The sequence below is a fragment of the Streptomyces hawaiiensis genome (assembly GCF_004803895.1).
Taxonomy (GTDB): domain Bacteria; phylum Actinomycetota; class Actinomycetes; order Streptomycetales; family Streptomycetaceae; genus Streptomyces; species Streptomyces hawaiiensis.
Genome location: NZ_CP021978.1, coordinates 340,988 through 397,697, shown reverse-complemented (window position 1 = coordinate 397,697; position 56,710 = coordinate 340,988). Strand labels below are relative to the sequence as shown.

Genomic DNA, 56,710 nt, shown 5'->3' with positions numbered 1-56,710 from the left:
CTTCAGCCTCGTGCTGTCGGTCGACTACCTCGCCATGATCGTCATCGGCGGGCTGGGATCGGTCGCCGGAGCCACCGCGGGCGCCGTCTTCGTCACCGCGCTGCCCCTGCTGATGACCCGTTACGCCGACCAACTCCCCCTGGTGGCCGCCCCCGGCACCACCGACGGCACGGTCGGCCCCACCGAGGCCGCCCGCTACCTCTACGGAGCCGTGATCGTCCTCGTCCTCCTCTTCGCCCCCGACGGCCTGCACGGCCTGGTCCGCCGCCTGCGCGCCCGCCTGCGCAGCCGCCGAGCCGCCCCACCGCCCACGAGCACCACCTCCCCGTCCCTCCCGCCCACGCCCGCCGTACGAGCCAAGGAGCCCACCCCGTGAAGCACACGCACCACACCGCACCGCGCACCAAGACGCTGCTGGCCACCACCCTGGCGGCCCTGCTGCTCGCGGGCACCGGATGCAGCTCCAAGGCCGGCTCCTCCGGGAGCACCGACGACGGCGCCGACGGCATCAAGGCCGGGCCCGGCGTGACCGACAAGACCATCAGGCTCGGCGCCCTGACGGACCTCACCGGCCCCTACGCGACCCTCGGCAAGAGCATCGTGCAGGCCCAGCAGATGTGGGCGGACGAGGTCAACGCCCGCGGGGGCGTCTGCGACCGGCGCATCGAGATCGTCGTCAAGGACCACGGCTACGACGTCCAGAAGGCCGTCACCGCCTACGCCGACCTCTCCGCGGACGTCGTGGCGCTGCCCCAGGTCATAGGTTCGCCCGTGATGGCCGCGCTGCTCGACGACATCGAGCGGGACAAGGTGCTCACCTTCCCGCAGGCCTGGGCCGCCTCCCTGCTCGACCGGGACTCGGTCCAAGTCCTGGGCACCACCTACGACATCGACATGATCGCCGCGGTCGACTTCCTCACCCGCGGCAAGGGACTCGCGAAGGGCGACACGATAGGCCACGTCTACTTCGAGGGCGACTACGGCGCGAACGCGCTCGAGGGCTCACGATGGGCCGCGAGGAAGGCGGGCCTGAAAATCGCCGGTCAGAAGATCAAGGCGACGGACACCGACCTGTCCGCACAGGTCTCGGCCCTGCGCAAGGAGGGCGTCAAGGCGATCCTGATCAGCGCCGGACCGGCCCAGACGGCCTCACTGGTCGGGGTCGCGGCCTCCCGGGGCCTGAAGGTGCCCGTCGTCAGCAGCGCGCCCGGCTACGCCCCGCAGCTGATGAAGACACCGGCCGCCCCCGCCCTCACGGCCATGCTCAACGTGGTCAGCGCCGCGCCCGCGGTCAGCTCCGACCTGCCCGGAGTGCGCAAGATGGTCGCCTCCTACCAGAAGGAGTACCCGGACTCCCTCGTCGACTCGGGCGTGCTCTCCGGCTACAACGCCGCCCGGCTCATGGGCCGCGACCTGGAGAAGGCCTGCGCGAACGGCAGCCTGGCCCGCGAGGACGTGGTCAAGGCCCACCGCTCCCAGTCCAGCGTCGACGTCGGCCTCGGCACCGCGCAGAACTTCTCCGACAAGGCGCAGCCCGCGAGCACGTCCACCTACGTGCACAAGCCGGACGCCAAGGCGGTGGGAGCCGCGGTGAACGTGGAAGACGCCCACACCGCGCCAGGCATCGAGCAGTACCTCGCTTCCCGAAGCCAGTGACACCGGAATCCGCCTAGGATCGGTTCGTGATCGCTGACCTGCAGTGTGTGGTGCTGGATTGCCCTGAACCCGTGGAGCTGGCCGCGTTCTACCAGTCGATCCTCGGTGGCACCGTCAACCAGCCGGACCGGCGGTGGGCGCTGAGTGACGTATGGGCGACGTTGCACACGGCGTCCGGTGTCGTCCTGGCCTTCCAGCGGGCGACGGACCACCGGCCGCCGCTGTGGCCGGACCCGTCCAGGCCGCAGCAGTTCCACCTCGACTTCGCGGTCGCGGACCTGGACCGGGCCGAAGAGCAGGTACTGGCCCGTGGAGCAGCGGTGTTGGACGCCGGTACGGGCGGGCGGAGTTGGCGGATCTATGCCGACCCGGCGGGGCATCCGTTCTGTCTGGTCCGCCACTGAGGGGCGGCCGGCGTTTCACTGCTGGGTCGGTCGGCCGGCTCAGCCGAACCGCAGGATACGAGGGGCGAAGGTGTTCTCGGGACCGGTGGCGCGGCCGACCGACCACACCGTCGCCGTGCCCGGCACCGGCGCAAGCCGCAGCGTCCGGGAGTCTCCCTCCCCGGCCACCGCCGGTTCGCCGTACTCGGCGAACGACTGTCCGTTCCAGGCGAGGAAATCCGGCCCGGGGACGAGCGGTGGAGAGCTGCCCGGCGGGCCCCACTTCTGCGAGTTGGCCACCGAGACCCATCCCAACGCGCCGGACGGGGTGGGCACCAGTGACGTGATCCCGCCGAAGTCGGCGGGCACGGCCACCCGGTTCCACGCCTGCCCGTCGAAGCGGACCAGCAGGGGCGGGATCGGCCGGCCCACCGGTCCGCCGACGAACCCGGCCGAGCCACCCGCCCACACCTCCGTCGGCGAGACCGCCAGCACACTGCCGACGGCCGACCGCGGGAACCCGTTCACGATCGTCTGCTGCCACGCCTGCCCGTCCCAGTGCGACACGGCCGCACCCGACGCGGTTTCGCCCGCGGCCCAGACGTCGTCGGCCGCCAGGATGTGCAGGCCGTACACGGCTCCCGGCGGCGCCGGTACGTCCTGCCAGCCGCTCCCGTCCCGGCGCAGCAACACCTGCGCGCCGTCCCGCGAACCGATCAGCCAGGTCTCGCCGCCGCCGGTGACGACTTCGGTCAGCAGGACACCGCGCGGCGGCCGGCTCTCGGACCAGGCGCTGCCGTCGTGGCGGAGCAGGTGGGCGCCGCCCGCCGAGTCGCGGCCGACCGCCCAGACGGCGGTCGGTGAGGTCCCGGCGACGGACAACAACTCTCCCTGCCAGCCGATCCCGGGCAGACTCTGGCGCTGCCACGCGCTTCCGTCCCAGCGCAGCACCAGCGGGAAGCCCGGTGCCTCGCGACCGACGGCGTCGGCGCCCACCGCCCAGGCCCTCTCCGGTCCGAACGCCACGGCCTCGTTCAGCCCGGCCTGGGGGCGTACCTGTGCCGGGACCGGAACGTGTCGCCAGGACTGCGTTTCCGCCGCGGCCGAGCTCATGCCGGCCATGACGGTCATGGCGACGGCGAGGACCGCGACGAGAAGGCTGCGTGTCATGGTCGGCCTCCCAGCCGCTCGCTCATCAGGTGGGGTTTCGAGCCGTAGATCTCGACGGTCCCGAAGGACAGCAGCGAGAACCCGGCCCTCGCCAGTGCACGTGGTGTGACGTCGATCGCGTTCGTGCGCTCCGGGCCGTAGGAGAAGGTCGTGCGGACGCCGTCCACCCGCGCGTACTTCGACTGGAACGCGCGGTCGCTGCGCACCGGCAGCCACAGCGCGCCGTCCGGACCACGCACCATGGCCTCGGTGTGGGTATCGCCCAGCGGGGGGTAGGTGGTGCGCCAGGTGTGCCCGTCGAAGGTCATCAGGTAGGTGCGGGCCCTACCGCCGGTGTACTGGCTGCCGCCGACGGTGACCCGGTCGGACGGTTCCAGCAGGATCGTGTGCACGTTGCTGTTCGGCGGCGGTGAGACGTTCGCGTCCCGCCACACCGTGCCGTTCCAGCGCAGAACGGTGGCCCCGGAGCTGGTGTCCGCCCAGGCCCAGGCGTCGGTGGCCGTGCGTGCGGTGATCCCCATGACGTAGTGAACGCCGTCGGGGGTGGACTGTGCGGTCCAGCGGGAACCGTCGTAGTGCAGCACCTTCAGCCCGGTGTCGTCCTCACCCACCACCCACGCGGCACCCGGTACGGCGGCGAAGTCCTGGTAGGTCCACAGGGTCTGCGGCAGCGGCACGGCGTTCCACGCTCCCGCCGACCGGCGCAGAATCTCCCCTTCCCCCACGCGGTTGCGGAAGACCCACATCTCGTCGCCGACGAACTGCGCCTTGCCCAGCCAGCCCAGCTCACCGGCCCCGGGGAAGCCGGTGTCCCGGCTCCACGACGAGCCGTTCCACCGGTACAACATCGGCCGCGGCCCGTCGGCAGCGTGCTCGTACCCGGTCGCCCACGCCTCGCGCGGTCCGCGGGCGGCGAGATCGGAGACGGTCACCGGCGGGGCCGCCGCCGGCACCGGCAGCGCCGACCAGTTCGGCGTCACGGCCGCGGCCGGTGACACCAGCGCGGCACACGCGATCACAAGGCAGATGACGACCGCGCGAATCCCGTTCACGAGACCTCCCCAGAACGTGAAGGCCGCTCACCTTATGGCCACTCACCCACCCGTGAACAGGCGTCACACGGCCAATCCGAAAGGGCTCCGACCATGCGCCCGCGGTTACCGGTCGCGGGCGACGGCGGAAGGCATGCTGATGCTGTGACCGGCATGCGCGGCTGCGGATGCCGCGACGACCGAGCAGGGACGCGGGACCCGCGTCCTGAGACAGGTGAGGGGCATCAGGTGGTGGACGACCGGCGAACGGATGTGCCGCCCGGCGCTCAGGCCGGTGTACTGGCGGACCGTCTCAAGGAGCGGATCTACGCGACCATCACGATGATCGCCGTGGTGGTCGGTCTGTCTCTCGGCGACGTGGGCTCCCTCGGCGCCGTCGCCACGGTCCTGACGACCGCACTGGGTCTGTGGCTCGCGGCGTTCGTCGCCGACCAGCAGGCGCACCGCACGGTCCACCGCCATCTCGCCACCGGCCGCGAGCTGCGGCGCATGCTGTACGTCAGCAGCCCGCTGCTGTCCTGCGCCGTGGGCCCGGCCGTGCTGATCGCTCTGGCCGCGCTGGACGTCCTGTCCCTGCACGCCGCGTTGCTGGCGGCGGGAGTGGGCGTCGTCTCCCTCTTCCTGTGGGGCTGTCTGGGCGGGCTGCGCATGGGAGGCGGTGCCCTGACGGCGCTCGTGGCCGGTTTCGCGGACGCGGCGATCGGCGTGGCGGTCGCCCTGGTGAAGGCGGCGGCCGGGCACTGATACGGCGCGGGCCCGGCTTACGGGCGCAGCACGAGCGAGTCGACCGGCGCGAGGCCGATCTCGTCGGCGTAATCCCGGTTGGTGGCCCACCCCCGGGACCAGTACACGGGGACCCCGGCTCGACCCGTGCTCTACGCCGCGCTGCCGTGGCCGGCCTCGCCCGGCTCCCCCAGCGGCCGGGTCGGCCCGTCGTCCTCCACCATCCGACGTCCCGGTTCCGTGGCGTCCAAGTCGTAGTGGTGTCGGCAGTCGTCGCACCGGTACTCCGGGATGCCCGCATCCACGGTCAGTATGGCCCCGTCCGGGCAGCGGGCCCCATCACCGCGACCCACACACTCCAAGACCGCACGCCCGTCCCCCATGCGTTCGACCGTGCGCCGAACGCCCCGTTCCTGGGGAGGGTGCTGTCGGGGGCGCACAGGCGCTCAATCCCGAACATCGCCCCACCGGTCGTCAGGGGCCCCACCAGCTGTCCGCCGGGGGGGGGGGACTCCTGGCAGAACCACTCGACGACCCGGTGCCGTGGTGGCGGACGTTGTGGGTGCCCCAGCGGGGGAGGAACTCTCACCGGCGAAGCGAGTACGAGCCTGCCCATATGGCTTGCCGCCAACTCCCGCCGTCTACGCCCCGTTGCGGTTCGCGACCGGGCCCTGCCACCACGCGGCGGTCGCGTCGCGCAGGGTGTTGGTGCCGCAGTGCACTTCACCCATCCCGAGGTGGTACGTGTACCAGTCGTCGATGTACGACACCTTCAGGCCGACCCGCTCGTAGGCGGCGGTGACGGCTTGCGTGAAGATGTCCTTGCCGCCGACGACGGGCCCCCACTGGCGGGGAGCGAGGTAGCGATCGCGCCCCAGGAGCACGCCGTTGACCGCACCGGGGACGTACGCGCTGGTCGTCACCGCCGCCGGAGCGGCCGCACGCGGAGCGGGATTCTCGGCTAGCCACTTCTGCTGGCCGTGCTCCCCGAGACTGTCCACCAGGTCGGAGCCGGCGCCCATGCGGGTCAGACGCGGCACGGGGATTTCCTGGCCTTCGGCGGTGAAAGCCTCCGAGTCGCGGGTGTACAGCGCGGGCACCCGCACGATCTCCTCGTCGGTGACTCCCGTCTCGCGCTTCAGGATCTCCAGGTTGGCCGCGATGCGCCGCGCCGCCATCTCGTTGTCGGCCACCAGATGGCGGGAGGCGAGCGCCTGGTCGATGGTCTCCTGGGGAGCCGGAGTGTCACTGCGGCCCGGGACGGAGAACATCTTCGTCTTGCCATGGCCGTCGCGCTTGGCGTCACGCAGCAACTGCAGGCCCCCCTGCGGGTCGGCGACGCCGATGCGCCAGCCGCGCGGGGTGTCGGCGGGCAGGAACTGCACGAACTCGTCGACGTGCCCCACGCTCAGCCAGGAGGTGTCCAGCAGCAGCGGGTCCTGCAACCCTTGGGACTCGAGCAAGGTCCGCATCACCTTCGACGGACGCGCCCCGCTGTCCTTGAACTCGCCCATGATGATCCGCCCGGCAGGGAAGGAGCGCCCGCCGTGCGCGTAGGGCGGGATGGTCTCCAGGTTCCCCATCGAGTTGAGCGACCAGTCGTCGGGCTCCGCCCCGTCGGTCACCTGCACGACCCCGATGTCCCGGCCGCGCACCCTCTCGAACAGCTCCCGGCCCGCATCCCGGTCCGGCTGGGCGGAACGCAGCATCACACGCATCACCTGCCGCTGACCGCCCGGCCCGGTCATGCTGACATAGGCCGGTTCGACGAAGTCCTGGGCCCAGCGGTCGGCGTACATCTCGAAGGTGATCAGCGGCGTGGTGACCCCGGCCTTCTTGACCTCCTTCTCGAGGGCGGTGACGAACTCCCGCTGCAGGCGGCTGTCCGGGCCATCGCCCTGGACCTTGGACACCATCACCTGCTGGGTGTTCTGCAGGTGATGCTGAGTCAGCAACGGAGCGACACGCAGGGTCACGGCGTCGGAGGTGACCTTCTGCCCGGACGTCACCGTCAGGCGGACCACCGCACGGCCGTCCCACTTCGCGGTGTCCCGGACCACGTCGGTGGCCTCGACACCGAACTCCACACCCGCGCGCAACTCAGCCGCCGTCAGCCGGGTTTCGGGCGTCACCAGGATCCACTTCCCGGCACGCTTGAGGAAGAGGTGTGCGTGCATGCCGCCCGTGGCGATCTTCAGACTGCCCGTGGCGTCCGCGGGGAGACCCGGCTGGGGCACGGAACGGACCCGTGCGAGGTCGGCGGCGTCCTCGGTGCCATTGACCTTCGTGTCGGAACCGTCGTTGCACGCGGCCAGCTTGGCATCGGACAGCGGCTCGCCACCCGGTCCGGTCACCGGGCACCGCTTGGCGTCGTCATCGATGTTGGGCAGATACACAGCCCCACGCTCGACGGACCAGCCGTCCTCACCCTTGTTGTCGCTCCCACCGGTGACATCGACCTGCCCGTCGCGGTTCACATCCGCCCGCAGATCGGCGCGCCCGCCCGACTCGGCGGCGACAGCGGAACCGACCGGCCCCACCAGCACGGATCCCGCGGCAGCCATGGCCAGGACCACCGACCCGGCCGGGTACAGGCGCGAACGTATACGTCTGTGTGAACGCACAGCACGTTCCTCTCAGTTGTGGGGCTCCGCCCTACAAGAGGAGGAACAGTGGCTGTGCGTTCACTGTGCGTCGAGAGTTACGTCGCAGGAAGCAGTCGAACTGCTCGTTCCCTGCCCAGTGGTTCCAGAATAGGTGGCGGGAGAGACAGCGCGGCGGTTCAGGCGATGGACGCCGAGATGATGGCAGACACCGCGAGGTTGCAGGAGGCCGTCACCCAGACCGCTGGATGGGGTTCCTCCTCGACCAGCGTCGCACCCAGGCGCCCCGGTGTGACCAGGTCAACCACCAGGAACGCCACCGCCATCATCACCAGTCCCAGCAGCCCGAACGCCGCGGTCGAGACCAGCCCCTTGCCGAAGTCCTCGTACGTCGTCCATATGGACGTGAACACGATGCCACCGATACCGAGCAGTGCGGAGCTGAGGACCGTGGCGGCGTTGCGATTACGCTCCTCCCAGATCTGTCGGCCGAGCTTTCCGGGCGTCAGCACGTCGACCAGGACGATGCCGAGGACCAACAGAACGAGTCCCAGGCCGCCGTACGCAGTGGCCCTCCCGAGTCCGTTGACGATGTCGCTCATGGGGGTGCCAACTCCGAAGCGTAGAGATCATGAGTGATCGCGGTCAAAGAGAGGCAAAATGTAGCGCACACGCGCCGCCCGCTGAACGGCGCCCGGCCCTCCACGCCCCGAGCGTCGCCAGGCATCCCGAGGTGGTGCATGCCGGGACCGGTGATGTGAGGCGGGGCACTCTCGGGGTGCTTCAGGTCGGGCATGCGCGATCATGGCCGGATGGACGCTCGTTTCCTCGGCATCGCTGAGCTGGCCGAAGCCCCGTCCGTGGCGGTCGTGGTCGACGTCATGCGTGCTTTCACGGTGGCTGCCTGGGCCTTTGCCCAGGGGGCGGACAAGATCGTTCTTGCCGAGTCACCGGACGAAGCTCTGGCGCTCAAGGCTCGCCACCCGGATTGGGTGGCGCTCAAGGACGGGCCGCCCGCGCCCGGGTTCGACACCGTCAACTCCCCGGGCCTGCTGCGGTCCATCGACCTCGGCGGACGGACCGTGGTGCAGAAGACCACGGCAGGGACGGTCGGCGCCCTCGCGGTGAAGGAGGCTTCGCTGGTGCTGTGCGCCGGCTTCGTGGTGGCGGAGGCAACGGCCCGGCTCCTGCGGACACGCGCGTGCGACAGTGTCACCTTCGTCGTCACCGGCGAGGACGGGCAGGCCGACGAGGATCTGGCATGCGCCCAGTACATCGCCCGGAGGGCCAGCGAGGCTCGGACGGATGCCGCTGAGTTCCTCCTCCGCGCCGGCGAGTCTCGTGCCGCCGCCGAGTTGGCGAAGGGCGTGCGCCAAGGAGTCCATCCCGACGACGTCGCACTCTGCCTTGAGCTCGACCGGTTCCCCTTCGCCATGGCGGCGGCCTTGGAAGACTCGCTCATGGTCCTCCGCCCGTGTGCCGTGCCTTCCCTGACGGACAAATAGAGTCCCGGCAGGTGGCTGAGCGAGTCGTGCCGACTGCGAGATCCCGAAGAGCGTCCCCCCGACCGCCCCGCGAGGCCGCCCCCACCCGAATGCGAAGGAGTCGAAGAGACATGAGTGTCAGCGTGGCCCACTGCCTGGGGGAGGCGTTCCGATGAGCGGAGCCGAGGAATCCGAACCCGTCCTCTTCCACATCAGCGGGCGTGCCGCCCGCATCACGCTCAACCGGCCTCGGGCCCTCAACGCGCTCACACACACCATGGTCCGCCGCATCGACGAGGCGCTCAAGGCGTGGGAGCGGGACCCCGCCGTGGAGACCGTCGTCATCACCGGTGCGGGCGAGCGAGGCCTGTGCGCCGGCGGTGACATCCGTGCCATCCACGACGACGCCCGCGACGGTGACGGCACGGCTTCCGCCGAGTTCTGGCGCGACGAGTACCGCCTCAACGCCCGCATCGCCCGCTACCCCAAGCCGTGCGTCGCCGTGATGCACGGCATCGTGATGGGCGGCGGTGTCGGTGTCTCGGCGCACGGCAGCGTCCGTGTCGTCACCGAGCGGTCCCGGGTCGCCATGCCGGAGACCGGCATCGGCTTCGTACCGGACGTGGGCGGCACCTACCTGCTCGCCCTGGCCCCCGGGGAGTTGGGCACCCACCTGGCCCTCACAGGCGCTCAGATCGGCGCCGCCGACGCGCTGCTGTGCGGGCTCGCCGACCACTACGTGCCGGCGGACTCGCTACGGGATCTCCTCGACGCCCTGGCAGAACTGCCCGTAGGGGAGGCCCTGGCCGGCCTTGTGCGGACGCCCCCGCAGGGTGTCCTGGCTGCCCAGCGTGACTGGGTCGATGCCTGCTACGCCGCCGACACCGTCGAGGAGATCGTGTGGCGGCTGCTCGCCCACGGCGACCCCGCCGCCAAGGAGGCCGCGGAGACCCTGCTCGCCAAGTCGCCGACCGCCCTCAAGGTCACCCTCGCCTCGTTGCGCCGCGCCCGGGAGCTCGGCCCGCTGGAGCTGGTTCTGAACCAGGAGTACCGCGTCTCCTACGCCGCCCTGGACACACCCGACCTGGTAGAGGGAATCCGCGCCCAGGTCGTCGACAAGGACCGCCGGCCGCGCTGGTCGCCGAAGACCCTGGCCGAGGTCACCGACGCCGATGTCGAGCGCTTCTTCACCCCGCTCGGCGAGCGCGAACTCGGTCTGTCGCCAGCCGGCGGGATGGGGCGCCGGGGACGGTAAAGCCCCGACGCTCCATCGCTCGATGAATGTCAGAGCATGAGCAGCAGCCGCGTGTGGGGTACGAGTTTCCGGTTGACACTGGTGCTCTGCACGAAAATGGTGAAGTGGTCGTTGTGGTCCGGCTTGACACGGGCTTCGGTGTCAGGCAGGCCGAGCAGGGCTCGGGCTTCGGGTCCCGTGTACACACGGTCCGTCTTCTTTTCCAGCACCGCTATCTGCTTTTGTGCCTGGATTTTCTCCGACTTGCTCAGCTGGTAGAACGCCGCACCGGTCCGATAGGTGTGGCCGCATTCGATGACCCACTCCTTGATTGCCGCGTCGCGAGCCACCGGAATCAGCTGGTACGTCGTCGGATCGACCGGGCTGAGACCGGCTGCCTTGATGGTGTCTTCATTGACCGCTTCCGCGCCGGTGGAGAACACCGCGCGCGATCCCCGGATGCCCTGGGCACGGCCCATCATGAAATTTTCGGTGGCCTGCTGGATGACCTGCCCGGCCTCTTCCAGGCCCTGTGTGCTGGTGGCGTCCCAGATGGCGATGTTGTCCTTGGGGAAACCGCACTGCATGGCCTCGCGCTTGCCCATCTGGTCCGGGACCAGCACGGCCAGCGTCCAGTTGTCCTGCTGCGTCTCGATCATCTGGGCGACGGCCTGGACCAGTTGACGTGGATCCTTGGCGGGGGCGTCCTGGCAGCGGTGGCTCGCGTTCTCCTGTCCGTCGGTCAGCACGAACGTCAAGAAACTGTGGTCGCCGTACAGTTGGGCTGTCTGAGCCAGCTCGCGCTGTGACTTCAGTGCGGCTGCCAGAAGGGCCGTCATTCCACCGGTGCGGTACAGCTGCTTCAGGGACGGCATGCGCAGCACGTCCTTGTCGTAGATGACGCACTCCACCTTGTCGGCGAAGACGTACACCGTGACGCGGGTTTCCTGGTCCAGTTCCCTCGAACGGCGGGCGAGATACGCGATCTGCTGGTCGGCGACTTCGACGACTTTGCGGCTCAGGTGCGACATGGACGAGCTGGCATCCAGCACTAGAGCAACGTGATTGATGTAATTCTGGGTTCCGGTCATCACAGCTCCCCCTCGTTCCGGCTTGATGTTCCTACCTTCTCACCCACCACTGACAATCGATCTTGGCTCCGGCACCGACGAGCCCGGTACGCACTGGCCGGTCGGTCGGTGCGGTCGGACCAGCCCGGCGGGAGGTCGCCCGGGGCCGTGGAGATGACGGTGTCGTCGTCGTCCGAGGAGGCGCTGCCGGCGCTCACCGAGTTGATCGGAGTCCTTAAGGACCAGCACCACTGACCCTCCAGCCCGGAGAGTGAGGCGTGTAATCCCTAGGTCGGGGTAATCGCTTGCTGCTGGACGGGAAGGGCTGCGACACCTGGGGAGGTCGAAGCGGCCCTTCCCCATGCCTTCTCCTGCTCCGGCACGCGCCTGCCCCTGGAGCGACCGGCGTCACGACAGCAGCATGCGCGTCCATGCGACGGCCAGGAACGCGCAGACGACTGTGAACAGGCTCTGCACCACGGCGGTGACGGGCATCCGCAGGCGGGCGTGCACGAAGGCGCCGGTCGCTGCCACGGCCGGGATGCCCCAGATGACGAGCCACACCAGGATGGGGGTGTCGCGGGACTGCGCGGGTCGCGAGGAGTGTGGCGAATGCATGCTTCCCATGCCGACCGCGACGAGCATCAGCCCGCCGGCGACGATGATGACCGCGTCCGCGACCAGGAGCAGCAGGGCAACGGCGATGTCGATCAGCCGGGAGGGGCGTTCGCGTCGGGGAGTGTCCTGGGAGTCCTGGGCATCCGTGGGCGGTGAGGCCATGACCTGACTGCACCACGGAATGGCGTGCTCGGCACCGTCCGGGAGAGTGAAGCAGCCAGACTGTGACCATCGGTTACTCCGACCGACCGGGATCGCGCTCTGGTTTGTAGGCTTCGCGCAGCGTCGAGTGTTGGGGGTTGTGTGAGTGAGCCGGCCTTCGTGCCACAGGCGGCCCGGGATCGTTCGTCGTACGGTTCGGGCCCGAGGTGATCGCCTGGTGCGACGCCTTGCCCGCTCTCGTCGGTGAGCTCGCTGCGCGCTGGGATCTGCGCGCGGTGGAGTCCCTGGGCGGAGGCACCTCGCGAGTCTTCCGTTGCCTTCGGCGTGGTGTCGGCCAGACGGTGTGGTTGAAGGTCACGCCCGAGGCGGCGATCGCTGAGGAGGAGGCGGAAGCACTGTCCCTCTGGACCGGAACATCCGCGGTGGTCAATTTGCCGGCCCGGGATCTCACCGTCGGAGCCCTGCTCCTGGAGGACGTTGAACCAGGTCAGCCGGTGAAGCGGCTCGGCTGGCGGTTGCCCGAGGTGGCGGTCCTGCTCCGCGACCTGCGGGTGAACGCCCCGAACCCCGTGGGATGTTCGGTACTGCGGCCCCTGGCGGACCGGATCGATTTCCTCTCCGGCTTGGCCGAGCGCAGGCTCGCGGCCGCAGAGGGAAGTGAGCGGTTCGACCCGGAACTGCTCGATCGTGCCCGGACGGAGTCCCTGGAGCTCTGCAAGAGCGGCCCCGTGGGGCTCGTGCACGGCGATCTTCACTCGGCCAATGTGCTGATGGGCCCGGGCGGCCGCATGGTGGCCATCGATCCGAGGCCCGCGTGGGGTGACCCGGACTTCGACGCAGTGGACTGGGTGCTCGGCTGAGGATGCCGGTCCGGGGTGGCGTCCAGCGCTGTCCGCAGCAGGCCGGCCGCCTCGTCGAGGGCCTGCGCCCGCCCCGTCCTCTCGTACCACGCCCAGAGCACGGCGGCGAGGTCGGAGAGCATGGTCGCGCGCAGGGGGTTGCCGGGCAGTACGGCGTCGGCGGCCGCCCGGTGGGCTTCGATTCGCGTCCGTCAGGTCGGCGAGTGCTCCGCGCTGCTCGTATCGGGTGGGCAAGGCGACGGCGAGCAGGGAGAGGGCCATCGGCCGTTTCGGGTGCCCTTCCGGGAGGGCGCTGCGGGCCTTGGTGAGGAGATGGACGGCCTCTTCCAGATCCGCTGCGGAGCCGGTCAGTTCGTACCGGTGGTGGGAGGGCCCTGCCCAGGTGCGAGAGCCGCTCCGCGTGGTCCGGTTCACCCTCGGTTACGTGGGCCGCGGCGGTGCGTCCGTGGGTGACCGCGCCTTCCACATCCTCCCGGTCACCGGAGAGTTCATAACGGGACAGGAGCGCGGCGGAGAGATTCCCGACCGCTCCGGAGGCCGCCCGGCCCCGTCCGGGGTGAGAGACGACGGCGACTTCGAGGTGCTCGATGGCCTTCCGTAGATCCCCGGGATCCCCCGTCAACTGGTGCCGGGTGAACAGCACGGCGCCCAGGTTGACCCGTGGGGTGACGGGCACGGGCCTGCCCGCCGACGGGGCGGCGACCACTTCGCCGAGAAGTCGCGCGGCTTCGTCCAGGTCGGCGGGGTCGCCCTGCCGTTGGTGCCTGCCGAGCAGCGCGCCGCCCAGGTCCGTGAGGGCCGGGGTCCGTGTGTCATCGGCGTCCGGCAGACAGGACAGGGCCGACAGGGCATCGCGGAGCAAGCCGATGGCCTCTCGCAGATCGGCTTCCTTCCCCTCCAGCTCGTAACGGGTCCACAGCAACGCGCCCAGCCGGGCGGCGCTTTGGGGCCACGCGGCGTCGTCCGCCGACGTGAGGTCGAGAACGGTGTGCTGCGCGCGGACGGCGGTGCTCAGGTCCTCCCGCCCCCCGGTCCGCCCGTACGCGACCAGCGACAGCGCGCACAGGTTGACGGCCCGGTCCCGCAGGTGGGGATCTCCAGCGGGGGTCGTCTCGTCGGCGCGTCGGGCGGCGTCGAGGCGGCGCGGAGGCGGTCGTCAGTGGGATCGGTCTCGTGCTGCCGGGTGAGGGTGGCGGTGAGGTTGTGGTAGTGGTCGGCCAGGTCGGCGCGGTGCTCCGGATCGTCGGGGGTCGCCGTGACGGCAGCCCGGCCGGCCCGGGCGGCGGCTTCCAGATCGTCCGCGTTTCCCGTCATGCGGTACCGCTCACGCAGGGCGAGCCCGTGGTTGGACAGGCGGCCGGCTCGTTCAGGGTGCTCATCGGGGAACGCGGCCAACAGGGTTTCCAGCACGGTGACCGTGGCGTCCAGGGCCCGCGTCTCGTCGCTCCGCAGTGCTGCCCGCCAGGAGTCGCCGGCCAGGCGCGTGAGGTGGGCCGTGCTCGCCGGAGCCGAGGCGGCGCACTCGCCTGCCCTGCGGGCGAGCGGTGCCCGGGCGGGGTGCGTCGTGGGCAGGCCGCGCAGGATGCGGACCGCCAGTTCCACCGTGGCGTAGGTCAAAAGCTGGCCTATAGGGCCCGTAGCGTCGGAAGGAGCAGCAGGAACCGAGGAGGCAGCGGATGACCGTAAAACCGATCCCGGACGGCTACCACACCGTCACGCCGTGGATCATCTCGCGCGACACGGCCCGGCTCATCGACTACCTGAAGGAGGCGTTCGACGCCGAGGAGATCGCCCGGGTCGTCGGGGAGGACGGCCGGATCGGGCACGCGGAGGTACGGATCGGCGACTCCGTCGTCATGCCGTTCGACGCACCGTCGGACTGGCCGCTGACCCCCGCCTTTCTGCGCCTCTACGTCGAGGACGCCGACGCCGCGCACCGCAGGGCCGTCGCGGCCGGCGGCACGTCCGTGACCGAGGTGACGCACCTCTTCTTCGGCGACCGGATCGGGCGGGTACGCGACCCATTGGGCAACCTGTGGTGGCTTCAGACGCGGGTGGAGGACGTCAGCCCGGAGGAGATGGAACGCCGCCTCGGCGACCCGTACTGGGTCAAGGCGATGGCGTACGTCCAGGGCGCCGACTTCTTCCCGGGGGCCGCCTCTGATCCAGGTCAATGACTGACCGCGTGCGGCCCGCCCTCGGATGGCGGGTCGCTGTGGCGACGTTCAGGCCGTGCGGCACAGCATCACCACTGAGTCGGCTGCTTTCGAGGCACGGCCCATGGACGAGCACGGGATGACGGCGCGGGCAGTGGGAGCGGTCTGCGCGAGGTGCCGCGCGAAGACGACAAGGCGCAGGACCGCGAACCGTGCGATACCGGCGAGTGCGGAGGCGGACAGGTAGACGACCTGCTCGACCATCGCGCCGGGTGCCTCAACCAGCTGATGCAGCACGCACATTGCCACGCAGGTCACTGCATACGCGGCCGCCGCGGACCCGGCCGACTGCGCATGCTGACGCCAGGTCGCGTGCCGGCCTGCGCCGAAGGTGAATCTGGCGTGCAGCTCGGTGGCGAGGAGCGTGGACACCGCGGTGATCAGGGCGTTGGCCAGAACCCAGGGCATCCATGAGGCGAGAGCCACCACGGCGAAGCTGGAGGCGAGTCCCACGCCGCCGCCGCAGAGCACGAAGCGGGCGAAGGCGGTAAGGGCACCGGGTGCCGCTTGCTGTCTCTGCGCTGTCTCCATGATGTCCCCCCGCCCGCTCCGCGACGCGTGCGTCCTTCGACCTGCACGGACCCGCGAATGTTTCTGTTGACGGAAACGCTACGTTGCATTCGCGTGTGGGGCAACGGAGTTATTGTGCGTAAACCTCGTGTGTGCAGGTGGGGATAGTGGATTCATTGCAATGAACCTGGGGTAATGCAACGGGTGTGATTGCTCATCGTTGCAATGGATGGCGGTGAAGGCTAAGCGCCCGGCCTCAGCCGGCGGGGCGGGTCGGCAGGCCTCCCGCAGCACCGTGAATCAGTCGCGCGGGCCCATCTGGAGCCGAGGTCGCTGCCGCTGCCCCACCGACCGGGCACGGCCAGGATGCCGTCGGCCTGATCGGCCACGGCATGGGAGGCGTGATCGCCTGCTGCGTCTGTCTGTTCTGCGTCTGCGTCCGCTGATTCCGGGGGCGGCCCGGGCGGCGGTCAGGTGGTCAAGGCCTGCTCGGTTGTGGGGTGGCAGGGGATGAGGGTGTCGACGCCGACCAACTGCAGGACGCGCAGGACGGACTCCTGGGCCCCGGCGATGCGCACCCAACCGTCTGCGTCGCTCACCTGCTGGTAGGCGGCGACGAAGACGTTGATGCCGCTGGAATCCATGAAGGTGACACCGCTGAGATCGGCGACTATCCGTGGCGGCGCGGCCAGATCTTCCACCAGCAGGGCTCGGCCGAGCACGTCCTGGACGTCGTGGTCGATCTCGCCCCGCAGGGTCACGACACGGATGCCCTCGATCACGCGGTGTTCGACGGAGAGCCGCTCTGGCCGGTCCGCTGGTTCGATGTGGGCCACGGTCTCCTCGACTGCGATTCAGGCTGTCCCCGGTTCAGGACGCGCGCGGATGATTCTGCCCCACCGTTCCGGTCGGATGCATCCACGTAACTGTTTCGAACATCACCCATGCGGCATGCATGGTGAAAGACGGGGTAGTGGCGCGCGAAACGGGGGAGTGAGGGCGAGCCAGTGAAATCTGATGCCGATGGTGACGTGTGTACAGCGCCGGAAGAGTATCTGGTGCGTGTGGGCTTTGCCCTGGGCGGCGATGACGGTTGCATCGCAGACGCCCGCCAGCACGCCGCCGCCTTCCTCGACCAGGCCGGCGACGAGTACGGCCTGCTGGTGCCGGCGCGCGTGAAGGACCTCACCCAGCTCGTGGTCAGTGAGCTGGTCACCAACGCCTGCAAGTACGCGCCGGGTCCCGTTCTGGTGGAGCTGGGGCTCAGTGCCGGAGCCGTGGATGTGGTGGTCTGGGACAGCGACACCACGGTCCCCGCGGCCCGGGCCGCGGATCCCGGCAGGATCGGTCAGCATGGCCTGGAGATCGTCAAGGCGGTGACGGAGGGCTTCTCCGTCGATCGGGAGGCGGTCGGCAAGCGCATCACGGCCCGCCTCGCCCTGCCCGGCGCACCCGGCGACACCCCGCCCTGACCTGACGGTCGCGCGTCGACCTCACCGACTCCGTCATGGGCGCTGCGGGGTCGGGGAGACACACCCCTTCGCATGCCCCAGACTCGAAGAAGGAGGGCGCCGGTCGATCGTGTAGGGGGTCGGACCTGTGCATGACGTGCCGCTGTGGCTGTGGTTGGTGTTCGCCGTCACCGTGCTGGTGTCGCTGGCGGTGGATCTGCTCGCGCACCGGCAGGCGCACGTGATCGGCTTTCGCGAGGCCGCCGCCTGGAGCGGAGTCTGGGTGGGCCTGGCCGTCACCTTCGGTGTCGTCGTCTACCTGGTGGTCGGTACGACCGCCGGCGTGGAGTACACCACGGCCTGGCTGCTGGAGAAGAGTCTGTCGGTCGACAACCTCTTCGTCTTCGCGCTGATCTTCGGCTACTTCCGGGTGCCCCGCGCCTACCAGCACCGGGTGCTGTTTCTCGGAGTCCTGGGCGCCCTGGTCTTCCGTGGCGTCTTCCTCGCCGCCGGCGTCGCGGTGGTCAGCCGCTTCACCGCCGTCCTGTTCGTCTTCGCCGCCATCCTCTTCTACAGCACCTACAAGATCCTCAAAGAGGAGGACGACAGCTTCGACCCCGGCAAGAGCTTCGCCGTCAGGCTGCTCCGTAAGATCATCCCCGTTCGGGACGACTACGCGGGCACGCACTTCTTCGTCAAGGAAGCCGGAAAACGCGTCGCCACCCCGCTGCTCGCCGTCGTCGCCGCCATCGAGGCAGCCGACCTCGTATTCGCCGTCGACAGCGTGCCCGCCGTCCTGGCCGTCAGCAGCGACGCCTTCATCGTCTACACCAGCAACGCCTTCGCCATCCTGGGCCTGCGTGCCCTGTACTTCATGCTCGCCGGCCTGCTCGACCGCTTCCACCACCTCAGCAAGGGCCTGGCACTCATCCTCTCCTTCATCGCCGTCAAGCTGATCCTCCAGGCCTCCCACAAAACGATCAGCACTGCCGTACCGGAGATCCCCTCATCCCTCAGTCTCGCCGTCATCGCTGCGGTGCTGGCCGTCTCCATCGGGCTCAGCATGCTGCGTCCCGCACCCGGCCCCGGCGGTGGCCCGACCGCCGAAGCCGACCGGCCCACCGAGAAACCGCCGGCAGGGCCGGGCGCGGTCGGCCCGGGGCCGTCCGGCCCGCAGGGCAGTGGCGAACCGCCGGAGGCCAGGTGACGGACGTCCTGAGCCGCCACCTCCGCCCTAATTCCTTTCAAGGGGCTCCCAAAAGGAAGCAAAGCAGTCGTAAAATGGCGGTATGGACAGGGAACGGAAACCTGGGGAGGCAACGTCCTCCGGCCACGTCTGTCGCTCGTGCAAGCAGCCGGTCGACACCGTCGTGAAGCGGCACAAGAACATGGGTGTCTATGTTCCGATCTGGATCGCGGGCCCTTGCCACAACCCCGAATGCCGGCAGTACGAGCCCGAGCAGGAACGGATCCACGCGGTGAGGGACGCCACCCGGCGAAACCCGGCCGGCTGGGAACGGGAGGAGTCGCCGCCGTCCGGGACGGAAAGAAAGACGGAAAGACAGATCTGACCCGTGCCCGCGACGGCGACTGATCATGGCGCCTGAACGGCGTACGGCGACGGGCGATGACGACGGTGCGGAGCGGCTGGTGTCGCCGGTCTGCTCGCACACGGAGTGGGATCCGCTGGAGGAGATCATCGTCGGCCGTCTGGAGGGCGCGACGATCCCCTCCGATCACGCGGTGGTGACCTGTAACGTGCCGACGTGGGCCGGGCGGTTGCAGGGGCTCGCGGCCGGCTTGCGCTATCCGCGTCTGCTCGTGGAGAAGGCGCAGCAGGAGATCGAGGGCTTCGTCGCCCTGCTCGAATCCCTGGGCGTCACGGTCCGGCGCCCCGAGGCGGTCGATCACCGGCGCCGCTTCGGCACACCCGACTGGACCTCGCGCGGTTTTTGCAACACCTGCCCGCGCGACAGCATGCTCGTGATCGGCGACGAGATCATCGAAACACCCATGGCGTGGCCCTGCCGGTACTTCGAGACGCACTCCTACCGCCCGCTCCTGAAGGACTACTTCCGGCGCGGCGCGCGCTGGACGGCGGCTCCCAAGCCGCAGCTCACGGAGGAGCTGTTCGATCCGGATTTCCGCGTCCCCGGGCCGGACGAGCCGATGCGGTACATCCTCACCGAGTTCGAGCCCGTCTTCGACGCGGCCGATTTCGTCCGGGCGGGACGGGACCTGTTCGTCACTCGCAGCAACGTCACCAACCGGATGGGCGTCGACTGGCTGCGCCGCCATCTCGGCCCGGGCTACCGCATCCACGAGATCGCCAGCCGCTGCCGCACGCCCATGCACATCGACACCACGTTCGTCCTGCTCGCGCCCGGGAAAGTGCTGATCAACCCCGAGTACATCGACCCCGGCCGGCTGCCGGACGTCCTGGACTCCTGGGACGTCCTGGCCGCTCCCGAACCCGACCCGATCGGCGAGCGGCTGCTCAAGGTCACGTCGATGTGCGGCAAGTGGCTCAGCATGAACGTGCTCATGGTCGACGAGAAGCGGGTGATCGCCGAGCGGCACCACACCGGCATGCTGCGCGCCCTGGAGAAGTGGGGCTTCGAGCCGATCCCGTGCGACCTGCTGCACTACGCGCCCTTCGGCGGCTCGTTCCACTGCGCGACCCTCGACGTCCGGCGCCGCGGCTCGCTCCAGTCCTACGTCGACTGACGTTCTGTCCGGACTCGTCGGAAGCGGCCGTGTGGCCACTCCGGCCGCAGAAGCAGAACGGCTGTGTCATCAGTCGGGGTGAGCGCCGTGTTCTGGGGTAGAACGGGTGTTGGCTCGTGCGACTGCGGGAGCCGGAGCATGCCCGCATGAAGGGCTGTTCCAGGGCATGAACGAAGGATCGACAGTATGGCCAGCGGCACCGTGAAGTGGTTCAACGCCGAAAAGGGCTTCGGCTTCATCGAGCAGGACGGCGGAGGCCCGGACGTCTTCGCGCACTACTCCGAGATCCAGGGCAGCGGATACCGCGAGCTGACCGAGGGCGAGCACGTCACCTTTGACATCGGCCAGGGCCAGAAGGGCCCGCAGGCCCAGAACATCGTCCGGGGCTGACCGGGCGTAGAAGTACACAGTGAGGCGGCTGCCCGATCCGGCAGCCGCCTCTCTCATGGGCGCGGCGGTGGTGCCTACAGGTGGGGCGTGAGCGCCGGAAGCAGGTCCTGGAACGTGCGGCCGGTGGCGGGTGCGCCGATGGCCTTCATCTGCCAGCCGCCGCCGGAGCGGTGGACTTTCGCCATGATCTGGGCGGTGTGGCTGCCGCCGCCGGTGAGCGTGTAGCGGGCCAGTTCGGCGCCGGTCGTCTCGTCGACGAGACGGCAGAAGGCGTTCTGCACCTCGGCGAAGGTCTGGCCGGTGAAGGAGTTGACGGTGAAGACGATCTGGTCGATGTGGCCGGGTACGCGGGCCAGGTCGACCAGGATGGCCTCGTCGTCGCCTCCCGTGCCCGCACCGCCGGTGAGGTTGTCGCCGGTGTGCCGGATCGAGCCGTCGTCACTGACCAGGTGGCGGAAGAAAACGACGTCGGCCATCTGTCCGGCGGCGAAGAGCACGGCGGAGGCGTCCAAGTCGATCTCGCGCGTCCCGGTGAGCTTGGCGAGGAAGCCCTTGCGGGGTGCGGCCTGCCAGCCCAGGCCCATGCGGACGGACGTCAGGGCGGTGCCGTCGGACTTACTGAGGCTGATCTGCTGGCCCTTGCTCAGGTTGACCGACATGACTGGCGTGCTCCTAGGGGTTCGTGGTGGTGCGGGGGTCGTGGGAGGCGGTGGTGCGGACGCCCCCGGGGGCGGGGCGCGGCGGAGGGGCGGATCCGCACGGAGGTGCCGGGCAGGCGGGGCAGCATGTCCCGGGTCAGCAGGGCCTGGTGCCGGTCCAGCCGTGTCGCTCTCGGTGCAGCGCGTAGGGCGGCGCCGGACCTGTCCCGGGGGAGTGGGCCCGGCGCCGTCTCCGCGGGGTGTCAGACGCCCACGCCGAAGTCGGAGGCGATACCGGCCAGACCCGAGGCGTAGCCCTGCCCGACGGCGCGGAACTTCCACTCCACGCCGTTGCGGTACAGCTCGCCGAAGACCATCGCGGTCTCGGTGGAGGCGTCCTCGGACAGGTCGTAGCGGGTGATCTCGGCGCCGCCGGCCTGGTTGACGACACGGATGAAGGCGTTGCGGACCTGGCCGAAGCTCTGTCCGCGGTTCTCGGCGTCGTGGATGGACACCGGGAACACGATCCTGTCGACCTCGGCGGGTACGGCAGCGAGGTTCACCTTGACGACCTCGTCGTCCCCCTCACCTTCACCGGTGAGGTTGTCGCCCGTGTGCTCGACCGAACCGTCGGGGCTCTTGAGGTTGTTGTAGAAGACGAAGTGCTGATCCGACAGGACCTTGCCGGACGGGTCGAGGAGCAGGGCGGAGGCGTCGAGGTCGTAGTCGGTGCCGGTGGTCGTACGGACGTCCCAGCCCAGACCGACCAGAACGGCGGTCAGGCCCGGTGCTTCCTTGCTGAGCGAGACGTTGCCGCCCTTGGACAGGGAAACTCCCACTGCGTACTCCTTCTCGACAGGTGCGGTCGAGGCCCGCGGCACGGACCCAGGCTCAAGAATCTACATCACTGTAGAGAAATCGGAAGGGTGGCGCGGCCGTGCCTCGGGGTCGCGCGGTCGCGCGATGTCCCGCCTCAGTCCCGTGAGTTGCCGAACAGCAGGCCATGGGCGATCAGCAGCACGAGTCTGGTCCTGTCGGCGCTGCGGGAGGCGGACGGCCCGGCCAGGCCGGCTGGGTGCAGGAGCGCCTGGGTGGAGACCTCGCCCATACGACCGTCATCACCATCCTGACCCGCCTGCTGGTCAAGGGGGCGGTCACCCGAGAGCGCGCGGGCCGCTCCTTCGCCTGGACGCCCGCGTCGGACCAGGCGGCCTGGCCGCCCACAAGATGCGCAAGGTACTGGACTCCGAGGGCGACCGCGAGGCGGTGCTGGCCAGCTTCGTGACCGGCCTCGGCCCGGACGACGAGCGGCTGCTGCGGGAACTGCTGGATCAGTCCAGGAACGAAGGGGAAGACTGAAGCCTCATGGGGGTGTTCGTCTTTCTGCCGCTGGTACTGCCCTTGACCGCGTGGCCGATCGCGCGCCTGGCCGAGCAGCATCTGCATCCACGGACCGCGACGCGACTGCTGACCTGGGTGGCCGCGGTGATGGCGGCTTGCAGCACGCTGTGCCTCGGCCTGGTGATGGCGGTCGGCACCGCCCAGCTTCCCGGAAACCCGCTGCCCGACGGCTGGTCGGACCCCGAGGTGCGGGCGGCGGTCCGTACGACGAGGTCGTGGGCAAGGCGGCGATTCCCGCTCTGTGTGCGGTGCTGGTGGCGTGCGGCCAGGTGCTGTGGCGGCACGGGCGGATGCGTCGTCGCGCTCACCGGGCGTTGGCCGGGTTGCGGGAGACGAGGGTGGCCGTACTTCCGGACGACGTCCCTTACGCCTACGCGTTGCCGGGCGGCCGGCGCGATCGCGTCGTGGTGACCACGGCCCTGCTGGACTGCCTCGAACCGGCCGAGCGCCGGGCGCTGTTCGCCCACGAGCGTGCCCATCTGGCCGCCCGCCACCACCGCTTCCTTCTCGCGGCCCAGCTGGCCGCGCGGGCCAACCCGTTCCTGAGGCCGTTGCGGACGGTGGTGGCGTAGACGGCGGAACGGTGGGCGGACGAGGACGCGGCCCAGACGGTCGGCAGCCGCCGGACCGTGGCCCGCGCGATCGGCAAGGCAGCGCTGGTGTCTCGCCCTGCTGGAACGTGGCCACGGCGCGGGCTCCCGGCGGGCGGCGGCAGGGGAGTCCCAAGGCGGATTCAGAGCACCGTCCTACGCCGCGCGGCACCCGGGACTGTTTAACGCTGTCGCCTGCTACAGCGGATTCGTACACCCGCTACACCATCCGCACGCGGTACGGGCGGGCATGACCTACCTCGGCCTCGACTGGCCGGCGTTGTGGGGCGACAGGGTTTTTTGCTCCTCCTTTACAGTTGGTGTAGAAGCAGGCAATCCTGTTTCCACCCCCAGTCCGTGTGTTTCGAGAAGGAGCGACGTTCCCCCGATGGGTGAGCCTCCCAGTACCAGCCGTGCCCTTCCCCGCCGGACCCATGCGATCGAGGGAGCGGGGGTGGCACGGTGACCGAGGTCCTGCTGCTCCTGCTGGCCCTCCTCCTCACGCTGACCTGCGCGGTGTTCGTCGCGGCCGAGTTCTCGCTGACCACCGTCGAACGCGGTGACCTGGAGCGTGCCGCCGAGGCCGGCGAGCAGGGTGCCGAGGGCGCGCTGAAGGCCGTACGCGGATTGACCCTCCAGCTCTCCGGCGCCCAGTTGGGCATCACCGTCACCTCCCTGGTGATCGGCATGCTCGCCGAGCCGTCCCTCGCGGCGCTGCTGCGCGGCCCGCTGCGGACGATCGGCCTGGGCGGTGCCGCCTCGTCGGTGGCGACCGTGCTGGGCGTGGTCATCTCCACCGTCGTGCTGATGGTGGTCGGCGAGCTGGTGCCGAAGAACTGGGCGATCTCGCGTCCGCTGGCGGTCGCGAAGGTGGTCGCGGGTCCGCAGCGCGCGTTCACGGCCGCCTTCGGCCCGTTCATCGGACATCTGAACGGCACCGCCAACCGGTTCGTCCGCCGCCTCGGGCTGGAACCGGCGGAGGAGCTGGCGTCCGCGCGCACCGCCGAGGAACTGGGCGCGCTGGCCCGGCACTCGGCCGCCGAGGGTGCGCTCGAGGCGGATTCCGCCGAGCTGTTCGTGCGGACCCTGCATCTGAGCGAGCTGACAGCGGAGAACGTGATGACGCCGAGGGTCGACGTCAAGGCCCTGGAAGTGCACGCCACGGCCGCAGACGCGGCCAATCTCTCCCACGCGACCGGCCTGTCCCGCTTCCCCGTCTACCGCGACAGCCTGGACGAGGTGGTGGGTTCCGTCCACATCCGGGACGTGCTCGCCCTGGAGCCGGAGAAGCGGGCCGCCACACCGGTGACGGAGCTGACCACGGAGCCCTTGCTGGTGCCCGACAGCCTCACCGCGGACCGGCTGCTGGAGCGGCTGCGCGAGCACCGCACCATGGCCGTGGTCATCGACGAGTACGGCGGCACGGCAGGCGTGGCGACCGTGGAGGACATCGTCGAGGAGGTCGTCGGCGAGGTCCGCGACGAGCACGACCCCTTCGAGGCACCCGACCTGGTCCCCGCCCCCGCCACGCGGGACGGGCGCGCGGTGTGGGAGGCGGACGGCAGCGTCCGCATCGACCAGCTCACGGACATAGGACTCACCGCCCCGGAAGGGCCGTACGAGACGGTGGCCGGACTCATCGCCACCCGCCTGGCCCGCATCCCCTGCAAGGGGGACGTCGTGGCCCTCGACGGCTGGCGGCTCGAAGTGCTGGAGGTCGAGCACCACCGCGCCGACCGGATACGCATCACCGAGTCGGCCGTCGCCTTGCCCGCCCAGCTCATGGAGGAGGTCCGATGACCGCGCTCCAACTGGCCGTCGGCGCCCTGACGCTGCTGACCAACGCGTTCTTCGTCGGCGCCGAGTTCGCCCTGGTCTCCGTACGCCGCAGCCAGATCGAACCCCACGCCCAGGCGGGCGACAAGCGGGCGCGGATGACGCTGTGGGCGCTGGAGCACCTCTCCCAGATGATGGCCACCGCCCAGCTCGGCATCACCGTCTCCTCGCTGATGCTCGGCGCGGTAGCCGAGCCCGCCATCGCACACCTGCTGGAGCCCGGCTTCGAAGCCGCCAACATCCCGCACGGCCTGGTGCACCCGATCGCGTTCGTCATCGCGCTCACCCTCGCCACGTATCTGCACATGCTGATCGGCGAGATGGTCCCGAAGAACATCGCGCTCGCCGCGCCCGTGCCCAGCGCCCTGCTGCTGGCCCCGCCGCTGGTGGCCCTGACCCGGGCGCTGCGACCGTTCGTGTTCGGGATCAACGCCTTCGCCAACGTCCTGCTGAAACTGCTGCGCGTGGAGCCGAAGGACGGGGTCGAGTCGGCCTTCACCGACGACCAGCTCGCCCGCATGGTCCTCGATTCCAGCGAGGCCGGCCTGCTCGGACCCGCCGACGGCGAGCGGCTGCGCGACGCACTGGAGCTGGGTACACGGCCGGTGGGCGAGATCGTGGTCCCGGCGCGGCGGATGCGTACCGTCGACCACACGATCACCCCGGCACGGCTGGAACGACTGGCCGCCGAGGCGGGCTTCTCCCGCTTCCCGGTCACCGGCCCCGAGGGCACAGTCCTCGGCTACCTGCACATCAAGGACACCCTCGGCCTGACCGACCGCGACCGGCTCTTCCCGCGCACGGCGCTGCACAAGGTCACCCAGGTCCGCATCGACACCCCGCTGGACGACGCCCTCACCGCCCTGCGTGCCGAGGGCAGCCATCTGGCCGCCGTCGTGGGGCAGAGCGGCACGGTCATCGGCTTCGTGACCATGGAGGACGTGCTGTCGGAACTGGTCGGACCGGCGGCTCCGGCCTCCGCGTGACGGCCGGGCCGACCCGTGCGCCCAGCCGGCCGCGCGACACCGGGAAGTGGGACGAGGAGGACCGGCGTCGCCTCGAGGGCGGTCCCTGATGGTGTCGGGTGCTGCCGAAGATCTTGGGTGTGACCGCTGATCCGGCGGATACCCAGAGGTCATGGGCTTGCTGGCAGAACTGGGTGAGGCTGATCGCCGTCTGACGCAGCGGGTGGCCGCGTGGACCTCGCCGAGCGTCCACGGCACGCTGTCGGCCGTGGAGGAGATGGCGGAGGGCACCAAGCTGTGGTGCGGCGTGGCCGCGATGATGGCCTGGCGGGGCGGCCGGCGCGGCCGCACGGCGGCAGCCGCCGGACTGGCGGCGGTGGCCGTGGCCCAGGTGGCCTCGAACGGCGTGTGCAAGCGGCTGGCCGACCGCCCCCGGCCGCCGAGGGAGTGGATCCCGCACGACGAGGTCGAGGACCGTCCCGAGTCGTCGTCGTTTCCGTCCGGGCACACGTCGGCCGCAGTCGCGTTCACGGCGGCCGTCGCCCCCACCTGGCCGCCGGCCGGTGCCCTGTGTGCGGTGCCGACCGCGATGGTGGCCGTCGAACGTGTCCAGAGCGGCGCCCACTATCCGAGCGACGTCGCCACCGGCGCCGCCATCGGCCTGGCCGCCGCCTGGCTCGTCCGCTCCACTCCCCGCTTGGTGCTGCGCTACTGGCGTTAGTGCCGGTATCACCTATCGACCGCGGTTCGCGGCGCCACACCGACTCATCAAGCGGCGTGGCGCCGCTGCTCCGAGGCACGCGCTGGGGTGTCACGCCCTCCGCGGACGAGCCGCAGGTGACGGCGGGTGCCGGCGTGACGCGGTACGCCAGAAGCGCGGAACAGCCGCTCCTCCCACCAGGTCATACCAACCAGCAGCCCCCCGAGCGCGGGCAGCAACAACACGGCCACAGCGACGATCACACCCGATCACCCCTCCTTGGGTTTCGCCGACCGAGTGCCCCGTCACGACATGACCGATGAAGGGGAGAGCGTGAAGGTTGTGTGACCACAGCTCACGAACTCACGCTCGATTCCGGGAAGAGGGCATGAATGTGCTTCTCCTTAGGGCAATGACAGCTTCGCGCCAACTCCACTTCGGTTTTCAGGCTCTCTGGTCCCGCAAGCGCTCAGTTAACCCCGCAATCGACTTTGCCAAGTTAACGTGTTCTTGACTCACCTTTGACTGACCATTGGTACAGGCAAAAGGTAGTGGTGCTAAACAACCCGTCACACCAAGGCCAAAGGTCCGTTTCCTCTGCACCGGCGAAAGAGCACCCCACACCCCTGCCCGGTAAGTCCGACGCGCACCCCACGGCGCGCCAGGAGGTCCCCCACCATGCAACCCATCGACAACGCCCGCTTATTCGGACAGCGTCCTGACCGCTGCGACACCTTCGAGATATAGGGGAGTTGATGACCATGCTGTCCAAGTTCCCTTACCTGCGGCAGGACTTCCTCGCGTCGATCGTCGTCTTCCTGGTCGCCGTACCGCTGTGCGTCGGCGTGGCGGTCGCCTCCGGTGTCCCGGCCGAACTCGGCCTCATCACCGGCATCGTCGGCGGCCTCGTCGCCGGGTTGATGCCCGGCAGCAGTCTTCAGGTGTCCGGGCCCGCCGCCGGCCTGACCGTGATCGTCTTCGAGGCCGTCAGCGAGTTCGGCCTGGGTACGCTCGGCGTGATCGTGCTGTTCGCCGGGCTGCTCCAGCTCGCCATGGGCTATCTGAAGATCGGCCGCTGGTTCCGGGCGATCTCCCTCTCCGTCGTCGAGGGCATGCTCTGCGGTATCGGCCTGGTGATCATCGCCGGCCAGATCTACGCGGCGGCGGGCCTGAAGGCGCCGGAGACCGGGATCGGAAAGATCGCGGGTCTGCCCGGGGCGTTCGCCGACGCGCTCGGCAGCACCGAGGCCCTGACCTCCCTCGCGATCGGCGCGGGCACGATCGTCGTCGTCGTGCTGTGGAAGAAGACGCCGAAGGCGGTGCGGACCGTGCCCGGCGCCCTCGCGGCGGTCATCCTGGCCACGGTCGCCACCCTCGCCCTCGACCTGCCGGTCGCCACCGTCCAGGTCGAGGGTCTGCTCGGCGTCATCCAGCTGCCCGGCTCCGAAGCCCTCAGTGAGCTGGCCGTCCCTGCCATCTGGGGCACCATCATCGCGTTCGCACTGATCGCCTCCGCCGAGAGCCTGTTCAGCGCGGCGGCCGTGGACCGGCTGCACGACGGCCCACGCACCCAGTACAACAAGGAGATGATCGCCCAGGGCGCGGGCAACACCCTGTGCGGTCTGCTCGGCGCGCTGCCGATGACCGCGGTGATCGTGCGCAGCTCCGCCAACGTCCACGCGGGCGCGAAGACCAAGGCGTCCCGTGTGCTGCACGGTGTGTGGCTGCTGCTGTTCGCAGCGGCGATGCCGTGGGCCCTGGCCCTGATTCCGATTCCCGCCCTGGCCGGCATCCTCATGCACGCGGGCTGGAAGCTGATCCCGTTCCGTCAGATCGTCACGCTGTGGCGGGAGCACAAGGGCGAGGCACTCATCCTCGTGATCACGGCCGTCTCGATCGTCGTCGTGAACATGTTTGAGGGTGTGCTCATCGGTCTGGCTCTGGCGGTCGTCAAGACGGCCTGGGAGGCTTCACACGTCAAACTGGAGGTCATAGACAAGGGCGCCGGTCCGATCCAGGTCTACCTGTCGGGCAATGCGACGTTCCTGCGGCTGCCGAAGATCCTCGAAAGCCTGGAGAACCTGCCGCAGGACCGCCCGGTCGAGCTGGACCTGTCCGGCCTGCACCACCTCGACCACGCCTGCCGTACGGCCCTGGAGTCCTGGGCGGAGCGGCACAGTGCGGCCGGCACGGAACCGGTGAAGGTCACGGAACCGGTGAAGTACGCGTGATGGCCCGAACGAAAGGCAGGCCGCGGGAAGTTGGGGCTGGAGATGAGGATGGGGCCACCGTCCCGGGTGAAGTCGGCGAAGCGTGCACATCGACCGGGTCTGAGCAGCCAGCAGTGTGGTGGCCTCTGGGTCACTTGATGACCGTATAGGGGTGGGCGCCGGTTCCGGCCAGGAGGGGGCGAAGACCGAGGCGGAGTGAGCGTCCGCGGGTCAGCAGACAAAGGGACGGCACGCCGCTCGCAGGACCAAGCCGAACAAGGGGGGCCTGGCCCGTTCGTCGCTGCTGATGGCACTGGGCACGGTGGTGTCACGGGCGACGGGGCTGATCCGCCAGGTGCTGCAGGCAGCGGCTTTGGGCACAGGGCTGCTGGCGAGCACGTACATGTTCCCCCGGTTGGCCGACGGCCTCGCGGCGGGGCGGTGATGCCGCCCGGCCGCGAGGAGCGTCCGCGCTCGGCGGAACCCCTTTGCTAGAAGGTGAGGTTCCAGGTGTCGATCCGCCCGGTGTCCTGTGCGGCGATGTCGCGGACGCGCAGTTTCCACGTACCGGACGCGGTCTCCGACGAGGCGTCGACGGTGTACGACTTCACCACGTCGTCCCCGCTGTCGCCGTCGGCGAAGTCCTCCAGGGGGTAGACCGATCCGTCAGGGGCGACGAGTGACAGCACCAGGTCGCCGCGGTACGTGTGCTTGACGTCCACACCGACCTTCAATGCGGCCGGGGCATTGCCCGGCACGCCGGTCACGGTGATCGGTGACTCCACCGTGGCGTTGTCGGCGACGGCGACGTCGGTGGCGTTCTCGAAGTACCGGCCGGGCTGCGGCGTGGTGCCACCGACGGCCTTCAGCGCGTCGACCTGACCCTCCCCGAAGAAGGCGTTCTTCGCCGTGGTGCCGGTGCAGCGGCTGTCGGACGGGCACGCGGTGTCCGTGGCCTGGCTTCCCAGTCGCGCACGGAGTTCAGCGGGGGTGGCGGCCGGATCGGCACTCTTCAGCAGCGCGGCGACGCCGGCCACATGCGGTGAGGCCATCGAAGTGCCGTTCATGTTCCCGTACTTGCCGCCGGGGAGCGTGGAGTAGACGCCGTAGGCTCCGTCACCGCCCGGGGCCCCGACGTCGATGACGTCCCGGCCGAAGTTGGAGTAGGACGCCTTGATGTTCCCGTTGCCCATCGCCCCGACGGTCACGACGCCCGGCAGCTCCGTCGGGATGTCGACGCAGGCGTTCGTGATGGTGCGGTTGACGGGGGTGGAGTCGTTCGGGCTGGAGCTGTCAGTGCGCTTGTTCGCCAGGTCGTAGTTGGAGTTGCCCGCTGCCGCGACCTGGAGCGAGCCCTTGCCCTCCGCGTACTCCTGGGCGCGGCGCACACCCTCGATGATGGCCGCCTGGTCCGGGTCGTCGGGACAGTTGAACATCCACGGGTCCGTGTAATAGCTGTTGTTGGTGACGTCGAAGCCGCGGTCACCGGCCCACATGAACCCGCAGATGGTGTTCTCGGCGAAGAACATGCTGGTGCCCGGCTCCGCGATGCGCACGGAGGCGATTGTCACGCCCGGCGCGACACCGACCACTCCCTTGCCGTTCTTCGCGGCGGCGATGGTGCCCGCCACGTGTGTGCCGTGGGTGCCGACGTCACGCCAGGCTCCGGCACGGGCGTCGGCCTTGCCGTAGGCGCAGGAAACGGAGTTTGACGCGTCGAAGTTGGGCGCGATGTCCTGGTGCCGGTCGTCCACTCCGGTGTCGAGAACACCCACCTTGACGGACGACGAGCCGGTGCTGACGGCCCAGGCCTTGTCGGCGTTGATCCTGGTCATGTCCCACCGCGCGGTCTCGGTGAGACTGGTGGGCGACTGCCCGGGGGCACTCGGCAGGGTGGGGGAGTAGGCGTCCGCGGGGACGTCCGAGGTGCGGGTCGCGCCGACCTTCTGCACACCCGCGACGGAGCGCATCGCGGTGGCGAAGCCGGCCGAAGAGGAGTGCGCGACCACCACGCCGATCGCGTCGTAGTGCGCGAAGACCGAACCGCCCTTCGCCGCCACGGCGTTGCGTACGGCCGAAGTGTCACCGGCAGCGGTGATGACGAGGTAGGAGCGGGTGCCGGCGGCCCATCCGGCGGCGGTCTGGGCGGGCACGGCGGCGCGGGCCGCGGCCGGACCCGGCGGAAGGCCGGTGTCCACGTCGGCCGCGCCGGCGGGCGTGGCGAGCGCGAGAGCCGCTCCGGCAGCGGCGACGGGCAGCAACGACCGTCTGAGACGGCGCTGGGATATGCGGGGGGTTGTCACAGCATCCTCCGAGAGCCCGGGGCAAGGGGTGGCGCCGACCGGGCCGTGGGCTGAATGGGTCGACGCAAGATTTCAGATGAGGGCATGACAAGGGAAGGGTCTGCGGCGCATTGATCGTCATGCGTGGACAAATGATGGACTCCGCTCCGGATTCATCCCGCACACCCAGGGCACGCGTGCCGAACCGCGCTTCGTACGCCGGCCTTCCCGGGCCCGGGAGCCGACGAGGTCCGGCCGGGCGACCACTTGCCTTCCCCCCCCGCGTTCTGGCGACGGGCTCACCAGGGCGATTCCGAGGGCCGGGAACGCCCAGTGGACCGTGCCCGGGCAGGCATCCAGCGAGTGGAGACGGCGCAGAAGCACCTCAACAAGCGGACGGACGGTGGACCGCACGGCGGAAGGCAGTCCGGCCGGTGTCGTCCGTCCGGCCCGGGCGGTGGGCGGATCGACGCCACGCCCCCCGTAGCCTCTTTCTCGTGCCGTCCTCCCGTCTTCATCGCGTCGCCGTCCTCGTGCTCGAGGGTGCGAAGCCGCTCGATGTCGGCATTCCCGCGCAGGTTTTCACGACCCGCGCGAGCATGCCGTACGAGGTGCGGGTGTGCGGGGCGACACCCGGTCTCGTGACCGGCGGCGACGGCCTGTCGTACTCCGTCGCCCACGGCCTGGACGCGCTGACGTGGGCGGACATCGTCTTCGTCCCCGGGTACCGGCACCCAGACCGCGAGGGCCCTCCGCGGGCTGTCGTCGATGCGCTGATCGCCGCTCACGCCCGGGGCGCGCGGCTCGCCGCCATCTCCACCGGAGCCTTCGCGCTCGCCGCCACGGGCCTGCTCGACGGTAGACGCGCCACGACGCACTGGCACTACACGCGAGCACTCACGGCCAGACATCCGCTCATCCAGGTCGACGAGAACGTCCTGTTCGTCGACGAGGGCAGCGTGCTCACCTCGGCCGGCGCCGCCTCCGGCATCGACCTGTGCCTGCACATCCTGCGCGGCGACCTCGGAGTGGCAGCCTCGAACCACGCGGCCCGCCGTCTGGTCGCGGCCCCCTACCGCAGCGGCGGCCAGGCCCAGTACGTGCCGCGCAGTGTGCCCGAGCCGCTCGGCGAGCGCTTCGGAGCCACCCGCGAGTGGGCGCTGCACCGGCTCGGCGAACCCCTCTCCCTCGACCTGCTGGCGCAGCAGGCCGGCGTCTCGGCGCGCACGTTCTCCCGGCGCTTCGTCGAGGAGACCGGCTACACGCCGATGCAGTGGGTGATGCGCGCCCGCATCGACCTGGCCCGCGAACTACTGGAGCGCTCCGAGCGCGGCGTCGAACAGATCGCCGCCGACGTCGGGCTCGGTACCGGCGCGAACCTGCGCCTGCACTTCCAGCGCATCCTGGGCACCACCCCGAGCGAATACCGGCGCACCTTCACCCAGGGCGAGTAGCGCCCTGGCGGGATCCTTTTGAACCATGGCGATCGCGCCACTGTCGGCGGCGTGAGCGGCGGGCGAGCCTGGTGGTGAAGGGAAGGGACATCACCTATGACTCGCATCGCCATCAACGGATTCGGCCGCATCGGACGCAATGTGCTGCGCGCCCTGCTGGAGCGCGACAGCGCCCTCGAGATCGTGGCCGTCAACGACCTCACCGAGCCCGCCACGCTCGCCCGGCTGCTCGCCTACGACAGCACGGCCGGCCGCCTCGGGCGCCCGGTGTCCGTCGAGGGGAACACCCTCGTCGTCGACGGCCGCCGGATCACTGTGCTGGCCGAGCGCGAACCGGCGCAGCTGCCCTGGGCCGAACTCGGCGTCGACATCGTCCTGGAAGCCACCGGCCGCTTCACCTCGGCCAAGGCCGCCCGCGCCCACCTCGACGCGGGCGCGAAGAAAGTGCTGGTCAGCGCGCCGTCGGACGGCGCCGACGTCACCCTCGCGTTCGGGGTCAACACCGACGCCTACGACCCGGACCTGCACACGATCGTCTCCAACGCCTCCTGCACCACCAACGCGCTCGCCCCGCTGGCCAAGGTGCTCGACGACCTCGCGGGCATCGAGCACGGGTTCATGACGACGGTGCACGCCTACACGCAGGAGCAGAACCTGCAGGACGGCCCGCACCGCGACGCCCGTCGCGCCCGTGCGGCCGGCGTCAACATCGTGCCGACCACGACCGGCGCCGCCAAGGCGATCGGCCTGGTGCTGCCGGGCCTGGACGGCAAGCTGTCGGGCGACTCGATCCGCGTGCCGGTGCCGGTGGGCTCGATCGTCGAACTCAACACGACGGTCGCCCGCGACGTGACCCGTGACGACGTGCTCGCGGCCTACCGTGCCGCGGCGCAGGGGCCGCTCGCCGGCGTCCTGGAGTACTCCGACGACCCGCTCGTCTCCTCCGACATCGTGGGCAATCCCGCCTCGTCGATCTTCGATTCGGCTCTCACCCGTGTCGACGGCCGCCACGTGAAGGTGGTCGCCTGGTACGACAACGAGTGGGGCTTCTCGAACCGCGTGATCGACACGCTGCAGTTCCTCGCCGGCCGCTGACCGAACCGAAGCCCACGCCGTCACCTGGGATCACCTCAGTGGGGACCGCAGCAGGATCCGCGCTGCATGGCGCGGGCGGTCTCCAGCCAGGTGGTGCCGTGCGGTGGACGGGCAGTGCGGGCCTGGCGGAGCGCGGTGAGGTCGGTCTGTCGGCGGGGAACGCCGTCGTGGATGACGACGGTGGTGTTGACCAGGGCGGCGAAGTCGGTGAAGGGGTCGCCGTCGACGATGACGAGGTCGGCGATCTTGCCGTCCTGGACGGTACCGAGGTCATCGCGGAAGAAGAGCCGGGCCGGGACGGTGGTGGCGCTGTGCAGGGCCTGGGTGGCGGAGAAGCCGTGGGAACGCAGGGCGCGCAGGGCCAGATGCAGGGACAGGCCGACCGGGACGAGAGGGGAGTCGGTTCCGAGCGCGAGCCGAGCGCCGTGAGTGGCCAGGTGCCGGTAGCCGGTCATCTCGGTGGCCAGCAGTTGCCGCTGGCGCGCTGTGGGTGGGGTTGCCGCTCGGTCGCGGACCGCGGCGACGTCCCAGGGAGGCATCAAGGTCTGCACCCGAGGGTCGTCGGCCAGCGAGGGATCGGCGCCGAGAAGGCACTGCGCGGTGAACGGCGTGATGATCAGGCTGAAGAGGCCGTCGGCGTACTGGGCGATCAGGTCCTGGTGGAGGTGGCCCAGCGGTGTGGTGGCGTGCCCGTAGTCGAGGCGTTGGGTGGCCTGCAGGTGGGTGGTGAGGTCTTGGCCTGCCGCCCGGCCGGGGGCGCACAGGTGGCTGCCGCAGGGCACTCCGAGCCGGTGTGCGGCCACTGCTGCCTGGGCCATGACCTCTCCTGAGGCGCGTACGTAGGTCTTGATGAAGTCGACGTCCAGGGTGGTGGCCCGGCGCAGGGTGCGTTCGACGCCGGCCCGGGTGCGGTGAGGGCGGCCGGTGCTGTAGGCGGTGCGGGAGCCGTCGATGAGTTCGGCGCAGGCCAGGTGCCGTGGGCCGAGGCTGTGTCCCGTGGCGGCTTCTTCCCGTAGCCGGACGGACTCGTACAGCGGTGCGCCCAGACAGGCGGTGGTGGTGATGCCGTATGCGAGCGCGGTGAGGTTCTGTCGTGCGCCGTAGGTGACGGTGTAGGGGTGGGTGTGGCTGTCGATGAGGCCGGGGATGACGGTCTGGTCGGAGGCGTCGATGGAGTGATGGCCGGGGCGGCGTGTCTGGTGGGGTTCGACGGCGGTGATCCGGTTGCCGTGGATGAGGATGTCGACGTCCTGGCGCAGGTGGTCGCCGGTGGCGTCCCACAACTGGCCGGCGTGGATCCGGAGTTTTTCGTGCGGGCTGCCGGCGGGGCCGCGGCGGGTGGTCAGGCGGGGGGCGGGCAGGGTGCGGGACCGGCTCGGTACGGCGTTGTGGTCCAGGGTGACCAGCCGCAGCCGTCCGCAGGACAGGTACAGCAACGTGCGGGAGTCGCCGGACCAACTGGGGTGGTCGGCGGGCTCGTCGGTCAGGCGGCGAGCCGGCCCGGTGGGGGTGCCGTCGTCGGTGACGGGCAGGGCCCACAGCACGGATTCGGCGATCAGGGCCATCCACCGGCCGTCGGGTGACCAGACGGGTCCGGCGGCGACGCGGTCGGACAGTGACTGGTGTGGGGCGGGCAGGTGGCGCCGTTCCCCGCCGGTGAGGGTGTCGATGACCCGGATGAGGTGGTAGCCCTCGCGGAAACGGTGGTTGAGCCGGTTGCGGTCGCAGAAGGCGATATACCGTCCGTCCGGTGACCAGGTGGGCGTGCCGGGCGGACCGTCGGTGGCCAACGGCTTGGCCACCAGGCGTTCCTCATCGGTCGTGAGGTCCCGCACCAGGAGGTTCCCGGTGATGTCGTTGCCGGCCAGGTGCGTGCCGTCGGGGGAGAGGGCCGGTTGCAGCCGGTCTGCGGCCACCAGCTCGTCACGGCCACTGGCCAGGTGCTGGCGGCGTACGGCGATCAGTCCGTCGCGGTCGGTGCAGTACAGCAGGCTCTTGCCGTCCGGTGCCCAGGCGGGCATCTGCAGAAGGTGCTCCGGTGCGGCTTGGAGGAGCTTGCGGGGCGGGCCTCCGACGGGCGTGATCCACAGGGCGTTGAGGGCGACGAGCGCCGCATGCCGGCCGTCCGGCGACAGGACCGGCCGGTGAATGCCCCGGGCCGGGGCGCGGCGCCCGGCGCTGGTGCGGGGCTTGGCCTGCCAGGCGGGGCGGGGCATGGACATGCGGGCGGTGAAGGGAATGTCGCTCACGGTCGGCGTGCCGAGGGTGCGGATGCGGATGTCGCCGTCGGCGACGTACAGCAGTTGGTCGTCCGTCAGCCAGCACGGCGGGGCGGCCGCCAGGTCCTCGTCCTCGGACACGACGTGGCCGTCCACCATCAGTGCCGCCCGCGCGGCCGGCTGAGAGGGCGAGGTGCCGGTACCCGACAGGTGCAGGTAAGCGATCCTCCCCGACGGTGACACGGAGGGGCTGAGCAGCCGGCCCTCCGCGACCGTGTGCAGCACGCTCACCTCACCCCCGGACACGGGGACGCGGACCAGCGTCAGGCCGCCGTCACCGGTGCCGTCCTGCCGGTGGGCGGCGCGTACGCAGACCAGCGATTTCCCGTCGGGCCACCAGACGGGGTCGATGTCGTCGAACGCTCCGCCGGTCACCCGCGTCAGGTGACCGGTAGCGAAGTCCAGGGTCCACACACCGTAGGCACTGCCGTGCACCGCGCTGCCACCGCGCTCGGAGGAGAAGACCAGCATGCGTCCGTCGGGTGACCAGGCGACCGACCGGTCGTCCCACGGCCCGTCGGTCAGGCGGCGCAGCCCGGTGCCGTCGCTGCGCAGCGACCACAGGTGGAAGCCTCCGCCGCGATAGCCGCACACGGCGATCGTCTCGCCGTCCGGTGAGAGAGCCGGACGTGTGGCCTCCAGCGACCAGTCCGTCAACTGCCGGGCAGCCCCGCCTGCGTGCGGGATGCTCCAGAGCACGCCCTGGACCTCGGCGATCATTCTCCGGCCGTTACGGCTGGTGGTGACCGAGCCCCCGGTGATTTCACGGTAGGTCACCACCGAGGCCGGGTCACTGGCGGTGGTCGCCAGAGCGTCCACCGGTGCGATGCCGGGCGCAAGGCCGGCTGTCAGGCCGGCGGTGGAGTTGAGGAAGCCGCGGCGGCTGATGAAGCGGGCACTCATGACGGTTCGCCTCCTCGGACGATCGGAGCCTGCCTTCCGCTGCGGGCATCTGCCCGGTTCCTGCCGGAAGCCGAGGCGAGGGCTGACCACACGAGATCCGGGCGCAGGGGCAGGGTGCGGATGCGGACGCCGAGGGCGTCGTGAACAGCGTTGGCGAGAGCCGCAGCGATGGGGTTGACGGCCAGTTCGGCGAGGGGTTTGGGGGCAGTCGTGCTGTCGTGGTCGATGAGGCGGACCTGGGTGGGGGGATAGTCCCCGAGGCGGGGGACGGTGTAGGAACGCAGGTCGGGTGTGGTGATGTGGCCGTCGGGGCCGGTGGTCAGTTCTTCGCTGAGGGTGCAGCCGAGGCCTTGGACGACGGCTCCTTCGATCTGGGCGCGGCTTTGTTCGGTGTGGATGATGCGTCCGGCGTCGGCGATGTGCACGCTGTCGAGGACGGTGAGGATGCCGGTGTCCGGGTTCACACGGACGCGGAACCACTGGGCGCTGACGGACAAGGACAGGTCACCATCGTCTGCGGCGGCCGTGGCGTCGGCTTGCAGGCGCAGGCCGGCCGTCCGGGCGTAGCGGTGAATGCCGGTGAGGGGCAGGGCCGTTCCGGCACAGTGAACCGCGTCCTCGGTGAGGCGGCAGTCCTCTGGCGGGGTGTCGGTGAAGGCGGCTGCTGTGTCGATGAGGAGCCCGGCCAGTTCCCGGCAGGCGCGGGTGACGGCCTGGCCGGTGAGAGGCACGGCGGTGGAGGCGAAGCCCCCGGTGTCGTGTTCGAGCAGGTCGGTGTCGCCCTGGTGAAGCCGGACGCGTGTCGTGCTGGTTCCCAGCGCCAGGGCGGCGATGCGGCACAGGGCGGTGTCGGCGCCGCTGCCGAACTCCGGGGCCCCGGTGGTGAGCTCGTAGCAGCCGTCGGCAGCCAGCGATGCCTTCGCCTGGGCGATGTGGCCGTCGGCCGGCACGCTGTGATGGGCGGCGATGGCCAGGCCCTCACCGACGTGGCACCCGGCGGGCGCAGGGCGCTCGCACTCGAGGCGGCGGTCCTCACGTGCCCGTCTCAGGGCGTGGAGTACGTCGTGCAGGGCGCTTCTCATGAGGGCGTGCCGTCCGCCCACGCCGGGAAAGGCCGCCCGGTCCGCTGGGCGCAGGCAGGCCCGCTGACGCATGGTCAGCGGATCCAGGCCGAGGCGGTGGGCGATGTCGTCGAGAGCCGATTCGACGGCGAAGACGATCTGCGCTGCTCCGTAGCCGCGGAACGCGCCGGAGGGGACGTTGTGGGTGCGCACGCTGTAGGCGTCCACGGTCAGGTTCGGGCACCGGTAGGGAGCGAGCCCTTCCGCGCAGCCGGTCTCCAGCACGCCGGGGCCGTGATTGCCGTACGCGCCGGTGTCGGCGAGCACGTGGAGCTTCATCGCCGTGAGCGTGCCGTCACGACGCGCGCCGATGGTCACCCTGGTACGGAAGGGATGCCGTGTGGTGGTCGCGGTGAGTTCCTCGGCGCGGGAGAGCTCCAGCTGCGCCGGGCGCCCGGTGTGCAGGCAGGCGAGGGTGGTGATGTCCTCGGTCAGGACGTCTTGCTTGCCGCCGAAGGCACCGCCCACGCGGCCCGCGGTGACCCGCACCTGCTCCAGGTCGAAGCCGAAGATGTCACACAGGCGCCGGCGCACCAGATGCGGGGCCTGCGTGGAGGTGTGCACCCGCAGCCGTCCCTCGCCGTCCGTCCAGGCCCGGGCGGCGTGGCATTCCAGAGTGGTGTGCTGGACCCGCTGGGTGGTGAAGGTGTGGTCGTGGACGGTGTCGGCCTCGGCCAGGCCGCGCTCGACGTCGCCCGTGGACCGGTGCAGGTGCGCGATCGCGTTGGGCCCGTCGCCCACCCGCACGGCACCAGGCCGCATCGCCTCCTCCGCGGTGCCGACAGCGGGTAGCACCTGGTAGGTGACACGGACCAGACGACAAGCCTCCTGGGCCAGGGCGGGACTGTCGGCGGCGACGGCGGCGACGCGCTGGCCGACATGGCGCACCACGTCGTCCAGGACCCGCAGGTCGGCCGGGTCGTCCTCGGTCCGCTCATGCAGCGCCGTGGAGAAACGGACCGCAGGAGCGTGCCGGTGGGTGAGGACGGCGTGCACGCCCGGCACGGCGAGCGCGGCGCGGGTGTCGATGTCCAGGATGCGGGCGTGCCGGTGCGGGGAGCGCACCAGGGCCAGGTGCAGCAGCCCGTCCGGCTCGGGGCCGTCGAGGGTGAAGCGCGCGGCGCCGGTGACGACCTCGTGTGCGGCCGGGTCCGTCGGGCCGGGAGCGCGCTGGGAGAGGCACGATGGTGTGCCGTGCGCGGAGGCGGCCCGTACTGCCCGGCTGATCGACTGGTAGCCGGTGCAGCGGCACAGATTCCCTTTCAACGACTGTGTCAGGTCGTCCAGTTGGCTCTTGCTCAGGGCCGCGGTGGTCATGACGAATCCTGGCGTGCAGAAGCCGCACTGGAACCCCCTGGCCCGGGCGAACGCCTCCTGAACCGGATGCAGGAGGCCGTCGGCGCCGAGGCCTTCGACGGTGGTCACCGTGCGGCCGTCGATGCGGTGAGCGGGATACAGGCAGCTGTGCACGGCCATGCCGTCCACGTGCACGGTGCACGCCCCGCAGTCCCCGCTGTCGCAGCCCTTCTTCACCCCCGTCCAGCCCTGCTCGCGCAGGTAGCTGCGCAGGCACTGTCCTGGCAGGGGCGGCTGATCGCTGTCATGGCCGTTGACGCACACGGTGAACGGCATCGGGGTCTACCTCTCCTCGGCCAGGGCGTCGCGGACCTCTTCGGCCAGGTGCACGGCCAGGTGCCGACGCCAGTGCGGCCGCCCGTGGACATCGTCGAGGAGGAGACGGCGGGGGAGCGCCGACAACAGGCGGCCGCGCAGCTCGTCGGGGGACGGCGCGCACGCGAAGGAGACGGTCACCGGGCGGGTCGTGGCGGCGGTGACCGCGACGGTCAGCCGTCCTTCCGGCCCGCCCCGGATGCCGGTGACCAGGGCCACTGACCGGCCCCACGCGTGAGCGCTGACTCTGCGCATCACACTGTGCGCGGCAAGTGCGCCGGCGGGCAGCGTGAGCGAGCGCAGCAGCTCACCCGGAGCCAACACGGTGGACCCGGGCCCGGAGACGAAGTCCCGTGCGGCCACGGCACGTTCTGCTCCGTCCAGGCCGCGTACCCGGCAGGTGCCGCTCAGCGCCACGGCCATGGAGATCATGGGTCCGGCCGGCAGGGCGGCGCACAGGTTGCCTCCTGCCGTCGCGGTGTTCCATACCTTGAAGGAGGACGAGAACGCCCGGCAGCAGCCGGCGATCAGCGCCCGCCCTGACGGCCACGGTGTGCCGGGCGTTTCGGCGAAGGCCAGCAGCTCGGTGATGGTGCAGGTGGCAGCCACCTCGATCCCGGCGTCGGTCAGGGTGAGCGGCGGCCAGCCATGGCCGGTCAGATCGCGCAGGCGCCGCAGACCGGGCCGGGGTTCGGCGAACAGAGCGGTGCCGCCGGCCAGCCATGCGTCCCCCTCCCGCCAGGGCAACGGGCTCTGTCCGTCGACGATTTCCCGCACCGCCGTCAGGTCCATGGCACTCTCCCAGGCTTCGCCTCGGTCAGGCGGTGACGAGATCGCCGGTGACGGACAGTCCGTCGACCTGGCCGGGCGTGACGATGGCGAGCTCGTAGTCGTGGCGCGTACCCGGCTGCCACTGGCCCCCGGCCAGCGCGACCGTGGCGATGTTGGGCACGGGGCCGCGGGTCCAGTCGAGCAGCCCGGCCATGGTGTGCAGCTTCGTCCTGCCCAGGGCGGTGGCGATGGAGCGCCGGTCGGTGGGGTCGCCGGCCGTGGTCAGCGCGTGCGTGGCGACTTCGAACAGGGCGTAGGCCAGACCGAGGGGCTGCAGTGACTGACGGCCCGTCGCCTGCTCGTAGGTGTCGGCGAGTTCGGCCGCGGTCATCCCGTCGATCGACGACCGGTAGGGGTGGGCCGGTGTCCAGTACGCCAGCGTTCCCACGCCCGCCTGCGCCGGTGGTGTCCCCTCGCGGATGACGGACGGTGGGTAGGCCAGCCAGCGCGAGCAGGTGATCAGACGCGGCTGCCGGCCCTCCTCGGCGGCCCGGGCGCGGAAGAGGGCGAGATCGCGACCCGTGGCGGCGCTGGTGACGATGTCGATCTCGGCGTCCCTGAACGCCTTGACGTGCGCGTCGAATGTGGTGGCCGGTTCCCGGTAGGGCTCCGGTTCCACGAGCCGGTGTCCCCGGGAGCGGGCCACCGGAGCGAAGCCGCGCTGCGGATGGCGCGACCACATTCCCTGCGGCCCGTCGTTCCACAGGCAACCGACTTGCTGCCGCGAGCCGTCCACGCGCTCCCACAGATCGGCGAAGACACCGGCGATGTCGTCCAGGCCCCAGCAGAAGTGATACGTCCAGTCGAAGGGCCGGTCGTCGTCGGCCCCGCGGCCGTAGTAGTACACCTGCCACGGAAACGTGCTCGACAGGCACGGCACCCCGGCGGCTTCGCAGGCATCCGCCACGGCCGGCAGCACTTCGGTACCGGCCAGGGTGACGACGATCGCCGCGTTCTCCTGCCCGACCAGTTCCTCGACCGCCTGGCGTGCGCCCTCGGCGCAGGAGCGGGTGTCCCGGCTCACCAGCCGCATCGAGTACCCGGCAGGTCCCCGCCCGGCCAGTTTCGGCTCCAGCCATGTCAGCGCGAAGTCCAAGGGGTCGCCCAGGGACGCCAGCCGTCCCGAACGGGCAACGGCCACCCCCACGGTGAGGACGCGATCCCGAACCGCATGTGACTCGCTCATCTTGCTCCCCGCAGGATCTCCCGGCCGGCACTCGGCCCTCGGTGCACAGCTAGGCTCCCCGGCGGCGATGCCCCGCAAGAGGGCCGATCGGGTGATGCGCGGGCACGCCGGGCGGCGACAGGAGCACGGGTGACCGCCGCCCGGCATCATCGCGTGCATGGAGACGCCTTACGCCTGCTACCTGCGACTTCCCGATCTCCTCGTCCTGCAGCAGCCCCGGACCCCGGACGACCGGTCCGCACAGTGGGCGGACGAGCACCTCTTCATCACCGTGCACCAGTCCGCCGAAATCCTCGCCGGCCAGGCACTGGTGGACCTGCACCGGGCCACCGAGCACGCACACGCAGGCAACGACACCCAGGCCGCCACGGCCCTGCGCCGGGTCACAGCACTCATGGACATCCTCGAGCACCACCTCGCCCTCCTGGACCACCTCGAAGCCGACGGCTTCGCCTCCATCCGCCCCCTGCTCGACAACGCCAGCGGAGCCCAGTCCGGCCAGTTCGCCCAGCTGTTCCACCGCATCGCCGCGCCGGACGTCATCGGCCCGCCGACTGAAACCGACCAGGCGCGAACACCGCAGGCGGCCGCCGCGTTGCAGGCACTGCGAGCGGCCGTCATCCGCTGGCAGACCAGACACCTGCTCCTGGTCGAGCGGCTGATCGGTGACCAGCCCGGCACAGGCGGAACTTCGGGACTGGCCCATCTGCGCGCCCGGATCGACCTACCGCCCCACGCATGAGCGACGGGCCCGGTGCGACGCGCCCTGGGCGGCCGTGTCCTTGGGTGTCCTCGGCGAGTCCCTCAACCGAGTCGCGCGGGGTGCCGGTGGTGTGGCCGGTGCCGATGTTGTCGAACACGCTCACGTCGTGCTCGGCGGCCAGGTGGTCCAGGAACTTCGGGTCCCACCGACGAGATCAACGCCCGCACTCTCGAGCTGCCTGTCGACATGAACGCGTCGTCACCGGCCCACGGGATCGCCGTCGGCACCGTCGTTCCGGCTGCGGAGCATCATGTGGCCGCCATGATGCAGCGGCGTACTCAACCGCAGACGGGTCGTCTCGTGGCCCGTCCGCGCGTCGACGATGTGTACTTCGCCGTGGCCGCCGCGGGTGACGGCGACCCAGTCGGCGCCGGGTGAGGCGGCCACGGCCCGGCGCTGGACGCCTTCCCATGGAGTGCCGCCGCGACGCGGTGCGCCGTCCATCGCGGGTAGGGGGAGGCGGCGGACGGTGTCGTCGGCGCCCAGGAGGACCAGTTCGTCGCCGTCGGGGTGGATGCGGGTGAACGCGGTGTGGCTGCGGGCGAGGGCCAGCCGGAAGACCAGTCCGGGACCGAGGTCCGTGAGGAAGGTGCGGCCCGTCTCCAGGTCGTGGCGCCATGCCTGGTTGGTCCACTCCGGCCATCGCAGCGGGTCGGGAGCGCCGCCGCGCAGTGTGCTCCACAGCGCCGGCCGCCGGGTGTCGAGGCGCAGGTACCAGCCCCGGGCGGGCGATTCCCACGGGATCACGGCCTCGGCCACGAGGGTGTCGTCCTTCTTCCGGGCCCGGTGCACCCCCTCGCCGGTGGCCGCGAACACGTGCCCCGAGCCGGGTGCTTGTGCGTCGCCGTGTCCGTCGTCGGGCAGCGGCAGGAGCTCGTGGGGCGGGGCCGCGGGGCAGCCGGGCGGAGCCGCGAGCAGATCCGCGAACCGGTGTGCGGCCAGCGCCCCGGGTTCCCGGTGCCGCAGCACGACCAGCGGGTCGCCGCCGCCCAGCACCGTCACGCCCGGCTCGCCGACCCGCGTGCGTACGCGTGCGGTCTCTTCCGTGGTCAGGTCGACGACCGTCAGCAGGTCCGACCACGGTGCGGTGTTCTTGCCCAGGCCGGTGGTCACGGCCAGTCGGCGGCCGGCCGGGTCGCAGGCGAGGTGCTCGGCCGGCACGGCGACCGGGACGGCGCGTTCCACGAGCTTCTCGCCGAAGGGGTCGAGCACCAGCAGTTCCCCCCGGCGGTCGTCGACACAGGCCACCCGCCCTCCGGGCAGGGCCAGGAACCCGGCGTGCTCGGAGAGATGACGGCCGGTGAGACGTCCCGTGACGGTGCCGTCCGGCACGGTCACCACGTGGACGGATCCGTCCACGTGGTCGGAGACGAGCAGGACGGGTGCGGCAGTGGGCATGGGTCCTCCGAAAACCAGTCTGGTGAAAACGATTATCATGTATCTTCGGTGCGTTCCCGGCACCTGAGAAGAAGCGAGGGCATCGATGCTGCGCTCACCGTCGAGATTCGTCCGCAGTTGGATCACCGCGGCATTGGTGGGTTCCGTACTGGTCGGCTGCGGCTCGTCGTCCGACGAGCCCGCGAGTGACAAGGCCAAGCCCGCGGCGAGGACCGAGGTCACCGTCGAACCCATCAAGGCGTCGACGGAGGTGACCGACACCAACGGCGCCAAGGTCTCCTTGAAGGAGGAACCCGAGCGCATCGTCTGCCTGTTCGCGCTCTGCGACGACATCCTGACCGAACTGGGCATCGTCCCGACGGCCACCAACAGCGCGCTGCTCGCCCACCCCGGCTTCCTGGGGGAGGAGAAGGCCAAGGAGGTCGACGTCATCCCCGGGGGATTCATCGCCCCGGAGGTGGAGGCGATCCTCTCCCACAAGCCCGACCTGGTCATCGGGCTGGGGGACACCCACGGCAAGCTCGCCCCGGCCCTGAAGGGTGCCACCACGTTCTGGCCCATGCAGCCCGAGACCTGGGAGGACAGCGTCGGCTACCTGCGCGACGTCGCCGCCCTGACCGGCCGCACCGCACAAGGCGAAGCGGCCGAGAAGACCTTCCGCGCCAAGCTCGCCGATGCCGAGAAGACGCCGAGCGACAAGACCGCGCTCATCATCTACGGCAGTGACGAGAACTTCGGCGTCGCCACCCCGGAGGCCGACGTGACCGCCAGCCTGTTCCCCAAGATCGCCGAGTACCCCTGGAAGTCCCGTGGTGTGGAGGGCAGTTACAGCCTGGAGGAGATTCTCGCTCAAGGCGTCGACGTGCTGTTCGTCGAGACGATGAGCTTCGGCGACGCGGACGGCAAGCTCTCGGAGAAGCTGGCCGGGAACCCCCTCTGGAGCAAGATCCCGGCGGTGAAGAACGGCGACGTCCACGAGGTGAACTCAGAGGTGTGGGCCAAGGGGCGTGGCACCCGTTCGCTGGGCATGGTCCTCGACGAGGCCACGGCCGCGCTGCGGTGAGGGCGCCCCTGCCGGTCCTCGCCCCGGTCCCCGCCGAGGCGGGCGGACGGCGGCCGTCACCCGGTGCACGAAGGTGGCAACCAGTCCTGGTGGTCGTCCTGCTGGCCGCCTCCTCGGTCTGCGCGCTGAGCCTCGGCACCCCCTACGTCCCACCGCACCGGCTGGTCGGTGCCGTACTGGACGGGGACAGCACCCTCGCCGGCATCGTCGTCACCGAACTCCGCGTGCCTCGCGTGGTGCTGGCGCTCGTCGCCGGTGCCTGTCTGGGAGCGGCCGGACTGGTGCTGCAGGAGGCACTGCGCAATCCCCTGGCGGTGCCGGAGATGCTGGGGGTGTCGTCCGGAGCCGCGCTGGGGGTGGCCGCTCCTCTGGTGCTGGCCCTGTCCCTGCCCGCCGCCGTCCAGCCCCTGCTGGCCATCGGCGGGGCCGCGCTCGGCGGTGGGCTGACTCTGCTCGCCGCCGGACTGGGCCGCAGCCCGTCCGCCGTACTGCTGACCGGCGCCGCGGTCGCCGCCGCGCTGCAGGCCGCGCTGCTCGTGCTGATGGTCATGGCCGACCAGCTCGACCTCCAGCTCATCTACCGCTACCTGCTCGGTTCCCTGTCCGCCCGGACCTGGGACGACATCGCGGGGCTCTGGCCGTGGCTCCTCGTCGCGGTCCCCGCCCTCGTGCTGTGCGCGCCGGTGCTGTCGGTGATGCGGCTGGGCGACGAGGACGCCGAGGCGCTGGGCGTGCGCGCCCAGCGGGCGCGGCTCGCGGCGCTGGCCATCGCCGTGGTGCTGATCGCCCCGGTGACGGCCGTGTGCGGGCCCGTCGCCTGGGTGGGCTTCCTCGCCCCGCACCTGGCCCGGTGGTTCAACCCCTCGGCCGGGGCGGTGCGCTGGCTTCCGTGGTCCGCCGCCTGGGGTGCCGCCGTCGTGATGGTCGCCGATGTCCCGGCCCGGCTGGCACTGGCGCCCGTGGAAACCCCGGCCGGTGCCTGGACGGCCCTGCTGGGGGTGCCGGCCGGGATCGCTCTGATGCGGTCGGGTGGCCGCGGCCGGGCGGCCCGGCGCGCGCCGGCCGGTGCGGCTGCCGTGCGCAAGGCGCTGCACGGACCGCGGACGGCTGTCTCGGCCGCCGCGGCCGGAGTGCCTCGCTCCCGGGCAGCGAACGACGCTCGTCGAGACCCACCCGGGGCCGACGGCGCCTGCCTGCCCCCTTCCCGGCCGACCGGAACGGAGGACGCACAGTGACCCGGCGTTTCACGGCGCTCGCGGCACTGGCCGTCGTATGCGCCGGCGTGGAACTGGTGGCCGGGCGCGGCATGTCCCCGGGCGTGGTCTGGGACGTCGTCAACGGCGGCGGTGACGCGACGGAACGCCACATCTTCTTCCAACTGCGCCTGCCCAGACTGCTGGTGTCCCTCGGTGCGGGCGCGTGCCTGGCCGTGGCGGGGCTGGTCCTTCAGTCCGCGCTGCGCAACCCGCTCGCCGGGCCCGAGGTGACGGGCGTGACGCCGGGCGCGGTCCTCGGGGCCGTCACCGCAACCGCCCTGGGCCTCGCCGGGTGGGACTCGCCGCTGGCCGTCGTCCTCGCGGCGTGTACGGGCGGGTGCGCCGGCGCGGCGCTGCTGTGGCTGCTGGCCGGCCGCGGCCGGGGCGACCCGGCACAGACCGCCGTGCACGGGGTGCTGGTGTCGGCCGTGCTCGGCGGGCTCACCGCCATGGTGCTCCTCGTGGAGCCGGGTGAACTCGGCAGCGTCGTGCAGTGGTTGGTCGGCACCACCGAGGGTCGGGTGTGGCAGCACTGGCACCTGCTGTGGCCGTGGGCGCTTGTCTGGGGGGCCGCGGCCTGGCTGCTGGCCGGGCCGCTGACCCTGCTGCGCTGCGGGGACGACATCACCCTCGCGGCCGGCCTGTCCGCACGGCGGGCGCGGACGCTGGCCCTGCTGTGCGCGGTGGCGCTGACGGCCGGTGCGGTGGCCGCCGTCGGGGCGCTGGGCTTCGTGGGGCTGCTCGTTCCGCATCTGGCCGTGGCCGTCTTCGGCGCGGATCTGCGGGTGAGCCTCCCCGGTGCCGCCCTCGTGGGCGCGGTCGTGGTGTGCGGGGCGGATGCCGCGGCGCAGGTGTCCTCGCGTCTGCTGGCTCAAGGGCTGGACTCCGGACGGCTCACGCTGCCGGTCGGGGCGCTCACCGCCTGCCTCGGCGCCGCGCTGCTGCTGGTCGTCGTGCGCCGCACGCCGAGCCGTACGTTCTGAAGTCGACTTAAGGACAGAGCATGACCGAGTCCGTGGGGATCCATGTCGAGGGGGTCCACTTCGGCTACCCCGGACGACCCGTTCTGAGGGGCGTCGACATGACCGTCCGGCCGGGCGAACTGACCGCCCTCATCGGCCTGAACGGCTGCGGCAAGTCGACCCTGCTGCGGCTGGCCGCCGGACTGCTGCGACCGGATGAGGGGCGCGTTCTGCTCGGCGGGGACGATCTCGTCCGCCTCTCGAGGCGTGCCACGGCCCGCAGGGTGGCACTGCTGCACCAATCCGCGCCGGGTGTCCTGGGCATGACGGTGCGCCAGCTCGTGCGCCAGGGGCGGTACGCCGCACGCGGTCCGCTGGGCATGCTGCGCGAGGGTGACGACCCCGTGGTGCGACGGGCGCTGCGCGATGTCGGAGTGGAGCAGTGGGCCGAGCGTGACGTCGACGCGCTGTCGGGAGGTGAGCGGCAGCGGGTGCGGCTCGCGATGGCGCTCGCCCAGGACACCCGCGTCCTGCTGCTCGACGAGCCGACCACCTACCTGGACCTGCACCACCAACTCGACGTCCTGCAGACCGTGGTGCGTCTGCGCCAGGAGCGCGGACTCACCGTGGTGATGGTGCTGCACGACCTGGCCCACGCGGCCCGGTTCGCCGAGCGGATCGTCGCCCTGCGGGACGGCCTCGTGGTGGCCGACGGGACGCCGAAGAGGGTCGTCACGCCCGGGTTGCTGGCGGAGGTGCTGAAGGTGGCCGGCCGGGTCGGCGAGGATCCCGAGGGCGGTTGGCCGGTGTGTTATCCAGATCACCCCATCGCAGCTCTAGAATATGAAAATCAGATTCATTAGTGTGGCGTCACGGCGCTCACACGAACGCCCCATCTCCCTGACGATGAAGGAGAGTTCATGGACAACGAGCAGGTCTTCGCACCGATCGCCGACCCGGGTCAGCTGGCTCACGACTCGGCCTCCCACTCCAACGCGCTCGTCGAGAACCCCTTCGAGGACACCGAGGAGTAAGCGAGGGCTCAGCTCCCTCGACCGTGGGCCCGCCCGTTGCCTTCCGGGCGGGCCCACGCCCGTCCCAGACCCGCCGTCAGGAGGATCGCCGTGTCCCGCAGCCGACTCGTACCCGGTGCCGAGGTCGTCGCCGTACCCGGGCGAGGCCTCGCCGTCCGTACCCCCGAAGGGGAGTTCCTCAGCATCAGGGCCGGCGACGCGGACGAGCAGCTCCTGCTCTCCCGGCTCACCGGCGGCGGGACCACCGCCCAGGCGGACACGGAACTCGCCCGTGTCATCCGTGGCTTCGAGCAGGCCGGATTCCTGGCGGACGGCACCCCGCCCGCCGAGTGGCCCGCCGACCGCCGGCACATCCGGCTGATCGGCGATCCGGTACTGACCGAACCGCTCGCCGCGCACCTGACGGCCTCGGGCGCCGATCCGCGCACCGATCCCACCATGACCACATCCCGGACGTCACCGGTCGACGTCGACGACCTGCTCGCCACGGACCCCGCCGCCGTCGTGTGGTGCCTCGACGGGCCCGTGCCCGACGGGCTGTGGGATGCCGCCGACCGGTTGCCCGAGCACGGTGTCGCGTGGCTGCGCTGCCACCGCGAGGGCTGGCAGGCGTACGTCGAGCCGGTGGCCGCCGAACCCGGAGACGTCACCTCGGCCCACCTACGCTCCCGACGGCTCGCTGCCACCCCTGCCCACCGCGAACTGGCCGCGTACTGGAGCGGGCCCCGCACCTCCGGCGCACCGGCCCGGCTCACCGTGCCCGCCGCCACGCTGCTCGCCGCGCTGCTGGCCGACGACCTCAGCCGGTGGGCCACCGGCGCCCCCGACACGGCCGGCCTCCCGGCACGGCGCCGGCTGCGCCGCGTCGACCTGCGCACCCTGACCGTCACCGAACACCCCGTCCTGCCGGTCCCCGACGTCGCACCGACACCGAAGAAGGACGGATGACGGCGTTCAGCACGGCCGTCGACGGACTCGCCACCGACATCCGCCTCCCCGCCGGCGAAGGCCCCTTCCCGGCCGTCCTGATCCGCACCCCCTACGACCGCACCCGGCACCGGGCCGAGGCGTGCGGCTGGGCCAGCCGCGGATTCGCCGCCGTCGTCCAGGACGTGCGGGGCCGCTTCGCGTCACCGGGGGAGTGGCACCCCTACACGAACGAGACCGCGGACGGAGCGGTGACCGTCCGCTGGATCCGACACCAGTCCTGGTGCGACGGCCGGCTGGTGGCCGCCGGCGCCTCCTACGCCGCCCACTGCGCCCTCGTCCTCGCCCTCGACATGCCCGAGGACGCGCGGCCGGACGCTGTCATCGCGGCCGTGCCCGCCCTCGGCCCCGCGGAGACGGCGCGCGAGGCGTCCGGCGTGGAACGGCTGCTCTCCCGCGCCGGATGGTGGGCCGCCCACGGCGACCGGCGGGACTCCGACGAGAGCGCACTGGACAAGGCCCTCGCCACGGACCCCGGCCTGCTCGCCCACCTGCCGCTGACCGCCCTCCCCGAGCGGCTGGGCCGGCACCTGCCCTCCTGGGCGGACCTGTGGAGCCACCACGATCGCGGGCACCTCGCGGCGCGGGCGGCACACGCCGGGCCGCCCCTGCTCGCGGTGGGCGGCCACCACGACCACTTCACCGACGAGACCGTCGCACTGTGGCATGCCTGGGGCGGCCCCTCGGCGCGTCTGCTGCTCGGCCCCTGGACGCACGGCCTGGTCACCGCACCGGGCCCGGACGCGGGACCCGCACACCGGCTGCACCTCGGCGAGCTGTACGTGCGCTGGGCCCGCCGCGCCCTGAGCGGCGAACTCACCCCCGGCCGCCACGGAGCGCTGGCACTGGGCGGCGCCGACCTGTGGCTGCCCGCCGGCACCGACGGCGAACCGCGCACCCAACGGCCGCGGCTGCTGCACGGCTCCGTCTTCACCGCCGACCCCGACCGACCCGTCCGCTCCGACGAACTGACCGTCCCCACCGACGGCCCGCCCGACCGCTGCCTGCTGGTCACCACGCCGCTGCCGCGCCCGCTCGACGTGGTCGGCCCCGCGAGCGTGCGACTGCGGGCCACCGCCCACACGCCGTCCGCCGACTGGGCCGTCCGGCTCGTCGCGCTCACACCGGAGGGCACCGCCGAACGGCTCGCCGTCGGCGTCGTCAGGCATGCTGAACCGGCAGGCCACGACAGCGCGTTCACCGTCGGCCTCGGCCGGCTCGCGCGTCGATTGCGGGCCGGCACCCGGTTCCGCCTGGAGATCGCCGGGCACCACTTCCCGGCCCACGCCCGCAATCCCCACACCGGCGACGACCCCGTGACGGCCCACCACCTGCTCGCCTCCCGGCGCGAGGTCGATCCGGCCGGTGTGGCGCTGAGGCTGCACGTGCTCCCGTCCCGTCCCACCCCCACCGACCCTGCCGAGGAGATCCTGCGATGACGGCGCTGCCGCTGGAAGCACTCGTCGACCCCGTCTGCGGCATCGTCCGCAAGGTCAAGCCCGTCGAGCACCCCCCGGGCACCCCACCCCGCTACACCGCGCTCACGGCCGAGATATCCGACGCCCGCAGACTCGGACTGTGGCCCGCCGACCGGGTCTCCCTCGGCACCACCTTCGGCGACCCCGAACAAGCCCGCATCGCCGCGATAGCCGAGGGCATAGAGCGGTACTGCGGCAACCGCGTCCCGCCGCCCGGCCACCCCGACGCCCCCCTGCGCGCCACCGCCGCCGAACTGGCCGACAAGGGCCTGCGCCTGTACGGCCCCGGGGACCTGCCCGCCTACGCGCCCTGGCAGTACGCCCGGGAGAAGTTCCCCTACCGGCCCCTCACCGCCGACACCCCGGCCCTGTGGACGCGCGGAACGGAACAGCTGGCCGACGGGACCACCGCCGAGGTCTGGGCACCCGTCTCGCTCACCCACCTCAACTGGCGCCAGGGCGACCTGCGCGAGCTGCCCCGCACCCACCACCTCAACTACGCCGGTATCGCCACGGGTCAGGGCCTCGACGACGCCGTCGAACGCGGCCTGCTGGAGATCGTCGAACGCGACGCCCTGGAACTGTGGTGGCATCTGGACGGCCCGGCCCGGGGCATCGACCCGGCGAGCGTGCCCGGCCTCGCCGACGACCTCGCCGGCTCCGCTCTCGACGTCCACATCGTCGAGATGCGCTCGGAGTTCGCCCCCTGCATGGCCGCACTCGTGCACGACCCCCGCCTCGGCCTGTACGCCGCCGGGTTCGCCTGCAAGTACGACCCCGCCGAAGCCGCCCGCAAAGCCGTCCTCGAAGCCGTCCACACCTGGGTCTTCACGCAGGGCCTGACCAGTGCTGACGGCTGGGTCTTCCAGGCCGTCGAGGCCGGGCTGCTCGCCCGCGGCCTCTACCTGGAGCACCGCGCCGACGGCCGCTATCTCGATGTGTGCGGCGAGCAGTTCGAGCACGTACGGGACCTCGGCGCGCACGTGCAGGTGTGGCTGGACGAGCGGATGGCAGCCGAGGCCAGGCGCTTCACCGAGCCGGCCCTCGGGACCGTGTCCGTCGACAGCGTCGAGCCCGGCAGCCGCGAGCGCTTGGAGAGCGCGCTGCGCGGGGGCGGCCACCGTGTCATGACGTTCGACCTCACCACCGAGGACGTGGCCGAGACCTCCCTGCGCGTCGCCAGGGTCCTCGTCTCCGGGCTCCTTCCCAACGCCCCGGCGGCCTTCGGCTACTTCGGCTGCCCGCGCCTTGCCGAAGCCGCCGTCGCACGCGGATGGCGCACCGACCCGCCGAGCGCGCCGCAGGACTTCACCCTGGCGCCTCCGCCGCACATGTGAGGGCCGTCCCCGTGCAACACGCCCGTGAGGACCGCCCGCCGGACCTCGTCGCCGCCCTGGCCCGCGCCCGCTCCCCGGAGCGCCCCGGCCCCGACACACCCGCCGGGGGAGCCGTCCGGGCCTGGCCGGGGCCGCCGGTCCCCTTCCCGAAGGCAGGCCCGGCCGATCTGGACCTGCGGCTCCTGCTGCGCCTCTCCCTGGCGGCCTCCGACGAGTCCGGACGACTGCGGCCCGCACCTTCCGCCGGTGCCCTGCACCCGGTGGACACCGAACTGACCGTGGGCGCCGGCTGCTCCCTGCCGCCGGGCCGCTACGGCTACGACCCCCTGCGCCACCGCGTGCACCGACTCGACCGGCAGCCCCCCGGCACCCCGCCGGGCGTGACGGCCGAACTTTCCGTCACCGCACGGCGCACGGTCTCCCACTACGGCCACCGAGCCCGGCCCCTGCTGCTCCTCGACACCGGGCACGCCGCCGCCGCGCTGTACCTCGCGGCCCGGGCGCTGGGAGTGAGCGAGCCGGAGGTACGGATGGACGGACGTGCCGAGAGCCCACTGACCGCCGTGCACATTCCGCCGCCCGACGGGCGGGGCCCGGCGCGCCCGGCCGACAGCGCCTGCGTCCCGGATCCGTCGCAGGGCCCGCCCACGCCCGCGGAGCTGCTGGCGCGCCGCAGCGCCCCACCGCCGTTGCCGGGCGCCCCCTCCCAGGACGCACTGCGGGCGGTCCTCGCCACCGCCGCACGGGCGGGCACCGGGGATTTGCGCTGGTGTGCCGCGGTCGGCCCGCCTCGGCCCGGCCTGGTGGAACCGGCCCTCGACGGTGCGACCTTGCGGCCGTGCGCCGCCGGGGACGCCCGCCCGACGCTCGCCGCCTGGGCCGCGGGCCAGGCGTGGATCGCGGACGCGGGCGCCGTCCTGCTCGCCCACGGCTGCCCCGCCGACGCCGACGCCCCGCACATCCGCCGCGCCCACCTGCGGGCCGGCTTCGCCGTCCACCTGGCCCATCTCACCGCCCGGCGCCACGGGCTGGCCGCCCGGCCCGTCGGCTCCTGGCAGCAGGCGGACCTGGGCGCCGCGCTCGGCGCCGCCCCGGGCCGGGACTGGGTCGTCCACGCACTGGCCCTCGGCACCCGCCCCGCCGACGAGGAGAACACCACGTGATCGTCCACCCCGAGCTGCGCCGCGCCGCCCGGCGCGCACGGCGCCCCCTGCTCGCGGCCACCCTCCTGCAGGGCGCCGTCACCTTCACCCACCTGGCGCAGGCCGTACTGCTGGCCCTCGCCCTCGCCGGCCTGGCCCGCGGAGACACCGGTCGGCTGCCGTGGCTGCTGGCCGCGGTGCTCGCCGTCGTCGCCGCCCGCGCCGGGCTCACCGTGTGGCAGCGGCGCACCGCCACCCGCGCCGGGGCCCGGGTCAGGGTGGCCCTGCGGGACGAACTCCTGGAACACCTGGGCCGGTTGGGGCCCGCGCACCTGACCACCGCGCGCGCCGGAGCCGTCCGCACCACCCTCGTCGACGGAGTGGAGGGCGTCGACGCCTACGTCTCCCGCTACCTGCCTCAGCTCCTGGTCACCCTCACGGTGCCGCCCCTGGTCCTCGCGGCCCTGGCCGCCGTAGAACCCCGGGCCCTGCTCGGCCTCGTCCCCGCCCTGCTCCTCGCCCTGGCCGGGCCACGCGCCTGGGACCGGCTCCTCGCCGCCCGCGGCAAGGAGCACTGGGACACGTACGAAGGTCTGGGCGCCGACTATCTGGAGGCCCTTCAGAGCATGCCCGCCCTGCGCGCCGCAGGCGCGGTCGGACGCACCCGTGAACGCCTCGAAAAGCGGTCCGCGGCGCTGCACCGCGCGACCGTCGCCAAATTGAGGGTGTCCCTGGTCGACACCGGCATCACCGACCTCGCCATCCAGGGCGGCACCGCCGCCGCGGCGCTCCTGGCGTGCTGGTCGGCCGTCACCGGAGCCACCACGGCGACCGGCACCTATCTGATGCTGCTGCTGGCCTCCGAGTGCTTCCGCCCCGTCCGCGACCTCGCCCGCGAATGGCACGCCGGCTACCTGGGGGCGTCGGCCGCCGACGGGCTCGCGGCCCTGCGCACGGCCGAGCCGGCGGTCCACGACACCGCAACGGCACCCGCGCACTGGCAGGCTCCGCCCCAACTGCGCTTCCACGACGTCCGGTTCACCTACGCCGGCGCACCGGCGCCCGCCCTGGACGGGGTCTCCTTCACCGCGCAGGCGGGACGGACGACCGCGATCGTCGGACCGTCCGGCGCGGGCAAATCCACACTCCTGGCCCTGCTCCTGCGCCACCACGACCCGCAGGAAGGCCGGATCACCCTCGACGGGCGCCCCACGGCCGAGTACGCGCTCGACTCGCTGCGGCAAGGTATCGCCGTCGTCTCGCAGGAGACGTACCTCTTCCACGCCACCATCGCCGACAACCTGCGCCTGGCCCGGCCCGGCGCCTCCGACGACGACCTGATCAGGGCGGCGCGCGTCGCCGGGATCCACGACGAGATCACCGCCCTTCCGGACGGCTACGCCACCCTCCTCGGCGAACGGGGCGCCACCCTCTCCGGGGGCCAGCGACAGCGCCTCGCGCTCGCGCGGGCCCTGCTGGCCGACGCCCCGGTGCTCGTCCTCGACGAGGCCACCAGCTCGGTCGACGAGCGCCGCGAGGCGGACATCGTCCGTGAGTTGCTGAACGCCGCGAGCGGCCGGACCGTCCTGGTGGTCGCCCACCGGCTCGCGGCCGTCCGGCACGCCGACCGCATCGTCGTCCTGGACGCGGGACGGGTGGACGCCGTCGGCGAACACGCCGCTCTGGTCGAGGCCGGCGGCGTCTACACCCGGCTCGTCGAGGCCGGCCGCGCCCACCGAGGAGAACTCGCCGCATGAGCACCGTCGCCGGACCCGCCGCCACCGACGCCGACGCACCCGCCCGGGGCGCGCTGCGCGCCCTGCTCCCCGCCCTCGCCGAGCACCGCGCCATGACAGCCCGCACCTGCGCCGCCGCCCTCCTCGAACAGGGCTCCCTCGTCGCGCTGCTGACCCTGGCCGCGCACGCCGTGGGCACCGCCGTCATCGAAGGGCACGCCCCCTCGGCCGGCACCGTCACCGCGCTCGTCGCCCTCGTCGTGCTGCGCGCCCTGATGACCTGGCGGGAGATGGACCTCTCGCACGACCTCGCCTATCGGGTGCTGGCCGCCCTGCGCGTACGCGTCTTCGACGGACTCGCCCGCAGCGCGCCCGCCCGGGTCGCAGGCCGGCGCAGCGGAGACCTCGCCGCCACCGCCATGGCCGACGTGGAGGCACTGGAGTTCTTCTACGCCCACACCACCGCCCAACTGCTGGCCGCGGGCACGGTCTTCACGGGCGGCTCCGTGGTCCTCGCCACGGTGGAGCCGTGGCTGGCGGCGGCCGTGCTGCCGGTCGCGGCCCTGCTCGCAGCGGCGCCCTTCGCCGACGCACGCGCACGCGCGGTGCGCGGCGGCCGCACCCGGACGGCCGTGGCACGCCTGTCGGCCGACACGGTGGAGACCGTCGACGGGATGCGCGAGCTGCTCGCCTTCGGCGCTCTGGCGCAGCGCCGCCGCAAGCTGGCGGAGCGGGGGCGGCAGGTGGGTGACGCCCAGCGCGCCGAGGCCACGTGGGAGGCCGTCGCCGCCGCGGTCCGCGACCTCCTCATCGTGGCCGCGGTCCTCGGCGTGGTGGCCGCGGCGGCGCACTCCGTGACCTCCGGACGGCTGCACGGCGCGTGGGCGCCGGCGGCGATGGCGCTGGCCCTGTCCGTCCTCGGTCCGGTCGCGGAATCGGCCCGCGCCCTGAGCCAGGCCGTGGCACTGCGCGCCGCCGCCTCCCGCGTCGACGCGGCCGTCAAGGCCCCCGCACTCGCTCCGCCGCCCACCGCACCCCGCCCCCTGCCGTCCGGGCCGCTGGGCGTCCGGCTGCACCGGGTGAGCTTCGGCTACGGCGGCGCACCCGTGCTGGACGGCGTCGAACTGACCGTCCCCCCGGGGCGGACACTCGCCCTGGTCGGCGCCTCGGGCGCCGGCAAGTCGACCTGCGCCCATCTGCTGGCCCGCTTCTGGGACCCGGCCGCCGGCGCGGTCCAGCTGCTGCCCGCAGACGGTGACCCCGTGGACGTGCGGGAGGTGAGCGACGCGGCACTGCGGCGGGCGGTGACGCTGGTGGGGCAGGACACGCCGCTCTTCCACGGCACCCTCGCCGAGAATCTGCGGCTTGCCGCGCCCGAGGCGGACGACAAGGCGCTGGCCGAGGCAGCGCGGCTGTGCGGCGTCGACCGGATCGCCCCGATGGACACCCACGTCGGCGAGCGCGGCGCCACGCTCTCCGGCGGCCAGCGGGCCCGTATCGCTCTCGCCCGCGCGCTGCTTGTCCGGCCGCGCATCCTCGTACTCGACGAGTCCACCGCTCACCTGGACAACACGGGCGATGCCCAACTCGCCACCGCCCTGGCGGAAGAGAGCCGCACGACGATCGTCATCGCACACCGCCCGGCCACTATCCGCCGTGCCGACCGCATCGCCGTCCTCGAGGACGGCCGCATCGTGGAGGAGGGCACCTGGGAAGACCTCACCGGCCGCCCGGGCAGCGCGCTCAACCGCATACTCACCACCACTGCGTGAGCACGGTGCGCCGCCATGAGGAGCCATCGAGTTGCCGTCAGGGGTCCGGTCGGCGATCGGCCGGCCGGGACAGGCAGCCGTCGCACACGCCCGTGAGTTCGAGCGTGTGGTTCACCGCGTGGAAGCCGATGTCACGCTGGATCCGCGTCACCCACCGTTCGACCTCTTCGGCGTCGACGGCGAGGCTGAGCCCGCACTCCCGGCAGACCAGGTAGTGGCGGTGACCGTCGTCAGGTCTGGGTCGGTAGAGGCGTTCGCCGTCACCGTTCCGCACCACGTCGACGTGCCCGGCCCTCTCCAGTAACCGCAGC

General features: G+C 71.5%; 51 protein-coding genes and 3 pseudogenes (2 of these 54 cut by a window edge). 35 read left to right on the top strand and 19 right to left on the bottom strand.

The genetic code is table 11. The annotated features are described in order from the left end of the window. The 3 genes in view from CEB94_RS01890 to CEB94_RS01880 are tightly spaced (at most 26 nt apart) and all read left to right on the top strand, a layout consistent with a single transcriptional unit that may run on beyond the window. Positions 1–376: the final stretch of a branched-chain amino acid ABC transporter permease gene (locus CEB94_RS01890; protein WP_425472415.1), read on the top strand. 764 nt of this gene lie to the left of the window's left edge; 376 of the gene's 1,140 nt are visible here — the last part of the coding sequence; its start codon lies beyond the left edge, outside the window; the stop codon is at positions 374–376. After that, positions 373–1,656, top strand: coding sequence for an ABC transporter substrate-binding protein (locus tag CEB94_RS01885; protein ID WP_175430479.1), 1,284 nt, complete (start codon positions 373–375; stop codon positions 1,654–1,656). The genes CEB94_RS01890 and CEB94_RS01885 overlap by 4 nt, the downstream gene beginning before the upstream one ends. A 26-nt stretch (positions 1,657–1,682) precedes the next feature. Next, a complete protein-coding gene (locus tag CEB94_RS01880; protein ID WP_175430478.1) occupies positions 1,683–2,060 on the top strand; it encodes a VOC family protein in 378 nt (125 codons plus the stop codon). Positions 2,061–2,099: 39 nt separating this feature from the next. Here CEB94_RS01880 and CEB94_RS01875 read toward each other — a convergent pair whose 3' ends face one another. After that, positions 2,100–3,209, bottom strand: a complete 1,110-nt coding sequence (locus CEB94_RS01875; RefSeq protein WP_175430477.1) for a beta propeller repeat protein — start codon at positions 3,207–3,209, stop codon at positions 2,100–2,102. After that, the gene (locus CEB94_RS01870; protein WP_175430476.1) at positions 3,206–4,261 is read right to left on the bottom strand and encodes a hypothetical protein; all 1,056 of its coding nucleotides are present in this window, start codon (positions 4,259–4,261) and stop codon (positions 3,206–3,208) included. Before CEB94_RS01870 ends, CEB94_RS01875 begins: the two co-directional genes overlap by 4 nt. A 231-nt stretch (positions 4,262–4,492) precedes the next feature. Here CEB94_RS01870 and CEB94_RS01865 point away from each other — a divergent pair, with 231 nt between their 5' ends. Continuing rightward, positions 4,493–5,005 (top strand): hypothetical protein, encoded by a 513-nt coding sequence (locus CEB94_RS01865; protein WP_246111680.1) that lies wholly within the window; start codon positions 4,493–4,495, stop codon positions 5,003–5,005. A gap of 131 nt (positions 5,006–5,136) precedes the next feature. On the opposite strand, the gene CEB94_RS01860 is transcribed toward CEB94_RS01865, so the two are convergent. The 3 genes from CEB94_RS01860 to CEB94_RS01850 all read right to left on the bottom strand — a co-directional run bounded on the left by CEB94_RS01860 (position 5,137) and on the right by CEB94_RS01850 (position 8,189). Continuing rightward, entirely contained in the window at positions 5,137–5,289 is a 153-nt protein-coding gene (locus tag CEB94_RS01860; RefSeq protein ID WP_246111679.1) for a hypothetical protein, read from the bottom strand. 336 nt (positions 5,290–5,625) lie between these two features. Beyond that, positions 5,626–7,548 carry a protein-arginine deiminase domain-containing protein gene (locus tag CEB94_RS01855; RefSeq protein WP_175430473.1) on the bottom strand — a complete coding sequence of 641 codons (1,923 nt, stop codon included), beginning with the start codon at positions 7,546–7,548 and terminating at the stop codon, positions 5,626–5,628. A 218-nt stretch (positions 7,549–7,766) separates the two neighbouring features. Then, positions 7,767–8,189 carry a DUF350 domain-containing protein gene (locus CEB94_RS01850; protein ID WP_175430472.1) on the bottom strand — a complete coding sequence of 141 codons (423 nt, stop codon included), beginning with the start codon at positions 8,187–8,189 and terminating at the stop codon, positions 7,767–7,769. 210 nt (positions 8,190–8,399) lie between these two features. Here CEB94_RS01850 and CEB94_RS01845 point away from each other — a divergent pair, with 210 nt between their 5' ends. Together CEB94_RS01845 and CEB94_RS01840 are read left to right on the top strand one after the other, a co-directional pair. Then, entirely contained in the window at positions 8,400–9,092 is a 693-nt protein-coding gene (locus CEB94_RS01845) for a 2-phosphosulfolactate phosphatase (protein ID WP_175430471.1), read from the top strand. Between the two features lie 151 nt (positions 9,093–9,243). After that, positions 9,244–10,326: an enoyl-CoA hydratase/isomerase family protein gene (locus tag CEB94_RS01840; protein WP_175430470.1), complete on the top strand. Its 1,083-nt coding sequence runs from the start codon at positions 9,244–9,246 to the stop codon at positions 10,324–10,326. 29 nt (positions 10,327–10,355) lie between these two features. Here the strand turns inward: CEB94_RS01840 and CEB94_RS01835 are convergent, their stop codons facing one another. Beyond that, positions 10,356–11,396, bottom strand: a complete 1,041-nt coding sequence (locus tag CEB94_RS01835) for a vWA domain-containing protein (protein ID WP_175430469.1) — start codon at positions 11,394–11,396, stop codon at positions 10,356–10,358. A 387-nt stretch (positions 11,397–11,783) separates the two neighbouring features. Next, entirely contained in the window at positions 11,784–12,155 is a 372-nt protein-coding gene (locus CEB94_RS01830) for a hypothetical protein (RefSeq protein ID WP_175430468.1), read from the bottom strand. Between the two features lie 227 nt (positions 12,156–12,382). Between CEB94_RS01830 and CEB94_RS01825 the strand changes: the two genes are divergently transcribed. After that, positions 12,383–13,015, top strand: a complete 633-nt coding sequence (locus CEB94_RS01825; protein ID WP_246111678.1) for an aminoglycoside phosphotransferase family protein — start codon at positions 12,383–12,385, stop codon at positions 13,013–13,015. A 1,011-nt stretch (positions 13,016–14,026) separates the two neighbouring features. Here the strand turns inward: CEB94_RS01825 and CEB94_RS01820 are convergent. Further along, positions 14,027–14,632 (bottom strand): hypothetical protein, encoded by a 606-nt coding sequence (locus tag CEB94_RS01820; RefSeq protein WP_175430466.1) that lies wholly within the window; start codon positions 14,630–14,632, stop codon positions 14,027–14,029. 59 nt (positions 14,633–14,691) lie between these two features. Between CEB94_RS01820 and CEB94_RS01815 the strand changes: the two genes are divergently transcribed. Beyond that, on the top strand, positions 14,692–15,192 hold the full coding sequence (locus tag CEB94_RS01815; protein ID WP_175430465.1) for a VOC family protein: 501 nt from the start codon (positions 14,692–14,694) through the stop codon (positions 15,190–15,192). A gap of 48 nt (positions 15,193–15,240) precedes the next feature. Here the strand turns inward: CEB94_RS01815 and CEB94_RS01810 are convergent, their stop codons facing one another. Together CEB94_RS01810 and CEB94_RS01805 are read right to left on the bottom strand one after the other, a co-directional pair. Continuing rightward, entirely contained in the window at positions 15,241–15,762 is a 522-nt protein-coding gene (locus CEB94_RS01810) for a GtrA family protein (protein ID WP_175430464.1), read from the bottom strand. Positions 15,763–16,211: 449 nt separating this feature from the next. Next, positions 16,212–16,577, bottom strand: a complete 366-nt coding sequence (locus CEB94_RS01805) for an STAS domain-containing protein (RefSeq protein WP_175430463.1) — start codon at positions 16,575–16,577, stop codon at positions 16,212–16,214. Between the two features lie 171 nt (positions 16,578–16,748). On the opposite strand from CEB94_RS01805, the gene CEB94_RS01800 reads away from it, so the two are divergent. The 5 genes from CEB94_RS01800 to CEB94_RS01780 all read left to right on the top strand — a co-directional run bounded on the left by CEB94_RS01800 (position 16,749) and on the right by CEB94_RS01780 (position 20,309). Beyond that, the gene (locus tag CEB94_RS01800; protein WP_175430462.1) at positions 16,749–17,213 is read left to right on the top strand and encodes an ATP-binding protein; all 465 of its coding nucleotides are present in this window, start codon (positions 16,749–16,751) and stop codon (positions 17,211–17,213) included. 127 nt (positions 17,214–17,340) lie between these two features. Further along, the gene (locus tag CEB94_RS01795) at positions 17,341–18,399 is read left to right on the top strand and encodes a TerC family protein (RefSeq protein ID WP_246111676.1); all 1,059 of its coding nucleotides are present in this window, start codon (positions 17,341–17,343) and stop codon (positions 18,397–18,399) included. An 82-nt stretch (positions 18,400–18,481) separates the two neighbouring features. After that, positions 18,482–18,763 carry a hypothetical protein gene (locus CEB94_RS01790; protein ID WP_175430461.1) on the top strand — a complete coding sequence of 94 codons (282 nt, stop codon included), beginning with the start codon at positions 18,482–18,484 and terminating at the stop codon, positions 18,761–18,763. Between the two features lie 25 nt (positions 18,764–18,788). Continuing rightward, positions 18,789–19,919 (top strand): amidinotransferase, encoded by a 1,131-nt coding sequence (locus CEB94_RS01785; RefSeq protein WP_175430460.1) that lies wholly within the window; start codon positions 18,789–18,791, stop codon positions 19,917–19,919. Positions 19,920–20,105: 186 nt separating this feature from the next. Beyond that, a complete protein-coding gene (locus tag CEB94_RS01780) occupies positions 20,106–20,309 on the top strand; it encodes a cold-shock protein (protein WP_031139796.1) in 204 nt (67 codons plus the stop codon). A 74-nt stretch (positions 20,310–20,383) separates the two neighbouring features. Here CEB94_RS01780 and CEB94_RS01775 read toward each other — a convergent pair whose 3' ends face one another. Further along, the gene (locus CEB94_RS01775) at positions 20,384–20,968 is read right to left on the bottom strand and encodes a TerD family protein (RefSeq protein WP_175430459.1); all 585 of its coding nucleotides are present in this window, start codon (positions 20,966–20,968) and stop codon (positions 20,384–20,386) included. A gap of 242 nt (positions 20,969–21,210) precedes the next feature. Further along, positions 21,211–21,786, bottom strand: a complete 576-nt coding sequence (locus CEB94_RS01770; protein ID WP_175430458.1) for a TerD family protein — start codon at positions 21,784–21,786, stop codon at positions 21,211–21,213. Positions 21,787–21,933: 147 nt separating this feature from the next. Here CEB94_RS01770 and CEB94_RS01765 point away from each other — a divergent pair. From CEB94_RS01765 to CEB94_RS42120, 8 genes and pseudogenes are all read left to right on the top strand, one after another. Beyond that, a pseudogene (locus CEB94_RS01765) lies at positions 21,934–22,306 on the top strand (BlaI/MecI/CopY family transcriptional regulator). A 6-nt stretch (positions 22,307–22,312) separates the two neighbouring features. Next, a pseudogene (locus tag CEB94_RS01760) lies at positions 22,313–23,082 on the top strand (M56 family metallopeptidase); the annotation flags it as partial. Next, on the top strand, positions 23,018–23,404 hold the full coding sequence (locus CEB94_RS01755) for an alpha/beta hydrolase-fold protein (RefSeq protein WP_175436844.1): 387 nt from the start codon (positions 23,018–23,020) through the stop codon (positions 23,402–23,404). The pseudogene CEB94_RS01760 and the gene CEB94_RS01755, both read left to right, overlap by 65 nt. Beyond that, complete coding sequence (locus CEB94_RS01750) at positions 23,401–24,738, top strand: hemolysin family protein (RefSeq protein ID WP_175430457.1); 1,338 nt, start codon at positions 23,401–23,403, stop codon at positions 24,736–24,738. Before CEB94_RS01755 ends, CEB94_RS01750 begins: the two co-directional genes overlap by 4 nt. Further along, positions 24,735–25,760 carry a hemolysin family protein gene (locus CEB94_RS01745; RefSeq protein WP_175430456.1) on the top strand — a complete coding sequence of 342 codons (1,026 nt, stop codon included), beginning with the start codon at positions 24,735–24,737 and terminating at the stop codon, positions 25,758–25,760. Before CEB94_RS01750 ends, CEB94_RS01745 begins: the two co-directional genes overlap by 4 nt. Positions 25,761–25,911: 151 nt before the next feature. Further along, positions 25,912–26,460, top strand: a complete 549-nt coding sequence (locus CEB94_RS01740) for a phosphatase PAP2 family protein (protein ID WP_175430455.1) — start codon at positions 25,912–25,914, stop codon at positions 26,458–26,460. 740 nt (positions 26,461–27,200) lie between these two features. After that, positions 27,201–28,670 carry a SulP family inorganic anion transporter gene (locus tag CEB94_RS01735; RefSeq protein ID WP_175430454.1) on the top strand — a complete coding sequence of 490 codons (1,470 nt, stop codon included), beginning with the start codon at positions 27,201–27,203 and terminating at the stop codon, positions 28,668–28,670. A 211-nt stretch (positions 28,671–28,881) separates the two neighbouring features. Continuing rightward, positions 28,882–29,052: pseudogene (locus CEB94_RS42120) on the top strand (murein biosynthesis integral membrane protein MurJ); the annotation flags it as partial. 88 nt (positions 29,053–29,140) lie between these two features. Here the strand turns inward: CEB94_RS42120 and CEB94_RS01730 are convergent. After that, positions 29,141–30,952 carry a S8 family peptidase gene (locus tag CEB94_RS01730; RefSeq protein ID WP_246111675.1) on the bottom strand — a complete coding sequence of 604 codons (1,812 nt, stop codon included), beginning with the start codon at positions 30,950–30,952 and terminating at the stop codon, positions 29,141–29,143. Positions 30,953–31,428: 476 nt separating this feature from the next. On the opposite strand from CEB94_RS01730, the gene CEB94_RS01725 reads away from it, so the two are divergent. Continuing rightward, a complete protein-coding gene (locus CEB94_RS01725) occupies positions 31,429–32,385 on the top strand; it encodes a GlxA family transcriptional regulator (protein ID WP_175430453.1) in 957 nt (318 codons plus the stop codon). 96 nt (positions 32,386–32,481) lie between these two features. Next, a complete protein-coding gene (gene gap, locus CEB94_RS01720; RefSeq protein ID WP_175430452.1) occupies positions 32,482–33,480 on the top strand; it encodes a type I glyceraldehyde-3-phosphate dehydrogenase in 999 nt (332 codons plus the stop codon). A gap of 35 nt (positions 33,481–33,515) precedes the next feature. Here the strand turns inward: gap and CEB94_RS01715 are convergent, their stop codons facing one another. Genes CEB94_RS01715 through CEB94_RS01700 form a run of 4 tightly spaced genes read right to left on the bottom strand, consistent with a single transcriptional unit; the run spans position 33,516 to position 41,471 of the window. Beyond that, the gene (locus CEB94_RS01715) at positions 33,516–36,662 is read right to left on the bottom strand and encodes an amidohydrolase family protein (RefSeq protein WP_175430451.1); all 3,147 of its coding nucleotides are present in this window, start codon (positions 36,660–36,662) and stop codon (positions 33,516–33,518) included. Continuing rightward, positions 36,659–39,415 carry a molybdopterin-dependent oxidoreductase gene (locus tag CEB94_RS01710; RefSeq protein WP_175430450.1) on the bottom strand — a complete coding sequence of 919 codons (2,757 nt, stop codon included), beginning with the start codon at positions 39,413–39,415 and terminating at the stop codon, positions 36,659–36,661. The genes CEB94_RS01715 and CEB94_RS01710 overlap by 4 nt, the downstream gene beginning before the upstream one ends. A 6-nt stretch (positions 39,416–39,421) precedes the next feature. Then, complete coding sequence (locus CEB94_RS01705) at positions 39,422–40,246, bottom strand: FAD binding domain-containing protein (protein ID WP_175430449.1); 825 nt, start codon at positions 40,244–40,246, stop codon at positions 39,422–39,424. Positions 40,247–40,271: 25 nt separating this feature from the next. Continuing rightward, a complete protein-coding gene (locus tag CEB94_RS01700) occupies positions 40,272–41,471 on the bottom strand; it encodes an ABC transporter substrate-binding protein (protein ID WP_175430448.1) in 1,200 nt (399 codons plus the stop codon). 157 nt (positions 41,472–41,628) lie between these two features. Between CEB94_RS01700 and CEB94_RS01695 the strand changes: the two genes are divergently transcribed. Further along, positions 41,629–42,213: a tryptophan 2,3-dioxygenase family protein gene (locus tag CEB94_RS01695; RefSeq protein ID WP_175430447.1), complete on the top strand. Its 585-nt coding sequence runs from the start codon at positions 41,629–41,631 to the stop codon at positions 42,211–42,213. A gap of 219 nt (positions 42,214–42,432) precedes the next feature. Here the strand turns inward: CEB94_RS01695 and CEB94_RS01690 are convergent, their stop codons facing one another. Then, on the bottom strand, positions 42,433–43,632 hold the full coding sequence (locus tag CEB94_RS01690; RefSeq protein ID WP_175430446.1) for a YncE family protein: 1,200 nt from the start codon (positions 43,630–43,632) through the stop codon (positions 42,433–42,435). Between the two features lie 85 nt (positions 43,633–43,717). Here CEB94_RS01690 and CEB94_RS01685 point away from each other — a divergent pair, with 85 nt between their 5' ends. The 11 genes from CEB94_RS01685 to CEB94_RS01640 all read left to right on the top strand — a co-directional run bounded on the left by CEB94_RS01685 (position 43,718) and on the right by CEB94_RS01640 (position 56,399). Next, positions 43,718–44,695, top strand: coding sequence for an ABC transporter substrate-binding protein (locus CEB94_RS01685; protein ID WP_175430445.1), 978 nt, complete (start codon positions 43,718–43,720; stop codon positions 44,693–44,695). Between the two features lie 101 nt (positions 44,696–44,796). Continuing rightward, a complete protein-coding gene (locus CEB94_RS01680; RefSeq protein ID WP_246112117.1) occupies positions 44,797–45,930 on the top strand; it encodes a FecCD family ABC transporter permease in 1,134 nt (377 codons plus the stop codon). Then, the gene (locus tag CEB94_RS01675) at positions 45,927–46,934 is read left to right on the top strand and encodes a FecCD family ABC transporter permease (protein WP_175430444.1); all 1,008 of its coding nucleotides are present in this window, start codon (positions 45,927–45,929) and stop codon (positions 46,932–46,934) included. Before CEB94_RS01680 ends, CEB94_RS01675 begins: the two co-directional genes overlap by 4 nt. A gap of 20 nt (positions 46,935–46,954) precedes the next feature. Further along, on the top strand, positions 46,955–47,776 hold the full coding sequence (locus CEB94_RS01670; RefSeq protein WP_175430443.1) for an ABC transporter ATP-binding protein: 822 nt from the start codon (positions 46,955–46,957) through the stop codon (positions 47,774–47,776). A gap of 57 nt (positions 47,777–47,833) precedes the next feature. Then, entirely contained in the window at positions 47,834–47,947 is a 114-nt protein-coding gene (amiA, locus tag CEB94_RS40595) for a streptamidine family RiPP (RefSeq protein WP_241270818.1), read from the top strand. Between the two features lie 90 nt (positions 47,948–48,037). Next, complete coding sequence (locus CEB94_RS01665) at positions 48,038–48,895, top strand: hypothetical protein (protein WP_175430442.1); 858 nt, start codon at positions 48,038–48,040, stop codon at positions 48,893–48,895. Beyond that, entirely contained in the window at positions 48,892–50,373 is a 1,482-nt protein-coding gene (locus CEB94_RS01660) for a CocE/NonD family hydrolase (RefSeq protein ID WP_175430441.1), read from the top strand. The genes CEB94_RS01665 and CEB94_RS01660 overlap by 4 nt, the downstream gene beginning before the upstream one ends. Then, positions 50,370–51,749, top strand: coding sequence for a YcaO-like family protein (locus CEB94_RS01655; RefSeq protein WP_175430440.1), 1,380 nt, complete (start codon positions 50,370–50,372; stop codon positions 51,747–51,749). Before CEB94_RS01660 ends, CEB94_RS01655 begins: the two co-directional genes overlap by 4 nt. An 11-nt stretch (positions 51,750–51,760) precedes the next feature. Beyond that, entirely contained in the window at positions 51,761–52,912 is a 1,152-nt protein-coding gene (locus CEB94_RS01650) for a SagB/ThcOx family dehydrogenase (RefSeq protein WP_246111674.1), read from the top strand. Continuing rightward, positions 52,909–54,648 (top strand): ABC transporter ATP-binding protein/permease, encoded by a 1,740-nt coding sequence (locus CEB94_RS01645; protein WP_175430438.1) that lies wholly within the window; start codon positions 52,909–52,911, stop codon positions 54,646–54,648. Before CEB94_RS01650 ends, CEB94_RS01645 begins: the two co-directional genes overlap by 4 nt. After that, positions 54,645–56,399, top strand: coding sequence for an ABC transporter ATP-binding protein (locus tag CEB94_RS01640; RefSeq protein ID WP_175430437.1), 1,755 nt, complete (start codon positions 54,645–54,647; stop codon positions 56,397–56,399). The genes CEB94_RS01645 and CEB94_RS01640 overlap by 4 nt, the downstream gene beginning before the upstream one ends. A 37-nt stretch (positions 56,400–56,436) precedes the next feature. On the opposite strand, the gene CEB94_RS01635 is transcribed toward CEB94_RS01640, so the two are convergent. After that, on the bottom strand, positions 56,437–56,710 hold the 3' portion of the coding sequence (locus CEB94_RS01635; protein WP_175430436.1) for a Fur family transcriptional regulator. The gene runs 158 nt beyond the window's last position; the window shows 274 of its 432 coding nt (coding positions 159–432); the start codon falls outside the window, past its right edge; its stop codon occupies positions 56,437–56,439.

Bases quoted from the DNA above. Each gene is read 5' to 3' on its own strand.
- CEB94_RS01715 (WP_175430451.1), bottom strand. From the start codon at position 36,662: ATGAGTGCCCGCTTCATCAGCCGCCGCGGCTTCCTCAACTCCACCGCC.
- CEB94_RS01830 (WP_175430468.1), bottom strand. From the start codon at position 12,155: ATGGCCTCACCGCCCACGGATGCCCAGGACTCCCAGGACACTCCCCGA.
- CEB94_RS01655 (WP_175430440.1), top strand. From the start codon at position 50,370: ATGACGGCGCTGCCGCTGGAAGCACTCGTCGACCCCGTCTGCGGCATC.
- CEB94_RS01700 (WP_175430448.1), bottom strand. From the start codon at position 41,471: ATGAGCGAGTCACATGCGGTTCGGGATCGCGTCCTCACCGTGGGGGTG.
- CEB94_RS01670 (WP_175430443.1), top strand. From the start codon at position 46,955: ATGACCGAGTCCGTGGGGATCCATGTCGAGGGGGTCCACTTCGGCTAC.
- CEB94_RS01850 (WP_175430472.1), bottom strand. From the start codon at position 8,189: ATGAGCGACATCGTCAACGGACTCGGGAGGGCCACTGCGTACGGCGGC.
- CEB94_RS01690 (WP_175430446.1), bottom strand. From the start codon at position 43,632: ATGCCCACTGCCGCACCCGTCCTGCTCGTCTCCGACCACGTGGACGGA.
- CEB94_RS01780 (WP_031139796.1), top strand. From the start codon at position 20,106: ATGGCCAGCGGCACCGTGAAGTGGTTCAACGCCGAAAAGGGCTTCGGC.
- CEB94_RS01790 (WP_175430461.1), top strand. From the start codon at position 18,482: ATGGACAGGGAACGGAAACCTGGGGAGGCAACGTCCTCCGGCCACGTC.
- CEB94_RS01775 (WP_175430459.1), bottom strand. From the start codon at position 20,968: ATGTCGGTCAACCTGAGCAAGGGCCAGCAGATCAGCCTCAGTAAGTCC.
- CEB94_RS01735 (WP_175430454.1), top strand. From the start codon at position 27,201: ATGCTGTCCAAGTTCCCTTACCTGCGGCAGGACTTCCTCGCGTCGATC.
- CEB94_RS01685 (WP_175430445.1), top strand. From the start codon at position 43,718: ATGCTGCGCTCACCGTCGAGATTCGTCCGCAGTTGGATCACCGCGGCA.
- CEB94_RS01855 (WP_175430473.1), bottom strand. From the start codon at position 7,548: ATGGCTGCCGCGGGATCCGTGCTGGTGGGGCCGGTCGGTTCCGCTGTC.
- CEB94_RS01785 (WP_175430460.1), top strand. From the start codon at position 18,789: ATGGCGCCTGAACGGCGTACGGCGACGGGCGATGACGACGGTGCGGAG.
- CEB94_RS01640 (WP_175430437.1), top strand. From the start codon at position 54,645: ATGAGCACCGTCGCCGGACCCGCCGCCACCGACGCCGACGCACCCGCC.
- CEB94_RS01815 (WP_175430465.1), top strand. From the start codon at position 14,692: ATGACCGTAAAACCGATCCCGGACGGCTACCACACCGTCACGCCGTGG.
- amiA (WP_241270818.1), top strand. From the start codon at position 47,834: ATGGACAACGAGCAGGTCTTCGCACCGATCGCCGACCCGGGTCAGCTG.
- CEB94_RS01745 (WP_175430456.1), top strand. From the start codon at position 24,735: ATGACCGCGCTCCAACTGGCCGTCGGCGCCCTGACGCTGCTGACCAAC.
- CEB94_RS01660 (WP_175430441.1), top strand. From the start codon at position 48,892: ATGACGGCGTTCAGCACGGCCGTCGACGGACTCGCCACCGACATCCGC.
- CEB94_RS01740 (WP_175430455.1), top strand. From the start codon at position 25,912: ATGGGCTTGCTGGCAGAACTGGGTGAGGCTGATCGCCGTCTGACGCAG.
- CEB94_RS01695 (WP_175430447.1), top strand. From the start codon at position 41,629: ATGGAGACGCCTTACGCCTGCTACCTGCGACTTCCCGATCTCCTCGTC.
- CEB94_RS01810 (WP_175430464.1), bottom strand. From the start codon at position 15,762: ATGGAGACAGCGCAGAGACAGCAAGCGGCACCCGGTGCCCTTACCGCC.
- gap (WP_175430452.1), top strand. From the start codon at position 32,482: ATGACTCGCATCGCCATCAACGGATTCGGCCGCATCGGACGCAATGTG.
- CEB94_RS01835 (WP_175430469.1), bottom strand. From the start codon at position 11,396: ATGACCGGAACCCAGAATTACATCAATCACGTTGCTCTAGTGCTGGAT.
- CEB94_RS01710 (WP_175430450.1), bottom strand. From the start codon at position 39,415: ATGCCGTTCACCGTGTGCGTCAACGGCCATGACAGCGATCAGCCGCCC.
- CEB94_RS01705 (WP_175430449.1), bottom strand. From the start codon at position 40,246: ATGGACCTGACGGCGGTGCGGGAAATCGTCGACGGACAGAGCCCGTTG.
- CEB94_RS01875 (WP_175430477.1), bottom strand. From the start codon at position 3,209: ATGACACGCAGCCTTCTCGTCGCGGTCCTCGCCGTCGCCATGACCGTC.
- CEB94_RS01845 (WP_175430471.1), top strand. From the start codon at position 8,400: ATGGACGCTCGTTTCCTCGGCATCGCTGAGCTGGCCGAAGCCCCGTCC.
- CEB94_RS01840 (WP_175430470.1), top strand. From the start codon at position 9,244: ATGAGCGGAGCCGAGGAATCCGAACCCGTCCTCTTCCACATCAGCGGG.